Source organism: Tateyamaria omphalii, from assembly GCF_014651375.1.
Classification (GTDB): Bacteria; Pseudomonadota; Alphaproteobacteria; order Rhodobacterales; family Rhodobacteraceae; genus Tateyamaria; species Tateyamaria omphalii.
This window is the reverse complement of sequence record NZ_BMWT01000008.1, coordinates 57672-113896: the sequence shown is the minus strand read 5'-3', so window position 1 is coordinate 113896 and position 56225 is coordinate 57672. Positions and strand designations below refer to the sequence as shown.

Annotated in this window: 58 protein-coding genes, 1 tRNA gene and 3 pseudogenes (2 of these 62 cut by a window edge); 25 read left to right on the top strand and 37 right to left on the bottom strand. The window is 56.9% G+C overall.

Annotation, left to right across the window (positions count from 1 at the left end; genetic code table 11):
- A protein-coding gene (gene rplQ / locus IE087_RS21145) for a 50S ribosomal protein L17 (protein ID WP_189371422.1) crosses the window boundary here: on the top strand, positions 1 to 158 show its final stretch. The gene continues 262 nt to the left of window position 1, outside the view; the window shows 158 of its 420 coding nt (coding positions 263–420); its start codon lies off the left edge, out of view; its stop codon occupies positions 156 to 158.
- 59 nt (positions 159 to 217) lie between these two features.
- Here rplQ and IE087_RS21140 read toward each other — a convergent pair whose 3' ends face one another.
- Positions 218 to 673, bottom strand: a complete 456-nt coding sequence (locus IE087_RS21140) for a host attachment family protein (protein WP_189371420.1) — start codon at positions 671 to 673, stop codon at positions 218 to 220.
- A gap of 141 nt (positions 674 to 814) precedes the next feature.
- Between IE087_RS21140 and IE087_RS21135 the strand changes: the two genes are divergently transcribed.
- The 10 genes from IE087_RS21135 (at position 815) to IE087_RS21090 (ending at position 11017) form a co-directional block, all read left to right on the top strand.
- Positions 815 to 2194, top strand: coding sequence for a trypsin-like peptidase domain-containing protein (locus IE087_RS21135; RefSeq protein WP_189371413.1), 1380 nt, complete (start codon positions 815 to 817; stop codon positions 2192 to 2194).
- Between the two features lies 1 nt (position 2195).
- Positions 2196 to 3503, top strand: a complete 1308-nt coding sequence (locus IE087_RS21130) for a replication-associated recombination protein A (RefSeq protein ID WP_189371411.1) — start codon at positions 2196 to 2198, stop codon at positions 3501 to 3503.
- A 45-nt stretch (positions 3504 to 3548) separates the two neighbouring features.
- A complete protein-coding gene (gene crcB, locus IE087_RS21125; RefSeq protein WP_189371409.1) occupies positions 3549 to 3929 on the top strand; it encodes a fluoride efflux transporter CrcB in 381 nt (126 codons plus the stop codon).
- Positions 3926 to 4963: an RluA family pseudouridine synthase gene (locus IE087_RS21120; protein WP_189371407.1), complete on the top strand. Its 1038-nt coding sequence runs from the start codon at positions 3926 to 3928 to the stop codon at positions 4961 to 4963. Before crcB ends, IE087_RS21120 begins: the two co-directional genes overlap by 4 nt.
- Positions 4964 to 5617: an HAD-IA family hydrolase gene (locus IE087_RS21115; RefSeq protein WP_189371406.1), complete on the top strand. Its 654-nt coding sequence runs from the start codon at positions 4964 to 4966 to the stop codon at positions 5615 to 5617.
- A 1-nt stretch (position 5618) separates the two neighbouring features.
- Positions 5619 to 6332, top strand: a complete 714-nt coding sequence (locus tag IE087_RS21110; protein ID WP_189371404.1) for an ATP12 family chaperone protein — start codon at positions 5619 to 5621, stop codon at positions 6330 to 6332.
- A 206-nt stretch (positions 6333 to 6538) separates the two neighbouring features.
- Positions 6539 to 7555: an amino acid ABC transporter substrate-binding protein gene (locus IE087_RS21105; RefSeq protein WP_189371402.1), complete on the top strand. Its 1017-nt coding sequence runs from the start codon at positions 6539 to 6541 to the stop codon at positions 7553 to 7555.
- A gap of 167 nt (positions 7556 to 7722) precedes the next feature.
- A complete protein-coding gene (locus tag IE087_RS21100; RefSeq protein WP_189371400.1) occupies positions 7723 to 8937 on the top strand; it encodes an amino acid ABC transporter permease in 1215 nt (404 codons plus the stop codon).
- A 1-nt stretch (position 8938) separates the two neighbouring features.
- Positions 8939 to 10237 carry an amino acid ABC transporter permease gene (locus tag IE087_RS21095; protein WP_189371398.1) on the top strand — a complete coding sequence of 433 codons (1299 nt, stop codon included), beginning with the start codon at positions 8939 to 8941 and terminating at the stop codon, positions 10235 to 10237.
- Between the two features lie 12 nt (positions 10238 to 10249).
- Entirely contained in the window at positions 10250 to 11017 is a 768-nt protein-coding gene (locus IE087_RS21090) for an amino acid ABC transporter ATP-binding protein (protein WP_189371396.1), read from the top strand.
- Between the two features lie 320 nt (positions 11018 to 11337).
- On the opposite strand, the gene IE087_RS21085 is transcribed toward IE087_RS21090, so the two are convergent.
- From IE087_RS21085 to ttcA, 9 genes are all read right to left on the bottom strand, one after another.
- Complete coding sequence (locus IE087_RS21085) at positions 11338 to 11835, bottom strand: SixA phosphatase family protein (protein ID WP_189371394.1); 498 nt, start codon at positions 11833 to 11835, stop codon at positions 11338 to 11340.
- A complete protein-coding gene (locus IE087_RS21080; RefSeq protein ID WP_229801513.1) occupies positions 11832 to 12446 on the bottom strand; it encodes a ferredoxin in 615 nt (204 codons plus the stop codon). Before IE087_RS21080 ends, IE087_RS21085 begins: the two co-directional genes overlap by 4 nt.
- Entirely contained in the window at positions 12443 to 13237 is a 795-nt protein-coding gene (locus tag IE087_RS21075; protein WP_189371392.1) for a sterol desaturase family protein, read from the bottom strand. The genes IE087_RS21080 and IE087_RS21075 overlap by 4 nt, the downstream gene beginning before the upstream one ends.
- Before the next feature lie 57 nt (positions 13238 to 13294).
- Positions 13295 to 14158, bottom strand: coding sequence for an acetylglutamate kinase (gene argB / locus IE087_RS21070; RefSeq protein ID WP_189371390.1), 864 nt, complete (start codon positions 14156 to 14158; stop codon positions 13295 to 13297).
- An 86-nt stretch (positions 14159 to 14244) separates the two neighbouring features.
- Positions 14245 to 14898: a ribosome biogenesis GTP-binding protein YihA/YsxC gene (gene yihA, locus IE087_RS21065; RefSeq protein ID WP_189371388.1), complete on the bottom strand. Its 654-nt coding sequence runs from the start codon at positions 14896 to 14898 to the stop codon at positions 14245 to 14247.
- A complete protein-coding gene (locus IE087_RS21060) occupies positions 14895 to 15626 on the bottom strand; it encodes an MOSC domain-containing protein (protein WP_189371386.1) in 732 nt (243 codons plus the stop codon). Before IE087_RS21060 ends, yihA begins: the two co-directional genes overlap by 4 nt.
- On the bottom strand, positions 15623 to 17434 hold the full coding sequence (gene yidC, locus IE087_RS21055; RefSeq protein WP_189371385.1) for a membrane protein insertase YidC: 1812 nt from the start codon (positions 17432 to 17434) through the stop codon (positions 15623 to 15625). Before yidC ends, IE087_RS21060 begins: the two co-directional genes overlap by 4 nt.
- 176 nt (positions 17435 to 17610) lie before the next feature.
- Positions 17611 to 19158: a putative bifunctional diguanylate cyclase/phosphodiesterase gene (locus IE087_RS21050; RefSeq protein WP_229801512.1), complete on the bottom strand. Its 1548-nt coding sequence runs from the start codon at positions 19156 to 19158 to the stop codon at positions 17611 to 17613.
- Between the two features lie 75 nt (positions 19159 to 19233).
- Positions 19234 to 20103 carry a tRNA 2-thiocytidine(32) synthetase TtcA gene (gene ttcA, locus IE087_RS21045; protein ID WP_189371383.1) on the bottom strand — a complete coding sequence of 290 codons (870 nt, stop codon included), beginning with the start codon at positions 20101 to 20103 and terminating at the stop codon, positions 19234 to 19236.
- A 104-nt stretch (positions 20104 to 20207) separates the two neighbouring features.
- Here ttcA and IE087_RS21040 point away from each other — a divergent pair, with 104 nt between their 5' ends.
- Positions 20208 to 20732, top strand: a complete 525-nt coding sequence (locus tag IE087_RS21040; protein ID WP_189371381.1) for a DUF3833 domain-containing protein — start codon at positions 20208 to 20210, stop codon at positions 20730 to 20732.
- A gap of 145 nt (positions 20733 to 20877) precedes the next feature.
- Here IE087_RS21040 and yidD read toward each other — a convergent pair whose 3' ends face one another.
- From yidD to rpmH, 3 genes are read right to left on the bottom strand one after another with little or no spacing between them, the layout of a single operon-like run.
- The gene (yidD, locus tag IE087_RS21035) at positions 20878 to 21111 is read right to left on the bottom strand and encodes a membrane protein insertion efficiency factor YidD (RefSeq protein WP_189371379.1); all 234 of its coding nucleotides are present in this window, start codon (positions 21109 to 21111) and stop codon (positions 20878 to 20880) included.
- On the bottom strand, positions 21108 to 21503 hold the full coding sequence (rnpA, locus tag IE087_RS21030; protein WP_189371377.1) for a ribonuclease P protein component: 396 nt from the start codon (positions 21501 to 21503) through the stop codon (positions 21108 to 21110). Before rnpA ends, yidD begins: the two co-directional genes overlap by 4 nt.
- Positions 21504 to 21527: 24 nt before the next feature.
- Positions 21528 to 21662, bottom strand: coding sequence for a 50S ribosomal protein L34 (gene rpmH / locus IE087_RS21025; protein ID WP_005980833.1), 135 nt, complete (start codon positions 21660 to 21662; stop codon positions 21528 to 21530).
- 317 nt (positions 21663 to 21979) lie between these two features.
- Here rpmH and IE087_RS21020 point away from each other — a divergent pair, with 317 nt between their 5' ends.
- The 7 genes from IE087_RS21020 to IE087_RS20990 all read left to right on the top strand — a co-directional run bounded on the left by IE087_RS21020 (position 21980) and on the right by IE087_RS20990 (position 28287).
- Positions 21980 to 22711: a TVP38/TMEM64 family protein gene (locus IE087_RS21020; protein ID WP_189371375.1), complete on the top strand. Its 732-nt coding sequence runs from the start codon at positions 21980 to 21982 to the stop codon at positions 22709 to 22711.
- A 4-nt stretch (positions 22712 to 22715) separates the two neighbouring features.
- Positions 22716 to 24134 (top strand): dihydrolipoyl dehydrogenase family protein, encoded by a 1419-nt coding sequence (locus IE087_RS21015; RefSeq protein ID WP_189371373.1) that lies wholly within the window; start codon positions 22716 to 22718, stop codon positions 24132 to 24134.
- A 12-nt stretch (positions 24135 to 24146) separates the two neighbouring features.
- Entirely contained in the window at positions 24147 to 25529 is a 1383-nt protein-coding gene (locus IE087_RS21010) for a sensor histidine kinase (RefSeq protein ID WP_189371371.1), read from the top strand.
- Positions 25530 to 25597: 68 nt separating this feature from the next.
- Positions 25598 to 25674, top strand: a tRNA-Arg gene (locus tag IE087_RS21005).
- A gap of 582 nt (positions 25675 to 26256) precedes the next feature.
- Positions 26257 to 27396 carry an MFS transporter gene (locus IE087_RS21000; protein WP_189371369.1) on the top strand — a complete coding sequence of 380 codons (1140 nt, stop codon included), beginning with the start codon at positions 26257 to 26259 and terminating at the stop codon, positions 27394 to 27396.
- Between the two features lie 193 nt (positions 27397 to 27589).
- Positions 27590 to 27898, top strand: a complete 309-nt coding sequence (locus IE087_RS20995) for an ArsR/SmtB family transcription factor (RefSeq protein WP_189371368.1) — start codon at positions 27590 to 27592, stop codon at positions 27896 to 27898.
- Complete coding sequence (locus tag IE087_RS20990; protein ID WP_189371367.1) at positions 27895 to 28287, top strand: VOC family protein; 393 nt, start codon at positions 27895 to 27897, stop codon at positions 28285 to 28287. Before IE087_RS20995 ends, IE087_RS20990 begins: the two co-directional genes overlap by 4 nt.
- A gap of 200 nt (positions 28288 to 28487) precedes the next feature.
- On the opposite strand, the gene IE087_RS20985 is transcribed toward IE087_RS20990, so the two are convergent.
- From IE087_RS20985 to IE087_RS20965, 5 genes and pseudogenes are all read right to left on the bottom strand, one after another.
- Positions 28488 to 28628, bottom strand: a complete 141-nt coding sequence (locus IE087_RS20985; RefSeq protein WP_189371366.1) for a hypothetical protein — start codon at positions 28626 to 28628, stop codon at positions 28488 to 28490.
- 346 nt (positions 28629 to 28974) lie between these two features.
- A pseudogene (locus IE087_RS20980) lies at positions 28975 to 29811 on the bottom strand (IS5 family transposase).
- A gap of 401 nt (positions 29812 to 30212) precedes the next feature.
- Positions 30213 to 30782, bottom strand: coding sequence for a carboxymuconolactone decarboxylase family protein (locus IE087_RS20975; protein ID WP_189371365.1), 570 nt, complete (start codon positions 30780 to 30782; stop codon positions 30213 to 30215).
- Between the two features lie 42 nt (positions 30783 to 30824).
- Complete coding sequence (locus IE087_RS20970) at positions 30825 to 31223, bottom strand: hypothetical protein (protein ID WP_189371364.1); 399 nt, start codon at positions 31221 to 31223, stop codon at positions 30825 to 30827.
- A gap of 28 nt (positions 31224 to 31251) precedes the next feature.
- On the bottom strand, positions 31252 to 31860 hold the full coding sequence (locus tag IE087_RS20965) for a hypothetical protein (protein ID WP_189371363.1): 609 nt from the start codon (positions 31858 to 31860) through the stop codon (positions 31252 to 31254).
- Between the two features lie 150 nt (positions 31861 to 32010).
- On the opposite strand from IE087_RS20965, the gene IE087_RS20960 reads away from it, so the two are divergent.
- Positions 32011 to 32931 carry a LysR family transcriptional regulator gene (locus tag IE087_RS20960; RefSeq protein ID WP_189371362.1) on the top strand — a complete coding sequence of 307 codons (921 nt, stop codon included), beginning with the start codon at positions 32011 to 32013 and terminating at the stop codon, positions 32929 to 32931.
- On the opposite strand, the gene IE087_RS20955 is transcribed toward IE087_RS20960, so the two are convergent.
- The 6 genes from IE087_RS20955 to IE087_RS20930 are packed head-to-tail and all read right to left on the bottom strand — an operon-like array spanning position 32932 to position 40712.
- Positions 32932 to 33675, bottom strand: a complete 744-nt coding sequence (locus IE087_RS20955; RefSeq protein WP_189371361.1) for a PaaX family transcriptional regulator C-terminal domain-containing protein — start codon at positions 33673 to 33675, stop codon at positions 32932 to 32934.
- Positions 33676 to 33719: 44 nt separating this feature from the next.
- Complete coding sequence (gene paaZ, locus IE087_RS20950; RefSeq protein WP_189371359.1) at positions 33720 to 35750, bottom strand: phenylacetic acid degradation bifunctional protein PaaZ; 2031 nt, start codon at positions 35748 to 35750, stop codon at positions 33720 to 33722.
- 30 nt (positions 35751 to 35780) lie between these two features.
- The gene (locus IE087_RS20945; RefSeq protein WP_189371357.1) at positions 35781 to 37133 is read right to left on the bottom strand and encodes a TRAP transporter large permease; all 1353 of its coding nucleotides are present in this window, start codon (positions 37131 to 37133) and stop codon (positions 35781 to 35783) included.
- Positions 37130 to 37603 carry a TRAP transporter small permease gene (locus IE087_RS20940; RefSeq protein ID WP_189371355.1) on the bottom strand — a complete coding sequence of 158 codons (474 nt, stop codon included), beginning with the start codon at positions 37601 to 37603 and terminating at the stop codon, positions 37130 to 37132. Before IE087_RS20940 ends, IE087_RS20945 begins: the two co-directional genes overlap by 4 nt.
- Positions 37604 to 37661: 58 nt before the next feature.
- Positions 37662 to 38675, bottom strand: coding sequence for a TRAP transporter substrate-binding protein (locus IE087_RS20935; protein WP_189371353.1), 1014 nt, complete (start codon positions 38673 to 38675; stop codon positions 37662 to 37664).
- A 24-nt stretch (positions 38676 to 38699) separates the two neighbouring features.
- Complete coding sequence (locus IE087_RS20930; RefSeq protein WP_189371351.1) at positions 38700 to 40712, bottom strand: 3-hydroxyacyl-CoA dehydrogenase NAD-binding domain-containing protein; 2013 nt, start codon at positions 40710 to 40712, stop codon at positions 38700 to 38702.
- Positions 40713 to 40814: 102 nt separating this feature from the next.
- On the opposite strand from IE087_RS20930, the gene paaG reads away from it, so the two are divergent.
- The 4 genes and pseudogenes from paaG (at position 40815) to IE087_RS20910 (ending at position 43808) form a co-directional block, all read left to right on the top strand.
- Positions 40815 to 41600 carry a 2-(1,2-epoxy-1,2-dihydrophenyl)acetyl-CoA isomerase PaaG gene (gene paaG, locus IE087_RS20925; protein ID WP_189371349.1) on the top strand — a complete coding sequence of 262 codons (786 nt, stop codon included), beginning with the start codon at positions 40815 to 40817 and terminating at the stop codon, positions 41598 to 41600.
- 41 nt (positions 41601 to 41641) lie between these two features.
- Positions 41642 to 41911, top strand: a pseudogene (locus IE087_RS20920) (hotdog fold domain-containing protein); the annotation flags it as partial.
- Positions 41908 to 43206, top strand: a complete 1299-nt coding sequence (gene paaK, locus IE087_RS20915; RefSeq protein WP_189371345.1) for a phenylacetate--CoA ligase PaaK — start codon at positions 41908 to 41910, stop codon at positions 43204 to 43206. The pseudogene IE087_RS20920 and the gene paaK, both read left to right, overlap by 4 nt.
- Positions 43207 to 43211: 5 nt before the next feature.
- The gene (locus IE087_RS20910; protein WP_189371343.1) at positions 43212 to 43808 is read left to right on the top strand and encodes a TetR/AcrR family transcriptional regulator; all 597 of its coding nucleotides are present in this window, start codon (positions 43212 to 43214) and stop codon (positions 43806 to 43808) included.
- A gap of 103 nt (positions 43809 to 43911) precedes the next feature.
- On the opposite strand, the gene IE087_RS20905 is transcribed toward IE087_RS20910, so the two are convergent.
- The 13 genes and pseudogenes from IE087_RS20905 to IE087_RS23830 all read right to left on the bottom strand — a co-directional run.
- The gene (locus IE087_RS20905; RefSeq protein ID WP_189371342.1) at positions 43912 to 44982 is read right to left on the bottom strand and encodes a 2Fe-2S iron-sulfur cluster-binding protein; all 1071 of its coding nucleotides are present in this window, start codon (positions 44980 to 44982) and stop codon (positions 43912 to 43914) included.
- A 23-nt stretch (positions 44983 to 45005) separates the two neighbouring features.
- On the bottom strand, positions 45006 to 45362 hold the full coding sequence (locus IE087_RS20900) for a nuclear transport factor 2 family protein (RefSeq protein WP_189371341.1): 357 nt from the start codon (positions 45360 to 45362) through the stop codon (positions 45006 to 45008).
- 10 nt (positions 45363 to 45372) lie between these two features.
- Entirely contained in the window at positions 45373 to 45831 is a 459-nt protein-coding gene (paaD, locus tag IE087_RS20895; RefSeq protein WP_189371340.1) for a 1,2-phenylacetyl-CoA epoxidase subunit PaaD, read from the bottom strand.
- Between the two features lies 1 nt (position 45832).
- On the bottom strand, positions 45833 to 46594 hold the full coding sequence (gene paaC / locus IE087_RS20890) for a 1,2-phenylacetyl-CoA epoxidase subunit PaaC (protein WP_189371339.1): 762 nt from the start codon (positions 46592 to 46594) through the stop codon (positions 45833 to 45835).
- Positions 46594 to 46887, bottom strand: a complete 294-nt coding sequence (gene paaB, locus IE087_RS20885; protein ID WP_189371338.1) for a 1,2-phenylacetyl-CoA epoxidase subunit PaaB — start codon at positions 46885 to 46887, stop codon at positions 46594 to 46596. The genes paaC and paaB overlap by 1 nt, the downstream gene beginning before the upstream one ends.
- Positions 46884 to 47861 (bottom strand): 1,2-phenylacetyl-CoA epoxidase subunit PaaA, encoded by a 978-nt coding sequence (gene paaA / locus IE087_RS20880; protein WP_189371337.1) that lies wholly within the window; start codon positions 47859 to 47861, stop codon positions 46884 to 46886. Before paaA ends, paaB begins: the two co-directional genes overlap by 4 nt.
- Positions 47862 to 47864: 3 nt before the next feature.
- Positions 47865 to 49070 carry a 3-oxoadipyl-CoA thiolase gene (pcaF, locus tag IE087_RS20875; protein ID WP_189371336.1) on the bottom strand — a complete coding sequence of 402 codons (1206 nt, stop codon included), beginning with the start codon at positions 49068 to 49070 and terminating at the stop codon, positions 47865 to 47867.
- A gap of 160 nt (positions 49071 to 49230) precedes the next feature.
- Positions 49231 to 50874 carry a GMC family oxidoreductase gene (locus tag IE087_RS20870; protein ID WP_229801511.1) on the bottom strand — a complete coding sequence of 548 codons (1644 nt, stop codon included), beginning with the start codon at positions 50872 to 50874 and terminating at the stop codon, positions 49231 to 49233.
- Between the two features lie 28 nt (positions 50875 to 50902).
- A complete protein-coding gene (locus IE087_RS20865; RefSeq protein WP_189371335.1) occupies positions 50903 to 51496 on the bottom strand; it encodes a carboxymuconolactone decarboxylase family protein in 594 nt (197 codons plus the stop codon).
- 86 nt (positions 51497 to 51582) lie between these two features.
- Positions 51583 to 52992, bottom strand: coding sequence for an aldehyde dehydrogenase family protein (locus IE087_RS20860; RefSeq protein ID WP_189371334.1), 1410 nt, complete (start codon positions 52990 to 52992; stop codon positions 51583 to 51585).
- 98 nt (positions 52993 to 53090) lie between these two features.
- Complete coding sequence (locus tag IE087_RS20855) at positions 53091 to 54038, bottom strand: helix-turn-helix domain-containing protein (protein ID WP_189371333.1); 948 nt, start codon at positions 54036 to 54038, stop codon at positions 53091 to 53093.
- Positions 54039 to 54072: 34 nt separating this feature from the next.
- The gene (locus IE087_RS23615; RefSeq protein WP_229801510.1) at positions 54073 to 54411 is read right to left on the bottom strand and encodes a helix-turn-helix transcriptional regulator; all 339 of its coding nucleotides are present in this window, start codon (positions 54409 to 54411) and stop codon (positions 54073 to 54075) included.
- Between the two features lie 180 nt (positions 54412 to 54591).
- Positions 54592 to 55038 (bottom strand): annotated as a pseudogene (locus IE087_RS23830) (AraC-like ligand-binding domain-containing protein); the annotation flags it as partial.
- 167 nt (positions 55039 to 55205) lie between these two features.
- Here IE087_RS23830 and IE087_RS20845 point away from each other — a divergent pair.
- Positions 55206 to 56225 carry the 5' portion of a carbon-nitrogen hydrolase family protein gene (locus IE087_RS20845; RefSeq protein WP_189371331.1) on the top strand. The gene runs 12 nt beyond the window's last position, so the window shows 1020 of its 1032 coding nt (coding positions 1–1020); the start codon lies at positions 55206 to 55208; its stop codon lies off the right edge, out of view.

Below are 56225 nucleotides of genomic sequence, written 5' to 3'. Positions count from 1 at the left end.
AGGACCGTCAGGGCGGCTACGTTCGCGTTCTGAAAGCTGGCTTCCGCTATGGTGACATGGCGCCCATGGCCATCATCGAATTCGTGGACCGTGACCGCGACGCAAAAGGCGCCGCTGACAAAGCGCGCGTTGCAGCAGAAGACGCTGCCGAAGAATAAAGCTTTGCGCTCAGCGAAGCGGAAACGCCGCCCCCTGATCCAGGGCGGCGTTTTGCGTTTCAAAACAGGCCAAGCTCGGCCGTCACGATTTTTTCGATCTCGTGCACCGTGTGATTGGTCAGCGTTTTGGGAATGTCGGCCACGATCCTGGTTGTAACCTCCATGTGCATCTCGGCGCGGAGCACGCCCAACACCTGCGGTGATGCCACCAGAACCAGCTTGTCGAATGTGCCCTTGTGCGCTTCAGCATACAACATACTGGACAAGTCCTTGGCGAACCGATCCTTCGCCAATGTGTGCCAATCCGTATCCTCAAGGGCCGACGATTGACCCGGTCCACCATCCTTCATCCGTCCGGGACGGTCGGTTGATTGCGCGCGGGACGGAGGGTTTTCTTGCGCTTCTACGTCGGTCACTGCGAAATTGGGGGCCCGCTGACCTTTCAGATTGCGCAGGAACAGCGCCTTTTCTCCATCAGCCACGACGACCAAGGTGCCGCGATCCAGTTTTGCCATGTCTTTTGTTCTCCTTTGCTCTCCAAGCACCACATGAACTCGCTCATTCTACCTCTCAGCCCTTGGTCGGAATTGCGTTCAGTCAGTTCTGTTGCATTTGTCTGGGGCAGGGCGCATATCCAGACGCAGACGAGGATGGCCATGAAACACTTGTTTTTGATCATTTTGCTCGGCCTGTTTGCCCAAGGCACGCAGGCAGAAACGCGCGTGCCGCAAAGCCAATCGGAGATCACCCTCAGTTTTGCACCGCTTGTACGCGAAACGGCTCCGGCGGTCGTGAATATCTATGTGCGCTTTGTCACCCAGGCTAGGGCTCGCACACCTTTCATGGACGATCCGTTTTTCGAACGCTTGTTCGAAGGGATCGGGCAGCCACAACCACGTGTTCAGAACTCGCTTGGCTCCGGCGTCATCCTTGGCGATGACGGGATCGTTGTGTCGAACTACCACGTCGTGGGACAGGCGACCGATATCCGCGTCGTGCTGAACGATGGGCGGGAATATGATGCGCGCGTGCTGCTTGGGGACCAGGAAAGTGACCTGGCGATCCTCAAGATCGACGATGCAGAAGACCTTCCGTTCCTGTCCCTGCGCGACAGCGAAACCGTTGAGGTGGGCGAGCTGACCCTCGCCATCGGCAACCCATTTGGGGTGGGACAAACTGTGTCCTCCGGTATCGTGTCAGGGCTTGCACGCTCGGGCGGCAGCAATGGGCGCGGCGCAGGGTATTTCATCCAGACAGATGCGCCGATCAACCCAGGCAATTCTGGCGGCGCGCTGATCGACATGCGCGGCCAGCTTCTGGGCATCAACACCCGCATTCTCAGCCGTTCGGGCGGGTCGAACGGGATCGGCTTTGCCATTCCGGCTGCTCTGGTTGCGGCGTTCGTCAAACAGGCGCGGGACGGCAATGACCGTTTCGTGCGCCCTTGGGCCGGGGCAACAGGACAGGCGGTTGATGCTGATCTGGCCGAGACGCTTGGCCGCGACCGCCCCGGTGGCATCATGCTCGCCGGTCTGCATCCGGCCAGTCCACTGGCCGAGGCCGGGTTCGAGGTGGGCGATGTCGTGCTGACCGTTGATGGCGCACCCGTGGGCAGCCAGGGCGAGATGCTGTTTCGGATGAGTGTCGCCAGCGATCAGGACAGCGCGTCGATGACACGGCTGCGCGATGGCGCGGAGGACGAGCTGACCGTGGCCCTTATCCCGCCACCGGACAACCCACCGCGCGACGAAATTACATTGCCCGAAGATGCGAGCCTGCCGGGCCTGACACTGGCCCGCATCAACCCTGCAGTTCTGGCTGAACTGAACCTACCCATCGCGTCAGATGGCGTTGTCGTTCTGGATGAAGGCCAGATTGGCCGCCGTGTCGGCTTGCGCCGTGGCGATGTGCTGCAACGGATCGACCGGCAGGACATTGAGACCCCGGCGCAGGCGGCAGCGATCCTGTCCGAAGCGCGACGCGGCACCACCGTGCGCGCGGTGCGCGGCAATAGTCGCATCGTGTTGCGTTTCTAGGATGGCTGATCTCTTCGCCTCTGCCTCTCCTGGGCAAGACACGGGACCACGACCGCTGGCCGACCGCTTGCGCCCGCAAAAACTGTCCGACGTCATTGGGCAATCACAGGTGCTGGGGCCAGAGGCACCGCTGACCGTCATGCTGTCCGGAGGTGCGCTGTCGTCACTGATCTTTTGGGGGCCACCCGGGGTGGGCAAAACGACCATCGCCCGGCTGCTTGCGCATGAGACAGACCTGCACTTCGTCCAAATCTCGGCGATCTTCACAGGTGTCCCGGACCTCAAAAAGGTGTTCGAGGCGGCCAAGATTCGACGTCAAAACGGGCAGGGGACGCTGCTGTTCGTGGATGAGATCCACCGTTTCAACAAGGCGCAGCAGGACGGGTTCCTGCCGCATATGGAAGACGGCACCATCCTGTTGGTGGGGGCCACGACCGAGAACCCCAGCTTCGAGTTGAACGCCGCTGTGTTGTCCCGCGCGCAGGTGCTGGTTCTGGAACGGCTCGATCTCAAGGACCTCGAATTGCTGGCCCAACGGGCCGAGCAGGAACTGGATAAAGCCCTCCCGCTCGACGGCCCCGCACGCGAAGCGTTGCTTGAAATGGCCGATGGCGATGGTCGAGCGCTGCTGAACCTGATCGAACAGGTCACGGCCTGGAAGATTGAGGGAAAGCTGGACAAGACCGCTCTTGCAGCGCGGCTCATGCGCCGTGCCGCGCAATACGACAAGTCGGGCGATGCCCATTACAACCTTATTTCGGCCCTGCACAAATCTGTTCGCGGGTCGGACCCCGACGCCTCGCTTTATTGGTTTGCCCGCATGCTTGAGGGCGGAGAAGACCCCCGCTACCTCGCCCGTCGCATCACGCGTATGGCGGTTGAAGACATTGGCCTCGCCGACCCGCAGGCACAGGCGGTCTGCTTGCAAAGCTGGGAAACCTACGAACGGCTCGGCAGCCCCGAGGGCGAATTGGCACTGGCACAGGCACTTGTCTACCTCGCCCTCGCGCCCAAATCGAACGCGGCTTATGTCGCCTACAAAGGCGCGCGACGGGCGGCGAAGCAAACCGGGTCACATCCGCCGCCCAAGCACATCCTGAACGCGCCCACGTCGCTCATGAAGGATCAGGGATACGGCAAGGATTACGCCTATGACCACGATGCCGAAGACGGGTTTTCCGGGGCCAACTATTTCCCTGACGGGATGGAACGCCCCGACCTCTACCAACCGGTCGAGCGTGGCTTTGAACGGGACCTGAAAAAGCGGCTCGACTACTTCGCGCGGCTCCGGGCCAAGCGGAACAGCTAGGCCACCGCGCTTGACTCTTTGCGGCGAACCGACGACAGACCGCGCATGTTTTCAACCCTTTCCCTTGTGGCCCTCGGTGGGGCAATCGGTGCGTCCCTGCGCTGGCTGACGGGCGTAGCAGTGCTGCGCGCACTGGGCCCGTCTGACTTCCCGCTGGCCATCATCACGGTCAACGTCATCGGGTCCTTCCTGATGGGCGTTTTCGTTGTGGCCGCCGCACATCGCGGACTGACCCATCTCAGCCCCTTCGTGATGACCGGCGTGCTGGGCGGGTTCACCACGTTCAGCGCTTTTTCCCTTGAAACCATGACGCTGATCGAACGCGGACAGGTGGCCTCGGCCAGCCTCTATATCCTGCTGTCGGTTGGTCTGTCCGTGGGTGCACTGGCCCTTGGCCTGGTCCTGGCCCGAGGAGTTTTTGCATGAGCGGCGTTCAAACAGTCACTGTCGAAGCGGGCGAGGGCGATCAGCGCCTCGACCGCTGGATGAAGCGCCGCTTTCCGCAGGTGAGCCAGGGCATGATCGAAAAGATGTGCCGCAAGGGCGAATGCCGGGTGGACGGAGGCCGGGTTAAATCCTCAACTCGGGTCGAGGAAGGACAGCAAGTGCGCATCCCGCCCTTGCCCGACCGGCCCGCACCCGTGATCCAGAAAACCCGCATCTCGGACAAAGACGCCAAGATGATCCGCGATTGCGTGATCTACAAAGATGACCAGATCATCGCGATCAACAAGCCCTCCGGCCTGCCGACCCAAGGGGGTTCGGGACAAACGAAACACGTGGACGGGCTGGCTGAGGCGCTGACGTTCGATCTGGATGAAAAACCGCGCCTTGTGCACCGGCTGGACAAGGACACGTCCGGTGTCCTGCTGCTTGCACGTACGCGGGCGGCGGCCAAGTCGCTGACAGCGGCCATGCGTCACCACGAAACGCGCAAGATCTACTGGGCGCTCGTCGCTGGTGTGCCCACGCCCTATCTGGGTGAAATCAAGTACGGGCTGGTCAAGGCGCCGGGCCACGGTCGCGGGGGCGAGGGTGAAAAGATGATCGCCGTGCACCCGCGCGACATTGACGACACGCGCGGGGCCAAGCGGGCGCACACGATGTACGCCACGCTTTACCGCGTCGCCAGCCGCGCCGCCTGGGTGGCGATGGAGCCCATCACGGGCCGCACGCACCAGCTGCGCGCGCACATGGCAGAGATCGGACACCCGATTGTCGGTGATGGCAAATATGGCGGCTCAAGCCAGGAAAACATGGGCGATGGCTGGGGCGCAAAGGTGGGCGGCATCATCTCGCAAAAGCTGCACCTGCACGCCCGTATGATGCGCTTTGAACAGCCTGAAACGCGCAAGATCATCACAGTCACCGCTGATCTGCCCGATCACATGAAGCAAAGCTGGGACACGTTTGGCTGGACTCAGGATCTGGCAGCAGAAGATCCGTTCGAGGCGCTGTAGATGCGGCTGGTGGTCTTTGACGTCGACGGCACATTGGTCGACAGCCAAGCCGACATCGTGGCCAGCATGGCCGAGGCCTTTGCCGCTGTTGGGCTGGAGGCTCCGGCCCAGCACGAAATTCTGGGCATTGTCGGCCTGTCTTTGCCCGTCGCGATGGAGGCGCTTGTCGCGGATGCCGATCACGCGCTGATGGTTGAGGCTTACAAGGACAGCTATGCCAAGCTGCGGCTGTCCAAGGGCGCGTCGTCGTCACCGCTCTATCCCGGCGCATGGGCGGCGCTGGAACGGTTGCAGGCGCAGGACGATATCCTGCTGGGGGTCGCGACCGGGAAATCCAAGCGTGGCCTTGACGGGCTGATCGAAGCGCACGGGCTGCAAGGCATGTTCGTCACACAGCAGGTGGCGGATTTCCATCCCTCCAAGCCGCATCCCTCGATGCTGCATGCCGCACTGGACGAGGCTGGAGTGGACACACCCGATGCCGTGATGATCGGTGACACCAGTTTCGACGCTCAGATGGCACACGCGGCGCGTATGCCGTTTCTGGGCGTGGGGTGGGGCTATCATGCACCCAGCCAACTTGACGGTGCCCGTGCCATCCTGAACGATTTTTCTGAACTTGATGACGCGCTGAACGCGCTGTGGGCAGACTGACATGAGTGAGTGGAAGCAAAAACGGTTCTGGAAGACGGCGGCAGCCGAGCAGACAGGGGAGGGCTGGACCGTCACACTGGATGGACGGGCCGTCAAAACCCCGGCCAAGGCCGGGCTGATCTTGCCAACGCAAAAGATGGCCGAAGCCATCGCCGCTGAATGGGACGCGCAGGAAGAGGTGGTGAACCCGCTGTCCATGCCGTTTACCCGCAGCGCCAATGCCGCCATCGACAAGGTGGCGGTTCAGCACGGTGAAGTGGCCGACATGTTGGCTGCCTATGGCGATGCGGACCTGCTCTGCTACCGGGCGGACGCGCCACAGGCACTGATCGATAGACAGGCGGCAGAGTGGGATCCCTATCTGGATTGGGCCGCTGACACGCTGGGCGCACGCCTGCAGCCGCGGACCGGCTTGATGCACGAATCACAGGATGCGCAGGCGCTGACATCGCTATCTGAGCGGGTCCATGTTCTATCTGCGTTTGAATTGGCGGGGTTCCATGACCTTGTCAGCTTGTCCGGATCGCTGATCCTGGGTTTTGCCGCCGCCCAAGACCTGCACCCTGCGCCCGTAATTTGGGCGGCCTCGCGACTGGATGAAATCTGGCAGGAAGAGCAGTGGGGCGAAGATGAAGAGGCCCAGCAGGTCGCGAAGGTCAAGCAGGCGTCGTTTTTGCACGCGAAAGCCTTTTTCGATGTGTCAAAATGGCTTTGACGTAAGGGCATCTTACGGCCTGTAAAACCGCATAATAATGCATCGTTTTTGGTGACGCAGCCCTTGACGTTCTGCGATGAATCCCTCCAAACTATGGCCCACTGGTTGGGGATAACCTCGACCGGATAGCCTTCGGCGCAGCATGGACACTCAGGCTGCGCTGATCGAACCGCCAAAACATGGCGGAAAATCAGGAAGAGGTAAAAATGAAAAAAACCGTAATCTTTGGCGCGCTGACCGCCGCTGGCATGGCTGCCGGCGCTGCGGCTGCTGGCACGCTTGACGACGTGAAAGCACGCGGCACGCTGAACTGCGGCGTGACAACTGGTCTGGTCGGCTTTGCTGCACCTGACGCAAACGGCGAATGGGACGGCTTTGACGTGGCTGTGTGCCGCGCTGTGGCTGCTGCTGTGCTGGGCGACCCCACGGCAGTTGAATTCGTGCCCACAACTGGCAAAACACGCTTCACGGCTCTGGCGTCGGGCGAAATCGACATGCTGGCCCGCAACACCACGTGGACCTTCTCGCGCGACGTGGACCTGAAGTTTACCTTCGTTGGCGTGAACTACTATGACGGTCAAGGCTTCATGGTTCCCAAGGACCTGGGTGTGTCGTCGGCCAAGGATCTGGACGGCGCGACCGTCTGCATCCAGACCGGCACCACAACCGAGCTGAACCTGGCGGACTTCTTCCGCTCGAACAACATCAGCTACGAGCCGGTTCCGATCGAAACCAACGCTGAAGCGCAACAGCAGTACCTTGCCGGTGCCTGTGACGTTTACACCACTGACGCATCGGGTCTGGCCGCAACACGCGCCACGTTCGAAGCACCGGGTGATCACGTTTTGCTGCCCGAAATCATCTCGAAAGAGCCGCTGGGCCCGCTGGTCCGTCACGGCGACAACGAGTGGGGCGACGTGGTCCGCTGGACCCTGAACGCTCTGATCTCGGCAGAAGAGCTAGGCATCACATCGACCAATATCGGTGAAATGGGTGCTGGCACCAACAACCCTGAAATCAACCGTATCCTGGGCACCGAAGGTACCCTGGGCGAGATGCTGGGTCTGGACGCTGACTGGGCAATGAAAGCCATCAGCGCCGGCGGCAACTACGGTGAGATCTTCGAAGGTAACATCGGTGAATCCACGCCGATCGGTCTGGCTCGCGGCCTGAACGCTCAGTGGACCGATGGCGGCCTGCTTTACAGCCCGCCCTTCCGCTAAGATACCAAGCCGAGGGGCGCAGGTTAACTCCTGCGCCCCTCGCGCATTTGGGGCACAAGATCGCTGAAAACAGCGGCACAATTGCTCGGAAATGCGGATGATTATGAAAACCCGGCCCCGCGTCACAAACGCGTAAAAACCAAGGCCGGAACCACGGGGAAAACCTCATGACAACGATGACCGACCCTCCACAGGAGTCGTTCCGCCTGTCGATGCTTTTGAACGACACGCGGTACAGATCATACACATTCCAATTCATTGCCCTGATCGTACTGATCGCGTCTGCCGCCTTTTTGATGAGCAACCTGTTCAGCAACTTGGCAGCAGCCGGCCTGAACATTTCCTATCAATTCCTGGGCACCCCAGCGGGTTATGATATCAACCAGACTTTGATCGACTACAGCAGTCAGTCCACCAACGCGCGCGCGGCCCTTGTGGGCATTCTGAACACCTTGCTTGTGGCGTTTCTGGCCTGTGTGACGGCAACCATCTTTGGCGTGATCGCCGGGGTTCTGCGCCTGTCCAACAACTGGCTGGTCAGCAAGCTGATGTCTTTCTACGTCGAGATATTCCGGAACATCCCGGTCCTGATCTGGATCATCATCATCTTCACCATCATGATTGCGGTCCTGCCAGGGCCAAGGGCTTTCCGCGGAGACGATCCGGCGGCAAGCATGGTGTTTGATGCCTTCGCCTTTACCAACCGCGGCGTTTACATCCCCGCACCCGTGTGGGGCGCGGGATCGCTGGTGGTTGTGGCTACGTTCCTGTTGTCAATCGTTGGCGTAATTGCCTATCGCCGCTACGCAACCAAACTGCTCTATGCCACAGGCCGCCTGCTGCCCATGGGCTGGCCCAGCCTTGCCATCTTATTCGTGCCAACGTTGCTGGTCTATTTCATCATGGGCATGCCAATCGGGCTCGATTATCCGGTGCTCAAGGGCTTTAACTTTTCCGGTGGGATCAAGGTCGGTGGACCGCTGATCGCCCTTTGGTTCGCTTTGTCGATCTATACAGGCGCCTTCATCGCGGAAAACGTGCGCGCGGGTATTCAGGCCATTTCCAAGGGCCAGTCCGAAGCGGCAGGTGCTTTGGGTCTGCGCCAGGGGCGGATCATGAACCTTGTGGTACTGCCGCAGGCGCTCCGGGTCATCATCCCGCCGCTCATCTCGCAATACCTCAACATCACCAAGAACTCGTCGCTGGCCATCGCAGTGGGCTACGCAGATGTTACGGCCACACTGGGTGGGATCACGCTGAACCAGACAGGGCGAGCCATCGAATGCGTTCTGCTGCTGATGCTGTTCTATCTCACGATTTCGCTGTGCATCTCGGCGGTTATGAACGTCTACAACAATTCCGTTAAGCTGAAGGAGCGCTGAGATGTCAGATACACATGCACACTCCGCCGCCTTTGTGCGCACCGAACAGGTGCCGCCCGCGCCGCCTCCTGCATCTGCAACCGGCCCTGTGAAATGGGCCAAGGACAACCTGTTTTCGACACCTCTGTATTCAGTGCTGACTGTGGCTGCGCTCTATGTGATCTACGTGATCCTCGGCAACACGCTGCCATGGATTTTCAGCGGGGTCTGGAACACCTCCAGTCTCGCAGAATGCCGCGAAGTGTTGGACGGTGTATCGGGGGGGTGTTTCTCGGTCCTGACCGAGCGGTGGAACCAACTTTTGTTTGGTTTCAAGTATCCGGTTGATCAATACTGGCGTCCGTCGCTTGCTTTCGTGCTGTTTTTTGCCGCGGCTGCACCGGTGTTGTTTTACAAGATGCCGCGTAAGCTGCTGTTGTTTACGGCGATCTTTCCGTTTCTCGCTTACTGGCTGATCTGGGGCGGTACGATCCTGACGCCGATCCTGGCGCTGGTAGGCGTGGTCGCCGGCTATTTTGTCTACCAACGCTTCGTTGCGGGCAGCTTTGCCGCCGGTTTCTTCGGCGGGATCGCGGCCGCCTTTGTGGTGTGGATCATCGGGGGCCTGCTGATCCCGGACAACGCCAATGAGGGCGCTATGTTGCGCGCGGTGCCGTCCCGCGATCTTGGGGGGTTCATGCTCAACATGATGCTGGGTGTGGCCTGTGTATCGCTGTCGGTGCCCTTGGGTATCGCGTTGGCGCTGGGCCGTCAGTCGGACATGCCATTGATCAAGTGGATCTGCGTGGTCTTCATCGAATTCATCCGGGGCGTGCCACTCATCACCTTGCTGTTCGTGGCATCCGTGATGCTGGCCTATTTCTTCCCGCCTGGTACGACGACTGACCTGTTCCTGCGCGTGGTGATCATGATCACGATGTTCTCGGCGGCCTACATCGCCGAGGTGATCCGGGGCGGCCTGGCCGCCCTGCCACGAGGGCAATACGAGGCGGCGGACAGCCTGGGCCTCGACTATCCCCAAGCCATGCGCCTGATCATCCTGCCGCAAGCGCTCAAGATCTCCATCCCGGGGATCGTCAACGTGGCCGTAGGCCTCTTCAAGGACACGACGCTGGTCTCGGTCATCTCGATGTTTGACCTTGTGGGCATGATCCGTGGTCCCATCCTCGCCTCCACTGAATGGAACGGGGTTTATTGGGAACTTCTGGGCTTTGCCGCACTTCTGTTCTTTGTCGTGTGCTACGGCATCTCGCAATACTCGCAGTGGCTCGAACGCCAGCTCGCGACCGATCACCGCTAAGGAGTGGCTGATATGACTACACAAACCGCCATGAACGTCTCGACCGAGGTCGCGATTTCCATCGAGAAGATGAACAAGTGGTACGGCACCTTCCACGTGCTGCGCGACATCGACCTGACCGTCTATCAGGGCGAACGGATCGTGATTGCCGGGCCTTCAGGTTCGGGTAAGTCCACACTGATCCGCTGCATCAACGCGCTTGAGGAACACCAGCAAGGCTCGATCACCGTCGACGGCACCCTGCTGTCCTCGGACGTCAAGAACATCGACAAAATCCGGTCCGAGGTTGGCATGTGCTTCCAGCACTTCAACCTGTTCCCGCATCTGTCGATCCTCGAGAACTGCACGCTGGCTCCGATCTGGGTGCGCAAGACGCCCAAGAAGGAAGCTGAAGAAATCGCGATGCACTTCCTGGAAAAGGTGAAGATCCCCGATCAGGCCGACAAATACCCCGGGCAGCTCTCGGGCGGTCAGCAGCAGCGCGTGGCGATTGCTCGCTCGCTGTGCATGCGTCCACGGATCATGCTGTTCGACGAACCCACCTCCGCTCTTGACCCCGAGATGATCAAAGAGGTGCTCGACACCATGGTCGAGCTCGCCGAAGAGGGCATGACCATGCTCTGCGTGACACACGAAATGGGCTTTGCCCGCCAGGTGGCGAACCGCGTGATCTTCATGGACGAAGGGCAGATTGTGGAACAGAACGAACCCGAAGAGTTCTTCAACAATCCCAAATCGCCCCGGACCCAGCTGTTCCTCAGCCAGATCCTCGGTCACTGACCTCGTAGGGCGGGGGACACCCCCGCCTTACAAGGCCGCCTCGGCACATCCGGAGCGGCCTGACCTCATCCCCAAGCTATGGTTATGAGGTATAACCAACTTCCTTCTTCTGACTGGAAGTACCACGGGGGCTTGGGGGCAGAGCCCCCATTCACACATGAATCGCGTCGCGCAGCGGCCTTTGGATCACCGCGCGTTGCGTTTACCACCGCTTCTGCGCCCGTTGGGGGTGTACAGGGGGTGCACGGATGCTGCACGGGGGGTGACACCCTTTATTCGGCATCAATCTCCATGAAAACAAGGTGACTGCGCGCGGCGTCTCACCCCGCCATCACCTCGCGCGGCACCGCAAAGTCGACCACCTGCCCGACACCCCAATCCACTTCGGTCCAACTGTCCATGTCAAACCGGATGATCGTGGTGGCACAGGTCGGGTAGTCCAGAAAGCGCATGTGTTCCGGCGGCTGTTCCACCAACTGTTCGGCAAATTCCGCAATGCCGGGGTTGTGGCCCAACATCAAAACGGTCTGCTCCGTTTGCTCTTTCAGAACCGCCATCATTGTCTCGGCCCGGGCGTGATAGAGGACACGTGAAAACCTCACCGGTACATCAAACGACAACCCCAGAAAGGTCTGCCCGGTCCGCTCACTGGTCGAGCTGACAGCCGCCTCGGGCACATATCCCTTCCGCCGCAACCAATCGCCCATAGCCAGCGCAGAGGCCTTGCCACGCATGTTCAACGGCCGGTCGTGATCCATCAAGGCGGGATGATCCCAGCTTGATTTGGCATGTCGCATCAGGATCAGCGTGCGGGTCATCTGTGAAAGGCTTTCATGTGAAACGCGGTTTGGGCATCGGACCGACCAAAGCTCTGACTGACCGGGCAAGCCCGCCGCACATGGCAGCCCCGGGTCATGCACTGAACACCGGCGGGCGTATCAAGATACGCCTTACAGGCAGGGACATCATAAGGGGTTTGGGCAGATAATGCGCCCACCGGGCAGGCCGTAACGCAGGGGCGATCTGTGCACGCATCGCAAGGGCGCGCTCCTTCGGATACATCCTTGAATTCATGCGTGAACTCCAAGGCGCCCCGGATCGAAATCATCAGACCGGCGCTGTCATGGATCATCATACCCGTAGGGCTTTGCCAGAAGCGCCCAGTGTCCAATGCCCACGCTATGAAGGGGGCATAGGGTGGCCCGTCTGATGGAAAATGCACTGTTGCGCCCAAGCGATCTGCGATCCCGTTCAGAATACGTTTGGACCAGGTGTCGACGGAATTTTCGACCGCTTCGATATACTCGGTGCTTTGGGTGAAGACAGACCACCAATGTGCGTCTGTGCCGATGAGAACCCTGTTTGACGTGTGCCCCATGACCATCAGGCCATGTGGGTCAACTGCGGCTGAGACGGCCCTCAGGATCATTTCCTAGCGAAGGGCAGGGACAAAGACCAGCCCAGCCTTGACGGGCGGTCATCTTGCCATTCAAGGCCCACCTGCATGTCGTCATGTCCGGCTTCCGGCTGGGCAATATAGGTGCCGAACATGCGATCCCAGACCGATAGCGAAAACCCATAGTTGCTGTCATGTTCGTGCCGGTGCACCGAGTGGTGTACACGGTGCATGTCAGGGGTCACCAGCACGCGTCGGACGATGGCATCCAGCCACAACGGCAGGCGGATGTTGGCATGGTTGAACATGGCTGTGCCGTTCAGGATGATCTCGAAAAGGATCACGGCGACAGCGGCGGGACCCAGCAGATAAACGGCGCCGATCTTGATCAGCATGGATAGGCCAATCTCAATGGGATGAAAGCGGATGGCGGTGGTTACATCCATATCGACATCGGCATGATGCACCCTGTGCAGGCGCCACAGCAGCGGCACCTTGTGCGTGATCAGGTGCTGCGCCCAGATGATGAAATCGAGGATCAGGATGGCTGCGGCAACCTCGATCCATGTGGGCAGGGATAGGGCGTTGAACAGACCCCAGCCTTGGTTGGATGCATCGATAGCCGCGCCGACAGCAAGCACCGGCAGCACGAATGCCATGACTTGGATGAGCAGCGTATTGGCGACTGTAATGCCCCAGTTCGTGACCCAGCGCCGCGACTGGCTTTGACTGCGCGCCCTACGCGGCAGTACCGCCTCTGTCAGTGCAAAAAGCGCAAACAGGCCAAGGAAGACACCAAGGCGGATGAGCGTTTCGTTTTCCATGACCCATATCTACCGCGCGATTGTTGTTGCGCAATGCGGCGCACAGACACGTTTGCGTCAGCGGGGGCGGATGATGGACCCGGCACCGTGATCGGTGAAAAGTTCAAGCAGGCAAGCATTCGGCGCACGTCCGTCCAGAATGACGACCGCGCGCACGCCGCTGGCAATAGCATCGAGCGCGGTCTCCGTTTTAGGGATCATACCGCCCGCGATGGTGCCATCCGCTGTTAGGTCACGGATTTGGTCCGCGGTGAGTTCGGTCACAACCTCACCGTCCGCGTTCTTGACCCCGGATACATCGGTCAACAGCAAGAGGCGGTCGGCCTTGAGTGCACCTGCGATGGCGCCTGCGGCGGTGTCGCCGTTTATGTTGAACGTCTCTCCAGCCTTGCCAGAGCCAAGGGGCGCGATCACAGGGATCATTGACTGTTCAAACAGCGTCGACAGGATTGTCGGGTCCATCTGCGCAGGCGTACCGACAAGGCCAAGCGCGGCATCCGTTTGATCGCAAGTGATCAGGTTCGCATCCTTACCCGACAGGCCAACGGCCTTACCACCCGCGCGATTGATGGCTTGCACGATACGCTTGTTGACGACCCCGGACAGCACCATCTCGACCACTTCCATAGTCGCAGCGTCTGTGACACGCTTGCCGTTTACGAACTCCGATTGAATATTGAGACGCTTGAGCATGTCGTTGATCATCGGCCCGCCACCGTGCACGATCACGGGGTTTACACCCACTTGCCGCATCAGAACCACGTCATTGGCAAAGCTTTCCATGGCCTCGTCCGAGCCCATGGCGTGGCCACCGAGCTTGATGACGACAGTAGCGCCAGTGTAGCGCTGCATGTAAGGCAACGCTTGGCTGAGGGTGCGGGCAGTGGCGATCCAGTCGCGATTCATATCTTGGGTCTTCATCTTGAGTCTATGATGATTGCGCTGTTCTCTGTCTTGCCCCAGCCGTAGAGCGGGGCCAAGATTTTTCGTACGAAAAATCTTCGGCGTCAGACGAGCGTTGCGATGATGGCGCGCAGGGTTGCGATACCGTCGCCCTTTTCGCTGCTGGTCAGCACGATTTCTGGGAAAGCCGCGGGGTGTTTTGACAAGGCGGATCGGACCTGCTTGAGAACGGCATCCCTGTCCTTGGCTTTGACCTTGTCCGCTTTGGTCAGCACGCACTGAAATGTGACGGCGGATGTATCAAGAAGTTTCAGAATCTCTTCATCCACCTTCTTGATCCCATGCCTTGCATCAATCAGCACAAAGGCGCGGCGCAAGGTCTGGCGACCCGACAGATACTGTTTGAGCAGGCGTTGCCATTTCTCGACAACGGGCAGGGGGGCGTTGGCATAGCCGTAACCGGGAAGGTCGACCAAGTAGTGTTCATCGCCTGCCGTGAAATAGTTAATCTCTTGCGTTCGACCGGGGGTATTCGATGCGCGCGCCAACCCTTTGCGGCCCGTCAAAGCGTTGATCAACGAAGATTTCCCGACATTTGATCTTCCGGCAAAGCACACTTCCATCCGATCTGCTGGGGGGAGGCCAGACATAGCCACCACGCCTTTGACAAATTCGGTCTCGCCGGCGAACAGAAGTCGTCCGCGCTCGGCAGTTTGCGGATCCGGTTCTTCGGCGATGGTAAAGGGCAGGGTTGTCATGACAGTTGATCGCCAATTGCAACGGTACCGCCCGACTTGACCTTAAAATAGACACCAAAGTTGCGGGTGCCGCAGCCATCTTCCAGCGCGCGCAGCATGCCAATGTCCCGTATGCCGGTCTGCGGATTGGCGTCAGGTGCGCGGCACCGTTCAATTGGCTCAACAGGGGACAGTGTTGCACCTCCGATGGTGATGTCACCTGCAAGCAGGTCGATCTCTTCCCATGGGGCAAGGTCATCCAGCCACAGATTGATCCGGAACCTTCGCATATCGATATGCATGCCAGCCTTCTGACTGAGGGCGCGCAGCGAAGACAGGTTGCCGATCGAGACAGAGGCAAATGGCACGTCTGTCATCCCCTGTGTCGGCGCTTTGACCAGCCTCGCCGGGCCGGGTCGGTTGTCTGGCCACAAGTCCCTAACCCAGGCACGAAGCGAGTCGGGATTGGAGGATGGATTGAAGTCCAGTGGATCGCGGGACGGGTGGGTCAGGACCACGCCCGTCTTTGTGCTGATGGCACCCACCGCGGCCAAGGATGGACCTGACGCAACTTGTAGGAAGTTGCGTCGGGGTTGCCAATTGTTGGTGTCTTCAGCCTCGGCGTTTAAAAGCGCCCAGGCCCGATCACCGACAACTGCTTGCTTTGGAGTCAGATCGACCTGCTCACAGGGCTCACACCCGATTCCCTTGATCGGATGCCGCCAGATGTGAGCGAGTATGCCCGTCACTTCTTGGGCTCCTCAGCGGCCTTTTTCTTGAAGCTGCCAGTGATGTTGCCCAACAGGTCGGGTTTGTAGCCCTGACTGCGCATGATCAGGTACTGCTGCGTGAAGGTGATCACGTTGTTGGCGATCCAGTACACGACCAGCCCGCTGGCAAAGCTGCCCAGCATGAACATGAAAATCCATGGCATCCAGGCAAATATCATCTGTTGGGTTGGATCGGTGGGTGCCGGGTTCAGCTTTTGTTGCAGCCACATCGAGATGCCGAGCAGAAGTGGTAGGATGCCAATGAAAACCAGTGCCATCAGACTGTTGGGATCAGGTGCCGCATTGGGCAGCAGACCAAACAGGTTGATGATCGAGGTTGGGTCAGGTGCGCTGAGGTCCTGGAATGGGCCAAAGAACGGTGCGTGCCGCAGTTCGATCGTGACAAAGATCACCTTGTAGAGCGAGAAAAAGATCGGGATTTGCAGGAGGATCGGCAAACAGCCTGCGGCTGGGTTTACCTTCTCCTTCTTGTAAAGCTCCATCATACCTTGCTGGAGCTTCTGCTTATCGTCGCCCGCCTGCTCTTTCAGCTTCTCCATCTGTGGTTGAAGCTCTTTCATCTTTGCCATGGAGACATATGATTTGTAGGCCAGTGGAACTAATACAGCCTTGATGATCAAGGTAAGGCCGATGATCGCCCAGCCCATATTGCCGATCAGCTTGTTCAGCTCGTGCAGCAGCCAGAAGATTGGCTTGGTCAGGAAAAAGAACCAGCCCCAGTCGATGCTGTCGATGAGCCCCTGAACGCCGCCCGATTGGTATTCACGGATGGTCTCCCACTCCTTTGCTCCTGCAAACAGCTGTGTTTGAACCGCGACGGTCGCGCCATCCGCCACATCCTGGGTGGGCAGTCGCGTGACGGCCCGATAGACATCACTGCGAGGGGCGTATGTCAGTGCCTGATCAAAACTTTGAACACCTGTCGGGATCAGGATTGACTGCCAGTAGTGGTCGGTAAAGCCAACCCAGCCATCCGTCACACCTTCGGTCACGATTGCGGGGCGGCCCCAGGAAGGGTCCACGTCAGCGTCCGGGATTTCGTCCCAATCGGTTTCCGCAAGCTCCCCGTCCGCCATGGCGACTGCACCTTCATGCAGGATGAAGAAATTCTTGAGATCCGACGGCTCCCCATGCCGGGTCAACATACCATAGGGGGCGACGCGAACAGCTGTCCCGCTTGTGTTTGTTACGGATTGGGTGATGTCGAACATGTATTGTTCATCTATGCCAATGGTCCGTTCGAAAATCAGACCAGCCCCGTTGTTCCATGTCAGTGTGACGGGTTGACCAACCGACAGCGTGTCACCATCGGTGACGGTCCAGGTTGTGTTTGGGCCGGGGACGGAGTCGGCGTCAAGATCAGTGCCAGGTGCCCATCCATAAACTGCATAAAATGCGTCCTCGGTGCCAACAGGTGACAGCATTTGGACGATGTCTGCATCGGGCTCAAGGCTTGTTCGGTAGTCTTTCAGGCGCAAATCGTCGATCCGGCCGCCCAGCAAGGAGATCGAGCCCGAGACGCGTGGCGTTTCGATGTCGATGCGCGGGGCGTCAGCCGTTTCTGTCGCGGCGTCTGTTGCGGGTTGGGCCGGGTCGCCTATTGCTGGCGCCGTTGGCACCGTGCCAGCATCTTCCGACAGCGCTGCGGTCGGTGCCGCATCAAGTGGGACGTCTGGCTCTGGCGGGGGGAACAGCACAAACCATACGATAATGACAAGGAAACTGAGCGCCGTTGCAAGAATGAGGTTCTTGTTCTGATCGTCCATTGGGGACTGCCACCTGCTGTCTGAAACGTTGAACGGGTTCAACAGAGTGCAGGGCCAAACGTCAAGCGGATTCGGGCGCCGAGCATTGTGTGACGTAGTCATCGAGGCGCGGGCTCTGAGTGTTCAATGAGATGACACACTTTATGCGGGCATTGATGAGGGCTCAGGCTTGCGTCTCAGTTCGTCCGGCGTACAGGCAGCGACGGTGCATCCTGCACCTTACTTTCATGGGCGCGCACCCAGTCCAATGTCTTTTCAAATGGCATCGGGCGTGCGATGCCAAAGCCTTGAACATAATCGCAGCCCAGCTGTGCCAGAAGGGCGTGTTCGCCAACCGTTTCAACACCTTCCGCCAGCGTTTCGATGTCCAGGCGTTCTGCCATCGTCAGAACAGCACTGATCATCCTTTGTTGCTCGGGGTCGCGATCGGCCTTCATGACAAAGGAGCGGTCAATCTTGATCCGTCCGACCCCAAAGCGGCGAATGGATGAAATGGAAGCATGCCCGGTACCAAAGTCGTCCAAGTCAATATGGCACCCGAGCTTCGTTAATGCGTTTATGTTGCGCGTTATTGTGTCGTCCGCATTGTCGGTTACAACCGTTTCAAGGATCTCGACTGTAAGCCGGTCTGGCGTCAGGTCGAAACGGTCGAGTTCCCAACGCACTTTGTCCACCAGCTTCGGGTTGTTCAGCTCCGAACCACTAAAGTTGACCCCGACATGAGGGACATGCAACCCGGCTGAATCCCATGCCTTAAGCGCGGTGAAGCTGTGGTAAATCATGATTTCAGCCAAACGTTCGAGCAATCCTGCGTCTTCGATGGCGGGCAGAAATTCTGCCGGCGAAATTGCGCCCCTATCCGGATGTATCCACCGAGCCAACGCCTCGAACCCCGCGACCTTTCCGGTGTCGGTGGAGATTTGTGGCTGAAACCAGGGTTGGATGTGCCCATGTTCCAATGCCGCAGCAACTTCGTCCCGCAGGTGTGCCCGGCTTTTTAACCGTGAATGCAATTCGGTGGAATATGCACGTACGGATGATGGCCCGCGTCTTTGTGCTTCTGTTAGTGCGGCCAATGCCCCATTGCACCAGTCATGCCCAGTTGCGCCCGGTGCCCGGTTGAGCAGACAGAAGCCGATGCTGGTGGAAACATAGATTGTGGCACCATCGACTGCGATGGGTTCTTCGATGGCCTGTTGGTAGCGGCTGCTCATCTGGATACAGCTTTCCAAGTCCAGATGGTGAACCGCACCAAGGCAGAGAGAGAAACGGAAATCACCTGTTCGGCACAAGATGTCCGTGTCTCTCATGGTGGTGACCAAGCGGTCCGCTACTGCTTTGAGGATGCAGTCGATCGCGGCAGGTTCGAACCGTTCGCTCAATGCTGCGTGGTCGTCGAGTTCAATTGAGAAAACTGCGCTGTTTTGATCGGCGCGCGGCGCGTAAGTGCGCGCGGTTTCAACTTTTTCGGCAAAGTCATCCTGCGAGACCAGGCCGGGTTGCAGGGTGCGAGCGACACGCATACGCAAAAGATCTTCGACGCCGCCAAGAACAAACCAAGTTACCGGCAACGCGACGGCCACAGCAGTCAGTGCGATCTCGCCGCCAAGCCAGAACGCAGCCAGCATCAATGCCGGAACGAAGGCCAGCATTTGCGGGCCGGCCAGTATCGCAACGGTATTTTTACGCAAGAGTTTGAGCTTGTCTGGCGAACTGAACTGCATCTTTGACCCCTTGTCACGACCCACGGCTTTGACCGCAAGTTGGTCAAGCAATAGAGAAAGGGGGTAAGTCAGCGCTTAACGCAAACTGGGAATGTTCACGTTTTTTTCTTCAAATTTTTCGGAACTGCGCTCGAGGCTTGCAAAGTCAAAAAGCTTGGGATCCAGCAGATGGGACGGCCGCGCATTCATCAACGCCCGAAACATGACTTGGCGGCGCCCCGGGCTGTTGGCTTCCCAGCCATCAAGGATCTTTTTGACTTGCTGCCTCTGCAGCCCGTCCTGACTGCCGCACAAATCGCAAGGAATGATGGGATAGTTCATCGCCTTGGCGAACTTTTCGCAATCCGCCTCGGCAACATGGGCGAGAGGGCGATACACGAACAGATCACCCTCTTCATTCACCAGCTTCGGCGGCATTGTGGCAAGGCGCCCGCCGTGAAACAGGTTCATGAAAAAGGTTTCCAGAATGTCGTCGCGGTGATGGCCAAGAACGACCGCGGTGCAGCCTTCCTCGCGCGCGATGCGATACAGGTTGCCACGTCGCAGACGTGAACACAGAGCGCAAAAGGTTCTGCCTTGCGGCACCTTGTCGACAACAATCGAATATGTGTCTTGATACTCGATCCGATGCGGTACCTGCATGCGCTCCAGAAACTCTGGAAGAACAGTTGCAGGAAAGCCGGGTTGACCCTGATCCAGATTGCAGGCCAGCAACTCAATCGGCAAAAGCCCACGCCATTTCAGTTCGTAGAGAACGGCTAGCAAGGTGTAGCTGTCTTTGCCTCCGGACAGGCAGACCAGCCATTTGCCACCGGGTTCGATCATGCCGTATTGCTCGACCGCCTCGCGTGTGTACCGCACGAGCCGTTTGCGCAGCTTCTTGAACTCGGTCGTTGCGGGCGCCCCGCCAAAAAGCGGGTGAATGTCGTCGCTGTCGTCAAGCATAGGGCCACCTTTGGGCTGCGATTGCGCCCTCATATACCAAGCGGACCGTGAACCAAAAGAGCCTGCGCAGCGTACCCTTATCAAAATGTGGAAAGGGTGTGGTCATGCGCTGGGCAATCTTGGTTTTGGGATTGATGGTTCTGGGGGCTTGTACCGGCAAACCGTCGATTGATGACGCGGCTTTGTCTGAGCGGAAGCTGAATCTCGAAGAGTTCTTTGACGGGCGCGTTACGGCATACGGCCAGTTTCAAGATGTTTTTGGCACTTTGCGACGCAGGTTTACAGTGGACATCAACGGAACGTGGGATGGACAAACCCTCACCTTGGTCGAGGATTTTGTCTATGAAGACAACAGCACCGAACAACGTGTTTGGTCGCTGCAGAAGACGGGGCCCGACAGTTGGGAAGGGACCGCACCGGGTGTGATTGGAATTGCGACTGGGCAAGAGAAGGCCGACACCTTCAACTGGCAATACACGATTGACTTGCCCGTTCCGGATGGGACGCTGCGTGTGACATTTGACGACTGGATGTGGCTGCTGAGCGAAGACCGCCTGTTGAACCGCGCCTACATGAAACGTGCTGGCATCGACATCGGCGATGTCATCATCACCTTTGAAAAGCAGTGACAGTGTTGGAAGTCGTTCTGAGCGTTCCTATCTAACTGATGCGCTCGAGAACAAAGCTTGATGCGCGCATACCCCGCCGTGAATTGCATGGCGGAAATCAGGCCGCTCCCGCCTCACCCCCCAGGACAGCGGAGCGGCCACTTCCCTAAGGGTCGTCCCGTTCGGGGACTGGATCATAGCCGTCGCCACCCAATGGATGACACCGCCCAATACGTCGGGCCGCCATCCAGGCGCCTTTGATTGCCCCGTGTTTCTCCAAAGCCTCCAGTGCATAGGCGCTGCATGTTGGCTGGTAGCGGCAGTTGAAACCAACCCAAGGGGAAAAGAGCAATCGATAGGCACGGACGGGCAGAGAAATTATAAAGGCGAGGGGGCTCATTGCAGCTTGTCCAGCGCGGTATGGCAATCGTCGACAAGTGCGCCAAAAGGTTGTGCGGCGGTTTCGCCGGCACGTCCGACAAAAACGTAATCCGTTGCTGATGAACCCCGATGGCTCAGCACATGCCGTGCCACTTCGCGCAAGCGGCGCTTGGCCCTGTTTCGCGCAATCGCGTTACCGACCTTCTTTGAACACGTGAAGCCAATCCGGATTGGACCATCGTCATGGCGCGGACGCACCTGCAGAATGAAACCGGGCATCACGATGCGCTTGGCGCGAGCCGCGCGCAGAAAGTCGGCCCGTTTTTTCATGGTCTCCAAACGCAATGGCCCCGCCGGCGGCATGTCTTCGCCAGCGTCAAAGCTGGGCGAAAAGGCCTCCGGCGGGGTCATGATCATCCCTCTCGGGTGCGTATTTTATGCGCTCAGCGACTTCCGGCCGCGGGCGCGGCGGGCGTTGAGGATTTTGCGGCCAGCTTTGGTTGCCATGCGGGCACGGAAACCGTGGCGCCGCTTGCGCACGAGGTTCGAAGGTTGGTAGGTGCGTTTCATCGCATTGGCTCCGGGTCTGTTGGCCCACGATTCCCGCGGATTCGGGAGGGGCTGTATTCGAAGCCCGTCCTCTAAAGCGGCGAGGGGGGCAAGTAAACCCTTTGAGCACCTAATTTCGTCATCGTTGCAACAAAAGGGCTGGCGCGACCCCACCAATGTTTCAATGACGTACCAGAGCGCCAAAAAACCTCACGGAATTAGACATATCCGTTCAACGGGCCGTGAACACCCTGTTTTGACAGGTGCGACGGACGCATTTTCAAGTCACAACCAACGCAAAGCATGGCGCACAGCAAAGAGCGCGCAGAGGAATTGGTATGACCGACACGAGCCAACCACGCAAATCCACGCTGATGCGGAACCTGCCGCTGATCGGCATTCTGATCGTTGCTGCGATTGGCGCCTTCACGTTGCGTGATTACCTTAGCTTTCAGACTCTTGCAGACAATCGCGAGGCGCTGATCGCTTTTCGCGACGACAACTATCTGATGACGGCGTTGGTGTATGTTGCCATCTACATCTTGATTGTCGGGTTTTCTCTGCCTGGTGCAAGCATAGCAACGCTGACGGGTGGTTTTCTGTTCGCGACGGTCTTTGGGTCGATCTTCACTGTGACGGCGGCGACAATCGGGGCGTCGGTCATCTTTCTAGCGGCGCGCCACGGCTTTGGTGAGACCTTGGGCCAGCGCATGGAAGCCTCCAAGGGGACGATTAAAAAAATCAAGGACGGCATTGATGAAAACCAATGGTCCATGCTGTTTGTGATCCGCCTAGTGCCGGTCGTTCCGTTCTTTGTTGCCAACCTCATACCAGCTTTCATGCAGGTACCGCTGCACCGCTATGTCATCTCGACCTTTTTGGGCATCATCCCGGGGTCCGTCGTTTATACATCGGTCGGGGCCGGTCTGGGCGAAGTGTTCGCCCGCGGAGAGACGCCGAACCTAGGCATCATATTTGAACCGCATGTCCTGTTACCTATTCTTGGATTGGCGGCACTCTCGCTTGTGCCGGTCGTGGTCAAGGCCGTAACGGGCAAGAAAGGTCTTTGAACCCATGAAACGTATCAAGACTGATCTCCTGGTGATCGGAGCCGGGTCAGGCGGGTTGTCCGTTGCGGCCGGTGCGGTGCAGATGGGGGCCAAGGTTGTCCTGCTTGAAGGACATAAGATGGGTGGGGATTGCCTAAACTATGGCTGCGTCCCTTCGAAAGCGCTGATTGCAAGCGGCAAAATGGCGTACGGGCAGGAACACAGCGCCGAATACGGTGTTGCTAATGCTGCCCCTCAAATCGACTACGCTGCCGCCAAGGACCATGTGAACCGGGTGATTGGGCAAATTGAACCGGTCGACAGCCAGGAACGTTTCGAAGGTCTTGGTGTGCATGTCATCCGCGAGTTTGGTCACTTCATTTCTGACAAAGAGGTGCAGGCGGGCGACACGGTTATCACGGCCCGTCGTGTCGTCATTGCTACGGGTTCGAGCCCCTTTGTGCCGCCGATTGATGGCATTGATACGGTGCCATATCTGACCAATGAAACCTTATGGGAACTGCGCGAACGCCCTGAACACTTACTGATTATCGGCGGTGGCCCCATCGGGATGGAAATGGCGCAAGCGCATCGCCGCCTCGGGTCCAAGGTGACCGTGATCGAAGGGGCCAAGGCGCTGGGCAAGGATGACCCTGAGATGGCCGACGTAGTGCTCACTAAGCTTGGTAGTGAAGGGATCGAGATTGCGGAAGGTGCCTTGGTCGACAGGATCGAAGGTGGAGATGGGACTGTCACGGTTCACTCCAAGGATGGTCGCAGGTTTACCGGATCGCATCTATTGGTGGCTGTTGGCCGCAAGTCGAACACGGACAAGCTAAACCTTGAGGCCGCCAGGATCGAAACCACCCGCACAGGGATCAATGTTGACGATAGCTTGCGCACGACAAACCGCCGCGTCTACGCCATTGGCGACGTCGCAGGAGGTCTGCAGTTCACACATGTGGCGGGCTATCATGCCGGGGTCATCATCCGGTCATTGCTGTTCGCGCTGCCGTCCAAAGCCAAGACCGCGCACATCCCCTGGGCGACATATACCGACCCGGAGCTGGCTCAGGTCGGACCAACCGAGGCGCAGGCGCGCGAGACATACGGCAACAGGCTGGAAGTTGTCCGCTTTCACTACAATCACAACGACCGAGCGATCGCGGAACGCAAGACCGAAGGCTTGATCAAGGTTATGGTGGTCAAGGGGCGACCCGTTGCTGCCTCAATTGCCGGTCATCAGGCAGGTGAGTTGATCAACTTGTGGTCACTGGTGATCGCGAACAAGATGAAGATGAGCCAAGTCGCCGCCATGGTGTCGCCTTACCCCACGATTGGAGAGGTCAACAAACGCGCTGCCGGTGCCTATTTCAGTCCGCGCCTTTTTGAAAGCAACACGGTCAAACGGGTGGTAGGTCTTGTGCAACGCCTTATTCCCTGAGCACATAGCACGATGATGAATTCTCTCTCTGGCCGCTTTCTTATCCTGACCACGATCTTCGTGATGCTGGCCGAGATTTTGATCTTTGTGCCGTCTATTGCGCGCTTCCGGGAAGAGTACCTGCAAAACCGCCTTGAACGTGCTCAGATTGCATCACTGGCGTTGTTGGCTGATGACATGATCGACAGTGACCTCGAAGAAGAGCTTTTGAGGAATGCCGGTGTTTTCAATGTTGTCCTGCGCCGGGATGAAGTTCGCCAACTAATGTTGGCGTCACCGATGCCGCAACCCATCGATGACACGTTTGATTTGCGAGATGGCACGGCTCCGGTTCTGATCCGAGATGCAATGATGCGCATCCTTGAGCCCGAAAACGAAGTCATCCGTGTGATAGGTGCGCCAACCCGTGAAGCCGGGCTTTTGATCGAAGTTACAATGGAAACGGCGCCGCTGCGCGCTTCCATGATTGACTATGGTATCCGCATCCTTGTTCTCTCCGCCGTTATTTCGATTGTCACCGCAGGGTTATTGTTCGTTGCGGTCCGTGCGATCCTTGTGAAGCCAATTCGCGGGGTCGTCGGTCACATGCAGCGCTATGCGGCAGCACCCGAAGATGCGCGGCGCATCATCACGCCAAATGCTGGCGTTACGGAATTGCGCGAGGCCGAGGAAGCCCTCCGCAGCCTGCAGACGGAACTCATATCGGCTCTGCGCCAAAAGGATCGTCTCGCGCAACTTGGCAGTGCCGTGTCCAAGATCAGTCACGACTTGCGCAACATACTAACCTCGGCTCAGCTTTTTACCGACCGCATCGAGGCGTCTGAGGATCCGCTCGTGCGGCGTATGGCGCCAAAGCTGGTGAACTCCATGACACGGGCCGTGCATCTTTGCGAAAGTACTCTGGCGTTTGGAAAGGCCGAGGAACCCAGCCCCACGCTTATGATTTTCACGCTCGATGATCTGGTGGAGGACGTTTTGGATAGTGAACGCCTGGCGGTCGGTGATCATGACGTGTCACTGAGCGAAAACATCCCGCCACTTTTCTCACTACGTGCGGATCCCGAACAGCTGTTCCGAGTTGTCTCAAATCTTGTTCGGAATGCACGGCAAGCGATCATCGCGACGGGTAAGCCTGCTGAGATCAACGTGTCTGCCTACGAGGATGCGGACAACTGGTGGATTGAGATCGCCGATACTGGCCCGGGCTTGCCAGCCAAAGCACAGGAACACCTTTTCCAACCCTTCCAAGGCGGTGTCGCGAAAGGTGGAACCGGGCTTGGTCTTGCTATTGCACAAGAGCTGGTGCGAGGGCATGGCGGCGCACTAGAATTGGATCGAACGGGACCCAAAGGGACAGTTTTTTCCATTCGGCTTCCCAAAGGTGATGACATCTGAGCCGTCGCACATTTTGCCAAGATAAGCTCTTGCAAACCCCGTGGCACGAGACTAAACCGCCCCACAGTGGACCGATAGCTCAGCTGGATAGAGTACTTGACTACGAATCAAGGGGTCGGGGGTTCGAATCCTCCTCGGTCCGCCACTTAGACCCTGTCGCACGTCAGAAGACTTTGACCTTTGCGTCATAAACTGACCCAATTCCTGTCCAGACCCGTTTGGGTTGTTTCGTTTGATCCCGTTTCCCATCCGGAAAATCGGGGGCGATTTGGAGGTCAGACGGCGCAGCCGCCTGCTCCTGCAAATCTGCCACGTGGCGAACGCGGAGGGGGGCGAGACAGGACAAATCGACAAGGTTGGTGCGGCCCGCAGCGCAGCGAGGACACGACCTTGTCGATTTGTCTTGTCCGAGGGGGGAGGCTGCGCCTCCACCCTAACTGCGTAGGGCGTTTGGCTTGTCCAAATCCCCGGAGCCAAAGCAAAGGGGTGGCCCAGCGTCAGTCGGGTCTCAATGTCTTCTAATTGATGGTCAGCGGTTATTGGGGAGACACGCAGCGAAATCGGGCAACGAGCCCAAGCGTCCACTTTTCTGTAGCGCAGCGAATGTCGCCTTACGGTATCTGGCAAAAAATGTATCCTAACATCATCCTTCCAAAATAATAAGGACAGCAACTCTGTGCCGACGCAGACAATTGGCAAACGCGTGCCGTGGATCCTTGCCTTAGGAATGTTTGTCATCTGTACCACGTCGCTCAGCATATTGGGCTTGGGACCGGCGCTGACGCGCGATCTGGCCGCAGACCCGGCAGACGCTGGGTGGCTCGTCACAGCATTCGCCGCGACCTTTGCCTTGGCTGCACCCCTCTCGCAATTCGCCTTGGGGCGACGTCTAGCACCCCGCACGCTAATCCTTGCTGGCGCAAGTATTCTCGCAGCTTCCCTAGTCTGGTCGGCGCTGGCGTCGTCGTTTGAAGCGCTTCTCATTGCACGCATCGCGTCCGCCTTAGGTGGCGCGCTCATAGCACCCACCAGCGCAGCACTTGCCATCTCTTTGGTCCCGGTGGACCGACGCGGGGCAGTCTTGGCTACAGTCTTTGCCGGGTTTACCCTTGCGACCGTTGGCGGCGTGCCGATTGCGACCTGGCTGACGCTGTTGCTTGGATGGCGCGGGGCCATTGCCGCAATAGGTCTCGCGGCGATCCTCTTCGTTGCATTGGCAGCGATATATATGCCGCGCAACGCAGACACAGCAAACGCGCCACGGAAACAGCCCTCACAACGCCTTCCTCTCCTCGCACCAGCACTCCTCCTTACGGGAACGGTGGGTATGCTATCGGCACAGTTTGTCATCTATGCGCTAATGGGGGAATTGCTCGGACAACAATTCGGTGTCAGCGCAAGCGAGCTTCCAATCGCAATCCTCCTGTTCGGCGTTCTAGGTGTCGCGGGGAACGCCGCCGCAGGCGCAGTTTCGGATCGCGTTGGACCCAGCCCTCTGATTTGGGCGAGTTTCGCAGGCCTCGCTGCGTTTCTGTCTCTTATGCTCCTCGATTTGGGGCCATACTTGGGTGCGGTTGTTCTTTCCGGCTGTGCATTCATGGGCACCCTATTCGCGACGCCTCAACAAAACCGTCTTGTGGGATTGGTGGCCCAGGAGCACCACGGCATTGTTCTCGCACTCAACTCATCCGCAAGCTACCTCGGTATTGCGGTCGGCTCAGCATCGGCCAGTGCGCTTGCTCTCAATACCGGGCTTTGGGCGCTGCCTGTTGGCGCTTTGGGTCTACTGGCTCTGACAGTTGTGGTTACGATTGCATTCGGTTCTATCAGGCATGAAGAGCGCGTGGGAACCGAACGCAAAAGCTAACCTCGGTGCGGCTGCGGCGAATTGGTGCTTTGTCCCGTACTGCCATCATTGGCCTGGTCGATGGTGGAGGTCCGCTGCGCGGGACATTGCGGCCGTTCGTTTGCCAGCCATTGATGTCCGCTTTTCAACATCGGCGGTTATGCAGTAAATTTACTTCACTTGGCATGCAGCAATCTTACTGCATATAGAGCACATGACAGATGACCAGCTAGACCTAATCTTCAAGGCTCTTTCAGACAGCACACGTCGTCGCATCATCGATCACCTGAGCAAAAGGCCAGCTCAATCGTTGTTCGAGGTATGCGCGGCTTCGGTTGCAGAGGATGGAATCGCCTTGTCCCGACAAACGGTCTCCCAGCATCTCGCTGTCCTAGAGAAGGCGGGATTGATTGAGATCGAGTGGAAGGGGCGAACAAAGGCGCATTCTTTGAGCGTCAGCGAAGACGACATCGCAGCGGCATCGTGGCTTACAAAATACAAACCGAAAGGGAATGAGACATGAAAATCTACGTCACTAGCGTCTTTGTCGATAGCCAAGATAAAGCCGAAAAATTCTACACCGAAATCCTCGGCTTCAAGGTGAAACATAACATTCCATTGGGTGCCAACCGTTGGTTGACAGTTGTTTCAGAAGAAGAGCCAGACGGAACCGAGCTGTTGCTAGAGCCAAGCGATCATCCAGCTGTAGGGCCGTACAAGGAGGCGCTCGTTGCAGACGGCATTTCCGCACATTCGTTTCAGGTGCAAGACCTCGATGCCGAGTGGAAGAAGCTGACTGATCGTGGCGTGGAATTCACCACCGAACCGATGGATGCGGGGCCAGTTCGCATGGCTGTTTTTGACGACACATGTGGCAATCTGATCCAGTTGATCCAGATGAAAGACGCATAGACGTCCTCAATAGTTGGCCGGACGGCAGGGAAGCTGCCGTGCGGCCCACACGCAGCATCTGGAACTATGGGCTCTTCAGTGACATCCGTTGCGATGTACCTCGATGACCTCACGCAGCCCAAACCGGACACTCATGTTGACTCCTTCAGGCACTGCTGCGCGGGAAGGAGCTGCCTTGGCTAGTTGGACTTTAATGACCGCTATTCAACCATTGTATTAGTCGCCGCCGCCCCCATCGCCTCCGTCGCCAGCGCTGTCCCAATCGCCACCTGATTTTGACGGGTCGCAAAGGGAAGTGCGTTCACCGCCGTGCCACTCGGACCAAACGTACGTTCCATCATCTTGTTTGCGAAGTGATTTGCGCCGGACACGATTGCGATAGATTGTGAAGGCGACAATAGCAGTGAGTAAAGCTGCACCAGAAATGCCAAACTGCCAACCCTCGTCAGAATTCCAACTCAACGACTTCGAACCTCTTACAAATATCTTGCCTCTTTGCTGGTCGACATTGGTTCATTGCCCGGCATTGGTCAATTTGGGCTCGCTGCCAGATTTCGCCGCGTGTCACCCCAATAACCACTGACCATTCTAAGAATACATTGAGACCTGGCTGTCGCAGGGCCACATCCCTTGCTGTGGCTCAGGGGATGTGGGCAAGCCAAACGCCCTGGCCGTTAGGCTCAGGCCTCATAACCAATAGATGACGATGGCCGCGAGAGCGATAGCTGACAGGAAGACCTTCGGGCACCTATCGTATCGGGTCGCTACGCGCCGCCAATCTTTGAGCCTGCCGAACATGATTTCGATACGGTTGCGGCGTTTGTAGCGCCGCTTGTCATACTTGACGGGTTTCTTGCGTTGTCTTCGGCCCGGTATGCATGGGCGTATCCCTTTGTCTTGCAACGCTTCTCTGAACCAATCCGCATCATAGCCGCGATCCATTGCCCGACAGGGTTATGCGCAGCATGATCCCGAGAGGGGCCGAGCAGCCAATCCACATTCGGCAAGCTGCTGAGCAAGGCGCGGGCCCCGATGTAATCGCTCACCTGTCCGGCGGTCACGAACAGATCAAGAGGTCGTCCCTGGCTGTCACAGATGGCATGTAGCTTGGCCCCTCTCGGTGATTGTACCAATCACCTGCCGGTCATTGGTTCATGCCGCCCTTGGTGCGTCCGATCAGGCGTCCACGCCCCCCTTTTTCACGCCCATACTGGTCGCTGTTCGGTGGGCTTTGAGATACGTTGCGTCGATCATCACGGTTTTCTCTTCGCCATGACCGGCGGCCAGACCCGCCATCATCTGGGCAAAGATGCCTTTGTCGCTCCAGCGCTTCCAGCGGTTATAGAGCGTCTTGTGCCGCCCGTATGTCGCCGGCGCGTCGCGCCAACGCAAGCCATTGCGATTGATGAAGATACTCCCACTCAACACACGTCGGTCATCAACGCGCGGCTTACCATGGGATTTGGGAAAATAGGGTTCCAGGCGCGCCATCTGCGCATCGCTCAACCAGAATAGATCAGACATGTTCACTGCTCGCTTTTCAGCTGTGAACCATGCCGTCAGGCCGAAATCAATGAGCCCAGAGCCTAACAACTCCAAGAAAGATCTAGCGTGAGGACAAGCCGGACATAGTTGCAGCATTTACCGTTGAACGCTTGTGGTTGTCTCAGCTCATCAGACGACTTTTCGGTCGCGGTCTGCCCATGACAGATCCTGCCCCGTCAGAAAACAGGCTTTCGCGGCATATCCTCCCCCGCTCGGCACGGCGTCCGGTAGGCGCTGACGTCAGACAACAAAGCATGCGAGTGACAGAAGCGGATTTTGTGTTTGCTGCGCTTGACGAAGATGGCAAGCCTCGCACTATTTCGAATAGCTAATTGCAGAAGAGTTGCCGGGCGAGCGTTTCGCTCGCCCGGTTTGCGGTGTTAAGCTGCCTGTGAGGCTTTCTTGCGCTGCCACGCAAGTGGTTCAAAGGCGGAGTCAACAGGTGTTTGAGCAATGTGATTGGTGTAGTTGCTCAGAACCTTTTGTGCGACACCGAGGATGACTTCGAGCACTTGCTGTTCGCCATATCCGACAGCGTAAAATGCGTCGAGATCGGCCTGGGTGACATGACCGCGGTTGCGGACAACTACTAGTGTGAAGGTGCGCAAGGCTTCCAATTTGGCATCATTCAGAGGGGCCTCATTCCGCAGGGCCTCGTTCAGGGCCGGGTCGACGTTCATCATGCCTGCAAGCGCGGTGTGGGCAGGGACACAGTATGTGCATTCATGCTCGACGTTGATGGTCTGCCAGACAACTGTCTGCTCTTTTCCGTTGAAGCTGGTTTTTTGAAAGGCTTGGTGAATGGCACCATAGGTTTGTAGCAGTTGGGGCGCACTCGCCATGACTTGATACAAGCCAGGTGCAAATCCAAAGGTTTTCTCAGTCTGTGCCAGAAAGTCCTTTGCGCCTTCAGGTGCAGTTTCAACGGTGTGTCGTGTCAGTCGGGTCATTGGGGAGTTCTCCATTTTAGGGGTGGTTGGGGATGTAAAGGATCAGGCGACGCTTCTCTGGCCGCCAAACCATTTCGTGGTCTCACGGACGTCGAATAGAAGAGAGATTGTGTTGACGACGAAGACGCTTGCGTAGGCGATGTAAGCGAAACTCGCATTGGCAGGCGTTTGGATCAGGTAGTTGCCGAGGATCGCAACTTGGGGCGCCCAGAACACGAGATGCGGTAAAGCCATCGCTGCGGAAAACCCGTTCTGTATCCAGGCGATCCCGAGGTTGGGGACGAAGCCGAGCATGGAAAGAAGCGGCACGATCAATCCAAGTGGGTCGTCCACAAGCGCGAGCGTGAGGAAGTTCACTGGTGCGAGGACCAGCATCATCCAGATTTGGGTCGGCACAGTCAGGCGCCGAAACGAGGCATACAGGTCTATGATCTTATTCATGGTACTTTCTCCGGAGCGGGTCAGGGGTTCAGCTGGCCAAAGCGGTCACAGCGGTGGGGGATTTGTAGAATTCTGCGATTGAGAGAACTTTGCGCACTCCGTTCTCTTCAACGATCAGTTGCGGGACGCCGCCAAGGTTCAGACTGGTGAGTGTCTCTCTTGCAACTGCCGCAGTTTGAGCAGCGGATTTGGTGCCATCTTCCAGCGAAGCCGTAACGCCAAGCCGAGCCAATGCAGTTTCAACGGCGGTGCGGTCTTGTGCGGATACACCTTCGATGTAGCGTTGATTTTGCAAGTCACGGGCCAGCCTGATTTCTACGCGGGCACCTTGATCGTGTACCAGAGCAGCGGCCCAAGCAGTGAAGCTTGAGTCTAAGACTTCAATGGGCGACCCAAGCACGTTATCGACATAGCGTTGATCAAAATCTTCCCCGGTCAGGCCAGCAACCCGCGTGTCATGAGCCAGCGCCGCCTTTCCGAAACCATCAGCCATGCGGTAGGCACTTGCGCCTTGAAAGAGATGTACATGGAGCATCTCCACGTCAGCACCACTTTCGATCAGCGCGGCGATCACGGGATGCGCACCGCGACACCAACCGCAATAGGTGTCGTAGATATATGTAAAGCGGCGGGACATTGAGGCGGCCTTTTTCTGGTTCGTCTGTTGAAACAAATCTAGGCGCCAGCACGTGTCATCTAAAGGCAAACTTTTGCTAAGCTGAGTCAACTAAAAGATGACTTTCGGTTTTCTCCTCTCTACTGTGCTTCCGAAACAAGGACAGCAGATATGTCAGAGAATCTGAACAGGCTTGCCTACTTCGTTGCGATTGCAGAGGAGGGCACCATCACAGCGGCGGCCGCGCGTTTGCGGGTCTCTAAAGCTGTCGTGAGCAAACAGCTCCAACTCTTGGAGGATGACCTTGGATCGACGCTTGTACTCAGAAACTCTCGGCACTTCAGTTTGACCGAAACAGGTGAGACCTTTTACGAGGCCGCGCGCGCGGCGGTTGCGCAAGCCAAGGACGCCTTTCATCTGGTGCGGAAGGGACGAGATGAACCGTCAGGAGAACTCCGCATCACGGCTCCAATGGAATTTGGCGTTGGCTATGTTGCGCCGGCAGTCGCAGAGTTTAGTTTGCTTTATCCTGCTCTCAAGATCGATCTGACGTTGAGCGATGCCCGGTTCGACCCGGTGGAGGCGCGGTTTGATATTTCATTTCGGGTCGGTTGGCTGGAGGACTCGTCGAACACTGCGCGGAAATTGACGGGGTTTTCTCAGATTGTCGTTGCAGCGCCGTCAATTATTGAGACCTTCGGTATGCCGCAAACGCTTGACGATCTTGCACGCCTTCCATTCATTGAGAACAGGGCATTGAAGACCCCGTCCAAACTGACCTTCACTGATAGGCGTGGGCTCAGTCGAGACATGACGTTTCAACCCTCTGTCAGCGGAGACACGACACAGGCTGTGTTGTCGGTGGTCAAGGCCGGTGGTGGCATTGCAAACATGCCAGATTTTATTGTTGTTGATGCATTGCGCACCGGGGAACTTGTTGATGCACTTCCGGAGTTTGCCTTGCCGTCTGGGACCATCTCCGCTGTTTTCCCGCCAACATCCTATCGCTCCGCAGCGACGCGGCGATTTGCCGAGTTCTTTTTCAAACGATTCCGCACTGGCAAGAGTTCGTCTGATCCAAAGAGCGCATGACTAAGACAGGCGTTTTCTGATCTGAGCAACAAGGCGACGACAGTCTGGTCCGGACCATGGCTTGAGAAACAGGTTGTCGGGCAAACTTGGGACTTTGAGCGCAATCCGTCTCCAGCTGTGAACGACCAACACCCGCAGAACTTCACGATGGAATTCGTCAAGTTTTGGTTCGTCAGCCAGCCAATAATCAAGATCCCTAAGCGTGTTGGCCAATGCTTGGGATTGCTCAAGCAAGCTCGCGTCGCAGAGCCGCGCGCGCATCCAATCGGGCAAATCGTTCGACTGGCCCATTTCAATGACGAGAGCGTCTTGCTCATCAGGCTGCACTCCCGTGATGCGCAAATGTCCTGTGATCCAGACCCCGGGCTCTTTTTGAGCACCGACTGGCTCACCGACGTTTTGCATCACGAGCCAAGCTTTGTCGGCAAGGGCTGTTTCTGAATAGATCCGGGGAGACGCCTTGATGCTCTCATCACGCCCTTTTTTTGTAAGGAAGTAGTTGCTCTTGCGTCCGTCCTTTTGACTGCTTAGCCATCCATCTTTCCGCAACCTATGAAGTGCTACACGGGTTGCTTCCGGCTTTATGCCGACGATTTCCATGAACTGTCTAAGGGTCTCGCCACTAAGCTGCGCGGTTTCGTCCTGCGCCAACTCACCAAAGACCGTGACAAGAAGCGACCAGACGCGCGGCGGTTGGCCGTTGTTCAAGCGCGTTGCCAGTTCTTTGACGTCAAGCCGTTCCATGCGCATGAGCTATAAGCCCATGCGCATGGGCTGCCAATGTCATGTCAGTAGGCATTCATTGTCAGAAGGTCATATTCAGCAACCAGATCGTCTTCTGAATTCGTCAAAGAGACATGCCACCGAACTTCGCCGTAGTCATCATTGCGCAGGGTCTTCTTCTTGACCGTGAGGCGCACTTTGATGCTTTCACCGGGTTCCACAGGTTTCATGAACCGCAGGTTGTCGAGGCCGGTATTGGCCAGTACGGGGCCCTCATTGGGTTCAACGAACATCCCAGCGGCGAAACTAATGAGCAGATAGCCATGCGCAACCCGGCCTGGGAAAAATGGGTTCCGTTCAGCTGCTGCTTGATCGGTGTGAGCATAGAACGTGTCGCCGGTGAAATTGGCGAAGGTTTCGATGTCATCCAGCGTGATCTCGCGCGGGTCGGAATAAAGCGTTTCACCCAGTTGAAGGTCGTGGAACGTGCGCGTGAAGGGGTGCGCGGGACCTTTCGTCTCGGTCGCACCCGGCACCCACTTCTCGCCAATGGCGGTCAGGATGTCCGGGCTGCCCTGAATGGCGGTGCGCTGCATGTAGTGCATGACGCCGCGCACGCCGCCCAACTCTTCGCCACCACCTGCGCGCCCGGGGCCGCCATGGACCATGTGGGGCATGGGGGATCCGTGGCCGGTGCTTTCCTTCATGCTGTCACGGTTGTTGAAGTAAAGCCGACCATGGAAAGCCGCCGATCCAAGTGCCATTTCGCGGGCAACTTTGGCGTCATGTGTGATGACCGATGCCACGAGCGAACCTTCACCGCGGTTCACGAGCGAGATCGCGTGATCGACATCCTTGTAGCCCATGATGGTCGAGACCGGGCCAAAGGCCTCGGTGTCGTGGATGCGCATCGCCGCATCGGGGGATGCACAGTGATAGAGCATTGGTGGCAAGAATGCGCCCTTTTCGGCGTCTGCACCCTGAACGTTGAAGTTGTTCGGATCCCCGATGACGCGCTCTGCCTCGCTGCTGAGTATGTCGGCTTTTTCGAGCACGTCACGTTTCTGACCGTTCGATACCAGCGCACCCATCCGGGTACCTTCAAGCTGCGGGTCGCCAATGATGTTTTTTGCCAGCCGTGCAGATAGCGCCTCGATCACCGCTTCGACCCTGTTCTCAGGGGCAAAGATACGGCGGATGGCCGTGCATTTCTGACCCGCTTTCGTTGTCATCTCGCGCTGTACTTCTTTGACGAACAGGTCGAATTCCGGCGTGCCGGGTTCAGCGTCTGGGCCAAGGACCGAAGCATTGAGGCTGTCCTGTTCAGCCACAAAACGGATTGAGTTTTCGAGAATATGCGGGTTTGAACGCAGCTTTAGGGCTGTCTGGGCAGAGCCGGTGAAGCTGACCACATCCTGCAGCGTCAGGCGGTCCAGCATATTGCCCAATCCACCCGAGACGAGCTGCAATGCGCCGTCTGGCAAAAGGCCACTTTCGAGCATGATCCGCACGGCAGCCTCGGTCACATAAGAAGTTGCTGTCGCGGGTTTGACGATGGCTGGGACACCGGCGATCAGCGTTGGGGCTAGCTTTTCGAGCATGCCCCAGACGGGGAAGTTGAAGGCGTTGATGTGCACTGCGACCCCTTGGAGAGAGGTGCAGATGTGCTGACCCAAGAAGGTTCCGTCTCGCGACAATTGTTCGACCTCACCATCGAGGTAAACACGGGAGTCAGGCATTTCCCGCCGCCCCTTAGAGGCGAAGACGAACATGGTACCTATGCCGCCATCGATGTCGATTTGGTTGTCGGCTTGAGTTGCTCCAGTCGAGAATGACAGATCGTAGAGTTTTTGTTTCTGCTCGCCCAGTTTCAGCGCGAGCGCTTTGAGCATTCGTGCGCGATCATGGAATGTCATGGCCCGCAATTTGGGGCCACCAATGTTGCGCGCATGGTCCAACATGGCTTGCACATCGAGTGCATTGTTGCCTGCCTCGGCGATAACCTCTCCGGTCACCGCACTTTCGATAAGTCGTGCACCAGAGCCAGGGCCAACCCACTCACCCGCAGCGAAGCTATTGATTTTTTGAAGTGTCATGAGAATCTCCGGTGTTTGCGGACGGCGGCATCAATGGCCGAGGCCGCCCATGTGATTGGGAAGGAAAAGGACAAGCGCGGGCAAAGCGACGATCAGGGCTAGGCGCAGGATGTCCGCGACCCAGAAGGGTGTGACGCCTTTGAAGATTGTTCCGGTTGTGACATCACCGACGACCCCTTTGAGGATGAACACGTTCAGGCCGACCGGTGGGGTGATCAGGGAGATCTCGACGACGACCACGACGACGATACCGAACCAGATTGGATCGAAGCCAAGTGACGTAACCAGCGGGAAGAAGATCGGCACCGTCAAAAGCAACATCGATAGGCTTTCGAAGACGCACCCTAGGATGATGTAGATCACAAGGATCATCATCAATACGGTCATCGGCGATAGCGAATAGGCTGTAACCAATTCGATCAGTGCGTTTGGCAGGCCAGCAAGGTTGACGAAGTTAGAAAAGATCTGCGCGCCAATCAGGACTGCAAAAAGGCCCGCTGTGGTGAAGCTTGTCTCTTTCAAGACCTCCAGAAGCCCGCCCCAATTCAGACTGCCCCGTGCAAGCGCAATCAGGAAAGCCCCCATGGCCCCCATACCGGCCGCTTCGGTGGGTGAAAAGGTGAGGTTCAAAGGCGCGATATCAAAGATGCCGTAAAGGCCGCCTATCACTAGGAAGAACAGAACCAAGACCGCCCAGACATCGCGCAAAGCCTTCCTGCGGGCGGGCCATTCAACGCGATCTCCGGCTGGGCCAGCTTCGGGGTTGCGCCACACTGTCCAGCGGACGGCGGCAAGGTAGAGCAGAATGCCGATCACTCCTGGAATGATGCCTGCCATGAACAGCTTGCCGATCGAGGTTTCGGTCAGCAGTCCATAGATTACAAGGATGACCGACGGCGGGATCAAGATGCCCAGCGTGCCACCAGCCGCGATTGAAGCGGTCGACAGTTGGTCGGAATACCCATAGCGGCGCATTTCGGGCATCGCGACTTTTGACATTGTGGCTGCCGTGGCCAGCGACGACCCGCAGATGGCGGAAAACCCGCCGCAAGCCAGAACGGTTGCCATCGACAACCCGCCGCGCAGGTGACCGAGGAAAGCGTTTGAGACCGCGTAAAGCTCTCGGGCCATGCCGCCTTTGTTGACGAACAGGCCCATGAGAATGAACAGCGGGATGACAGAAAGCCCATAGTCTTGCGCGGTGTCAGTGACCTGACGGCCCACCATGGACATGGCTGCTTTGAGACCGCGCTCGTCAAAAATGCTGCCGCCGCGTTCATAGGCGAAGCCAAGCGTTCCAACGAGGCCCATGGCGAAGACAATGGGCATTCGGCACAGCACCAGAACAAGGACAACGGCGAAACCGATCAGGGCGACAGTCATGATTTCGCTCCGCGGACAAAGATTGCCAGACCAACGCAGATCATGGCGATCATTGTGATGGCCAGCGATCCTGCGATGAACCAGCCAACAAGAAACTGTGGGATAGAGAGGTACTCGGTGACATCGCCAAAATCGCGCGAGCGTTCGGCAAGGATCCAAACCCGTTGCAGAGGCCAGAACAGAAGCGCGCCGCAAATCAGGAACAAAAGCCCTTCACGCACGCGCGTCAGTCCGGCTTTGGCAAATAGGTTGTCGGTCAGATCGACCGCGATATGTTCGCCATTTGTTGAGACGATTGGCATGACAGAAAAGACGATGATGGCCATGAAGATGCGGGTCAGTTCCGTTGCCTGTTCGATCGGGGCATTTGCCACAGATCGCAGCATCACGTCAGAGAAGGTCATGACCATCAGCAGAAACAAGGCGGCCGCTGCTGTCACAACAGGGATGTGGAGAAGAATGCGCAGCATCGTACGTCCGATCAAAGTTGGGAGAGGTTGCGGGTGCGATCACCCGCAACGTTTGGTTTTATTGAGCAGCCAAATCTGCTTTGACCTGCGCGTAAGCGGCGCTGGCATCGACACCTTTGCCGTCAACCTCTTGCAGAACATTGGCGATGATGCCCTCGGAGAGCTTCTCGAATGCTGCGACGTCGTCCTCTGATGCCGGCACAATGGTGTTTCCATCTGTGTTTTCGGTCGCTTGGCGGCCTGCAGCGTCAATGTCGTCCCAAACAGCGCCGAGTGCTCTGCTGAGCGGCTCACCGAAGACCTGTTCTTCCAAGGTCGTTTGGTACTCTTCGGGCAGGTCTGCAAAAACGTCTTCGTTCATGATGAATGCGAACGAACCGCGGTACAGACCACCGGGCAATTCGTAGACGTTTTGCGCAACTTCCGTCAGCTTGAACCCTTTGCGGGATTCTAACGGCATGACAACGCCGTCTGCTGCGTTTGACGCCAAGGTCTCATAAACTTTCGGGGCTGGGACCTGAATGCCGGTTGCGCCAAGCGCGCTGCCAACATCACCGCCAACACCACCTGGAATACGGACCTTAAGACCGGACACATCTTCGAGTGAAGCTATCTCACTCGAGGTATGCAGCTGAGCGGGGCCATGCGTGTGCATTGCAATGACTTTAACGCCGCGATGCTCGTCGGCTGCTTTGAGGTGAGACTCGTAGACACGCCAATAGGCAACAGAGGCCTCTTCGGCAGTTCCTTCGTAGCCGGGCAGTTCGATCAGTTTGGTCGTCACGAAACGTCCAGGCTGATAACCATGAAAAATGATCGACAGATCTGCAGCACCGTCCTGCACGATGTCCATTTGTGCTGGTGGTGGCGCGATGCCAAGCTTCAGTTCGGCTGTGACTTTGCCGTCGGTTGCTTCTTCAACCATGTCGACAAAAGTTGGCCACATTTGTGCATTGATGCCATGTGTAGGTGGTGCCCAGCTGGAGATGACAAGCGTGTGTTCTGCTTCAGCAAAGGCTGCGCTGACAGACAGTGTCAAGGCAATGCTGGCCGATTTGATCAGGTGTTTCATAGAGTTCCTCCCATTGGTTGGTTGCTAGGTTTGATAGCGTTTGGCGATTTTCCAGGAGCCAGGACTGCGACTGGACACGCTGCGCAGGGCTGCTGCGATGTGTTGCGTTCCCGTGCGATCCGCATGGTGCATCGGCCCGCCGGTCCAGCGGGGGAAGCCGTATCCCTGTACCTTGACCATATCGACCGCCGCGTCGTTTTCGGCGATGCCTTCCTCGACGATTTGAGCGCCTTCGTTCGCCAGAACTGCAAGCAGCTGGTTCTGGATGTCTTGCGTGGAAAATTCGCGTCGTTCGATGCCCTGGTCCTGGGCGTAGGACTTAATCACGTCCAGTACGGTCTGCGATTCCGTTTTGGATTTTGGCCCGTCCGGGTAGTCGTACCAACCTTTGCCGGATCGTTGGCCAAAACGACCTGCACCGCAAAGCCTGTCCGAAATCGTGACATGCCGTTCGTTGATGTCGCGTGTTGCGTCCTGGCGACGCCGGTTCGCTTCGGCGATCTGCAGTCCAGACATATCTTGCGCTTCGAATGGTCCCATGGCCATTCCGAAAGCGCGCATTGCTGCATCAATTTGCGTTGGTGTTGCGCCATCCGCGAGCAGGTATTCGGCTTCCCTGCGGTATGCCGCGAGCATGCGATTGCCGATGAAGCCGTCACAAATGCCTGAGAGTACAGCGACTTTCTTCAACCGCTTGGCCAAAGCGAAGGCCGTTGCGAGGGTGTTGGCCGAAGTGGTCGGCAATCGGACAACTTCGAGCAGCTTCATAATATGCGCGGGCGAGAAGAAGTGTAGGCCGATCAGTCGCTCTGAGTTTGCGATCCCTTCAAAGATCTCGCGTGGATCAAGGTATGACGTGTTGGTCGCAAGCAGGGCCCTGTCGCCGACTACCGCTGCAAGTTCTTCGAAGACTTGTTGCTTGACGGTCAAATCCTCAAACACAGCTTCAATTGCCAGATCGACATCGGCGGCGTCAGAATAGTTGGCAGTGGCGGTGAGTTTTGAAGAGAATTCCGAAAACGTTTCGTTGTTGATTTTGCCGCGTTTGCGTGCACCTTCAAGAAGCGACAGGACGCGGTCATTGCCTGCTCGTGCAGCATCCTCGTTCTGTTCGATGAGACAAACGCTGCAACCTGCAAAAAGAAAGGTTGTTGCGATACCTGCACCCATCAGGCCACCACCGACGACAGCAACATGCGCGATGTCGGCTGCTGTTCCGCCCTGAATCGTATTGGGTTTCGCAACCTGACGCTCGGCAAAAAACGCGTGGCGCAGTGCTTTGCTTTCTTCTGATTGCCGCAGTTTGAGGTGCAACTTCCGTTCGCGCGGCTGACTTTCTGGGAACGGGTTCAACGCCCATTGAAGTGCGTCAAAGTTCAGAACAGGCGCTTTTTGACCCCGTGCCCGGGTCACCAGTGTTCGACGTTTTTCCTGGAACCATTCCGCTTCAATGGCGGGGGCGATGCGCTGCGATACTGGCTGGGGAGGCGATTGGTTCCAAGCGAGCGCCGTATTGAAGGCGTCATCAGAAATGGCATCAATTGCACCAAGTGACAGCGCGGTTTCAGCGTCCAACAACTTTGCCGAGCACGCCATGTCGATGGACGCTTCCCACCCGAATAAGCGAGGCGCGCGTTGCGTGCCACCCGCACCAGGAACAAGGCCCATGTTCACTTCTGGCAATCCGAACCGTGTGCCATGGGTTGCAATGCGAAACGCACAACCCATTGCGATTTCCAACCCGCCGCCCAGAACGGTTCCGTGCAATAGGGCGAGAAATGGCGTTTCGCTGTTTTCGATAGCTTGAACAACGTCTGGTAAATGTGGCTCTTCTGCAGGGCGATCGAATTCACTCATATCGCCGCCTGCAACGAAGGTACGCCCGGTACATTTCAATACCGCAAGACGGCAACCTTGCACCGAAGCGACAGCGTCTAGAAGGCCCTGACGCACGGCAGTGGATGTCGCATTCACCGGCGGATTTTCGATGGTGACGACGGCAACCTGACTTTGAATTTCAACCGTGACGACGGGCATTGTGATGGCTCATTTTGTTCGAATCGTTTGTGGCTTTATAAATTGACCGTCCGGTCGGTTTATGCAAGAGCTATTTCAAACAAAGCACGAAAGAGCAATCCCATGACTCAGACAATACTGGTCGAAGACATTGATAACTGGAGACAAATTACGCTGAATCGGCCGAATCGTCTCAACAGCTTCAATGATGAGATGCACGGTGCGTTGCGCGCGGCCCTTGAAGAAGCGCGCGATACATCCAAACGTGCCGTGCTTTTGACCGGGGCCGGTCGCGGGTTTTGTGCCGGACAGGATTTGGGCGATCGTGACCCGTCAAAGATGGACGGACCGCCCGATCTGGGAAAGACAGTGCGCGACTTTTATGCGCCTTTGGTCAACTTGATCCGCTCATTACCGTTCCCCGTTGTCTGCGCCGTAAATGGTGTGGCTGCTGGGGCAGGGGCTAACCTCGCACTCGCATGCGACATGGTACTGGCGGCAGACAGCGCGAAGTTTATTCAGTCCTTTTCCAAGGTGGGGCTTATTCCTGATACAGGCGGCAGCTTTCATTTGCCGCGCCTGTTGGGAGAGGCGCGTGCAAAAGGGCTTGCCTTCACCGCGCAACCTTTGTCGGCCAAGCAGGCCGTCGAGTGGGGGCTGATCTGGAAGAGTTATTCAGATGAAGATCTGATGGCTGAAGCTCGCGCTTTGACGGCATCTCTTGCGGCAGGACCAACACTTGGCTTGGCGAAAACCAAAGCGGCGATTCAAACCGCTGCGATGAATACGCTTGCGGAGCAGCTGGAGCTTGAGGCGGATTTTATGAAGCTGTGTGGTGAAAGCGCAGATTATGCCGAAGGCGTCAGCGCATTTCTGGAAAAACGCCCGGCGGCGTTCAAAGGAGAATGAGCATGACGCCACAAAACCGTTCCAATCTTGCCGCTGCGGCCATGAGGAGCGATGCCTCTGCCTTTGCCAGTGATAGCCGCAACCAATCCACGGTCGCCCAAAATAACATGATCAGCTTTTTTGCCCCTGTTCAAAGGGATGATCAATTGACCGACATCGCGACAGAAGGCTCGCTGATCGGGCGCAACGGCATCTACGACGTACGCGCCACAAACCAAGACGACTTAACAGTCGCTGAGATGCGCGGGTTCTCCCGTGCCATCAAGGGACATCTTTTTGACGAAACCGATGGGGAGGAGACCCAATCATGAAAGACCTAACGCCAAACCCATCGGATCTTGATCCAATTGAAATTGCGAGCCGCGATGAAATCCAAGCATTGCAGCTCGAGCGCATGAAGAAGACCTTGCGTCACGCCTATGAAAATGTCCCTATGTACAAACTGCGGTTCGACGAGGCGGGGGTGCATCCCCATGACCTGACCTCGCTCGAAGACCTGGCCAAGTTTCCATTCACGTACAAAGATGACCTGCGGGCGAACTATCCATTTGGCCTTTCGGCTGTTCCGCGGGATCAGCTTGCCCGCATCCATGCATCTTCGGGGACAACTGGAAAACCGACTGTCGTGGTTTACACCAAGAACGATATCGACGTGTGGGCCGATGTTTTGGCGCGGTCCTTGCGCGCCGCAGGCTTGCGGGCCGGTGATACCGTGCACAACGCATACGGCTATGGCCTGTTCACGGGCGGTCTTGGTGCTCACTATGGGATTGAACGATTGGGCGCGACTGTCGTGCCGATGGGCGGCGGCCAGACCGAAAAACAGGTCGGCTTGATCACGGATTTCCAGCCACAGGGCATCATGGTGACCCCCTCTTATATGCTGAATATCCTTGAAGGGTTCCGTAAAGCGAGGATCGATCCGCGCGAAAGCTCGTTGCAAGTAGGTGTCTTCGGGGCCGAACCCTGGACAAACGCCATGCGGCTCGAGGTCGAAGAGGCCTTTGATATGCATGCGGTTGATATCTATGGTCTTTCCGAGATTATTGGGCCAGGCGTCGCCAATGAATGCGTTGAAACGAAAGACGGTCTGCACATTTGGGAAGATCACTTTTACCCAGAGATTATTGACCCGATGACTGGTGAGGTCCTTCCGGATGGTGAAGAAGGCGAGTTGGTGTTCACTACCTTGACCAAAGAAGGTATGCCGATGATCCGCTATCGCACACGCGACCTGACGCGGCTGTTGCCAGGTACTGCGCGGTCAATGCGGCGCATGGAAAAGATCACCGGGCGATCCGACGATATGATCATTTTGCGCGGCGTGAACGTATTTCCGACACAAATCGAAGAGCAGGTGATGGCGACCGAAGGGCTAGCGCCGTACTTCCAGATTGAACTTGTGAAATCAGGGCGCATGGACGCAATGCGTGTACATGTCGAGGCTGAAGGCGGCGCTGACAAAACCGTTGCTTCGAAGAAACTGATGAAGCAGATCAAAGATATGGTTGGCATCAGCACCGACGTTATCGTCGGTGATCCAGGCAGTGTTGCGCGCAGTCAAGGCAAAGCGGTACGTGTCGTAGATAACAGGGACAAGGATTAAGCGCATTGGCAAGAACAATCGCGAAAGATCACGATGAGAAGAGAGAGCGGATCCTCGGAACCGCTGCTCGGGTTTTTGCCGACGAAGGATTTGCACGCGCGTCGATGTCACAGATCGCCAAAGACTGTGGCATCTCAAAGGCCAACATCTATCACTACTACAGCAGCAAGGATGCTTTGCTGTTCGACATTCTCGACACATATCTCCGCAAGCTGCGTGACCGTTTGGCGTCCGTTGCATCAGAAGGACCCACGCCTGAACACCATCTTTTTGAATTCCTCCACGAGACACTGTTGGCTTACCACGGGATGGACCACGAACATAAAATCCAAACTGAAGGTGTTCCGCTGTTGCCGCTGGATCAGCAATCAGTTCTGAAGGGCTATCAGCGCGATATGGTCAGACAACTGAGCGAAATCATCCAGCTTATCTCGCCAAATGCCTTTACTTCGGACAAAGCGAAACTAAGGGCCGTCACCATGTCGGTGTTCGGCATGGTCAACTGGTTCTATATGTGGAACCCAGGTGCGGACTCAGGAGAACGGGCCGAGTACGCCAAAATGGTTGCCAAGCTCACCACGGACGGTGTGCGCGGACTATAGAGTCGCTTTGCAAGGTAACCCCTGTTTGAGGTGCCGCTACAATTGCAGACGCTTCGCTGGGTTATTCTAGTAGCAAAGGACCTACAAAAACTGTGGGCTTCTCTCAGTGCTGATCGAAATCGACGACGACTTCATCGGTCACAGGGAACGATTGGCACGATAGAACAAACCCATTGGCCACTTCATAGTCTTCCAACGCGTGGTTCGCGACCATCTCGACCTCACCTTTGAGAACACGGCATTTGCACGTTGAACAGACGCCAGCCTTGCAGGCGTAAGGTGCGTCGAGAGAGTTCTCCAAAGCTGCATCCAGGATCGTTGTCGATTTCTCCATGATTACTGTCCGGGAAGCGCCATCAACGATGATCGAAGCTTCAGTTTTGGCTTCATCTTCGACGTCTTGTGCAGCCTTCGCTTTCCGCTTCAATTTGCCCGGCTGGCTGCTTGCAAAGAGCTCGAACTTGATCTGCTCGTCTTTGAGGCCATGATCCTTCAAAGATGCTGCAATACCCAGCATCATCGGTTCAGGTCCGCAGATGAATGCGGTGTCAATTGTGTTGATGTCGATCCACTGTTTGAACAACGCTGCGCACTTTTCTTCATCCACGCGGCCCGTGAATAGGTCAATGTCCTGCGCGTCACTTCCAAGTACGTGGATCAGCGTGAGGCGGCCCATGTGCGTGTTTTTGAGGTCTTCGAGCTCTTCGCGGAACATGATCGTGTTCACGCCGCGATTGGCATAGACCAGCGTGAATGTGCTGAGTGGTTCGCGTTCCAGAACTGTTTTCAGGATCGACAGCACTGGCGTGATGCCGGACCCACCCGCAAAGCCCAAGTAGTTCTTTGCGGCTTCCGCGGACACGGGTGTGTGGAAGCTGCCCATCGGCTCCATCGCTTCAATCACCATGCCGGGCTCAAGGCTTTCATTGGCCCAGGTAGAGAACGCCCCACCATCCACGCGCTTGATGCCGACCTGCAGAAGTCCGTCATCGACGCCGGCGCAGATGGAGTAGGAGCGACGCAGCTCCGTCCCGTCGAAATCTTTGCGGAACGTCAGGTACTGACCTTGCGTGAAGTCAAAGTCTCCTCCGTTGAAGGGTTTGAGCGAGACAACAACTGCGTCACGGATCGTCTTGTGCACGTCAGTGACGGTCAATTCATGAAATCTGGGCATTGGACGATCCTCTTTGGCTGGGTTCAGTAGTGGCGGAACAGTTTAGAGGCGATGCGCCAAGTGCCATCGTCCAACTGCATCAAATGGAAATGGTTGTCGAAGGACATGCCAAGCAGGTTCTTTTCGACGATTGAGGCGCTGGCAATCTTGTCGGTCTCTGTTAGGGCTGTAATCTCGGCGGTGTAATCGTCGCCGACTTCATTTGCCTCAAGCGCACCGTAGAATGGCTCTGGTCCGTCCTGCAAAAGGTCTGGTCCTAGGTACCCGGTCATCTTGGCACCGTCTGCAAAGACAGTTTTCAAAAGCGCGACATCGCGTGTTTTGGTCCCAAGGATGTAAGCCTCGACGACAGCTTTGGGGGTGTTGGTATGGTCTGACATCTTGGTCTCCTTAGATGCACTTGAAGTAATCGAATGGTTCAAGGCAGCTTTTGCAGCGCCATTGTGCCTTGCAGGGGGTAGAGCCGAATTGGCTGATCTTCTCGACATGTGTCGCGCTGCAATGGGGGCACCGCTCGGGGCCGCCGGCCGCCTGGGGAGGCGCGATACCGTATTCTTCCAACTTGCTGCGGCCCTTTTCGGACAGCCAATCGGTGGTCCAGGCAGGCGCGATCTGTGTCTTGATGCGAACGTCATTCAGTCCGCGGTCCCGCAGCGCGGTCTCGATATCAATCGAGATGATGGAAGTGGCGGGGCATCCTGAATAGGTTGGCGTGACGGCCACCTCCAAGGTGTCGCCGTCCCATTGCACGCTTCTGACAATGCCGAGATCCACCACCGAGATCACAGGGATCTCGGGGTCGGGTACGGCATCCAGCCAATCCCAGATCTGTGGCACATCAGGACGCATCTTACCACGTGGCTCCGGGATAAGACCGTTGCAGGTTTTGCATCGCGACAAGCATGTGGCCCAGGTGTTCGGTGTGCTGAAAGCCGGTTTTTCCACCTTTGTGTGTGAAGTCACCGTCTGGTACTTGCAACGTGGCTTCAGCCAGCACATCCGTGATCCGCGCCATGACAGCATCGCGCAAATCCGAAGATTTGGGTGCAATACCTTCCTCAGACATCGCTGTGTCAACAGCGTCGTCGGCGAACAGTTCACCAACATACGGCCAGAGCAGGTTGAGAGCATCCTGCATGCGATTGTGACTTTCGCCGGTGCCGTCGCCCAGGGCGATCACAGTCGTCGAAGACCGCTCAAGATGGTACGTAGCCTCTTTAACTGACTTTGCTGCGACCTCAGCAATTCGCTGGTCAGAGGATGTGATGAGGCGCTGCAACATTTCCACATGCCAGGCATCGAAGAGGAATTGCCGCAGTATCGTGACGCCGAAATCACGGTTCGGCTGTTCGACCAACAAGACATTGTGGAAGTTCCAGGCGTCGCGCAGCATGGCAAGATCGTCGGCGCTGCGCCCTTGGCCTTCGACCTCTGCCGCGAGGCCCAACCACATCTGAGTTTGGCCGATTAGATCTAGCGCGGTGTTGGCCAGGGCAATGTCTTCTTCCAGCACTGGGGCATGGCCGCACCATTCACTGACGCGGTGGCCCAAAACTAACGTGTTGTCGCCCATCCGGCAGAGGAATTCGAAAAGATCCGCAGTCTGTGCCATTACATCGCTCCCACTTCTTTGGGGATGTCAAAGAAGGATGGGTGGCGATACACCTTGGCCTCAGATGGCTCGTAGAGCGGTCCTTTGTCCGACGGCGATGAGGCTGTGATCTGCTGGGCTTGTACCACCCAGATGCTTACACCTTCATTGCGGCGCGTATAAACGTCGCGTGCGTTCAAAATTGCCGTTTCAGAATCGGCGGCGTGAAGCGAACCGACATGACGATGGCTCATTCCATGTTGGCCACGAATGAAGATTTCCCAAAGTGGCCATTCGTTGCGTTGCTGTGTCATTCTGCTGCTACCTTCATGGCTGATTTCTTGGTCGCGTGGGCCATCAGGCCCTCACGCACCCAGGCACCGTCGTCCCAGGCTTTGTTACGAGCGGCGAGGCGATCGGTATTGCAGGGACCATTGCCCTGGATCACATCAAAAAACTCATTCCAGTCCGGCTCGGAAAAATCGTAGCCGTTTTTTTCCTCGTTCCAGACAAGCTTGTCGTCAGGAACGGTCAGGCCCAAATACTCGGCCTGTGGAACTGTTTGATCGACGAACTTTTGGCGCAGTTCGTCATTGGTGTTCATCTTGATCTTCCAGCGCATCGACTGTTCCGAATGCACGCTGTCTTTGTCCGAGGGACCGAACATCATGAGTGCGGGGTACCAAAAACGATCCAGTGCGTTTTGCGCCATGCGCATTTGGGCCTCGGTTCCGCTGGCCATCTTCATCATGATGTCGAAGCCTTGGCGTTGGTGAAATGACTCTTCCTTGCAGATGCGGATCATCGCGCGGGAATAGGGGCCATAAGATGTGCGCTGCAGCGGAACCTGGTTCATGATGGCCGCCCCATCAACCAGCCAACCAACGGCGCCCATGTCGGCCCAGGTCAGGGTGGGGTAGTTGAAGATAGAACTGTATTTCATGCGTCCATCGAGCAGCATCTCGGTCAGCTCATCGCGGGTTACACCTAGCGTTTCGGCGGCGCAGTAGAGGTACAGGCCATGGCCCGCTTCATCCTGCACTTTCGCCAGAAGGATCGCCTTGCGCTCAAGCGTCGGGGCGCGCGTGATCCAGTTGCCTTCAGGCAGTTGACCAACAATCTCGGAATGCGCGTGCTGGCCGATCTGACGAATGAGTGTCTTGCGATAGCCAACGGGCATCCAATCTTTCGGTTCGATCTTTTCGCCCGCATCGATGCGCGCCTGAAAGGCGGCTAGCTTTTCGGGATCTTCTTGCGTTGCTTCGGATTTGACCATTTGTGCGTACATGCTTCAGACCCTTTCCAAAATCAGTGCAGTACCCTGTCCGACGCCCACACACATGGTGCAGAGCGCATAGCGGCCGTGACTGCGTTTCAATTGATGCGCGGCGGTCATCACGAGCCGAGCGCCGGTCATACCCAACGGATGCCCCATGGCGATGGCTCCGCCCTGCGGATTGACGCGCGGGTCGTCATCCGCGACGCCAAGCTGGCGCAAGGTGGCAAGGCCCTGGCTCGCGAAAGCTTCGTTCAACTCGATGATGTCCATCTGGTCGATGCTCAAGCCGGTGCGCGCTAAGACTTTCTCGGATGCGGGCGCCGGACCGATGCCCATCACACGTGGAGCGACACCAGCGGACGCCATGGCCACGACACGCGCAATCGGTGTCAGCCCATTGGCGTTGGCAGCGGTTTCGCTCGCGATCAGCAACGCAGCTGCGCCGTCGTTCACGCCGCTCGCATTGCCTGCCGTCACTGTCAGGTCGGGCCCGTTCACGCCCTTGAGCCTGCCAAGCTTTTCGACGTCCGTACCTGGACGAGGATGTTCGTCTGTCGTGACCACAACTGGGTCACCTTTGCGCTGCGGAACCTGCACGGGGACAATCTCGTCAGCAAACAGATCGGCATCCTGCGCCGCCGCCCAACGGTCTTGAGACCGGACCGCAAACGCATCCTGATCTGCACGAGAAATCTGATAGTCCTCTGAAACATTGTCAGCCGTCTCAGGCATTGAGTCGACGCCATAGGTGGCTTTCATCTTTGGGTTCACGAACCGCCAGCCAATGGTTGTGTCATAGACTGCGTTGCTCCGTGTGAATGCAGACCCAGCTTTGGGCATCACGAACGGTGCACGGCTCATGCTTTCGACGCCACCGGCAATCGTCAGGTCATAGTCGCCCGCCTTGATCCCGCGTGCTGCAAACCCGACTGCGTCCATACCTGAGGCGCAAAGGCGATTGACTGTCGTACCCGGTACGCTTTCCGGCAAACCTGCCAACAAAGCTGCCATGCGCGCGACATTGCGATTGTCTTCGCCCGCTTGGTTGGCGTCGCCGTAGATCACTTCGTCAACCTGCGCCCAATCGACATCTGGGTTGCGCGACATCAGGGCTTCAATCGGAAGCGCCGCAAGGTCGTCGGCACGCACTGAGGACAGGGCTCCACCATAGCGCCCGATGGGTGTTCTGACACCATCACAAATAAGGGCTTCGACCACGGTATTCTCCAATTCTTTCGCTGTGTTGATCTTTGGATAACGGGCTCCAAAGATTCGTTCAAGAAAAAAGTTACAGATTATGCAATGTTGTGTTTTTCTGTAACATATAATGCGAAAAGAAAGCCCCCGTGGACAGGGGCTTCTTCTCAACGCACTGATTTCAAGCGCTTTCCTTAATCATATCTGCGCCTTTCTCGGCGATCATATATGTAGGTGCATTGGTGTTCCCGGTGGGAACAACGGGCATAATCGACGCATCAACGACCCGTAGTCCTTCAAGACCGTGCACACGCAATTCGTGATCAACGACCGCGAATTCATCGTTGCCCATCTTACAGGTGCCGACCTGGTGATGATAGGATTGGACAGAGTTACGCGCGTAGTCCGCGAGCTCCTCATCCGTTTGCACTTCGGGACCGGGATAGATCTCGCGCGTTGTGATTTCGGCCAAAGCTGGTTGCTTGGCGACCTCCCGCATCATCTTGATGTTTTCGACGATGGTCCGGACGTCATACTGGGTCTCAAGCAGGTTGGGATCGAGCATCAGGGGATCGTCCACATTCGGTCCAGTCAGCCGTAACTCACCACGGCTTGTCGGACTGACACCGCCTGCGCAGAGCGTATAGGCTGAAGGCGTGACCGCTTCCTGCGTGTCGGCCGTATAGAGCGGCACGTGGAAGAACAGCGGCTGCATATCTGGTGCGGGTAAACGCGGGTCAGAGCGCATGAAAGCCTGAGCATGCAGAGGAATGACAGCGAGGTTCGTCGGAGGTGGTACGTCACCTTCGTAGATCACAGGTGCCAGTGAATGATCGTGCAGGTTTTTGCCAACGCCCGGGAGGTCGTGAACAACTTCGATTCCATGTTCTTCCAATTGCGCGCGTTCGCCGATGCCAGACAGCATCAACATTTTCGGGCTTTCAATCGTTCCACCGGCAAGGATCACCTCGCGCTTAGCGGTCACGACACGCTCTTCACCGTCTTGGATATAGGTGACGCCGGTCGCTGTCTTGCCGTCTAAATTGACCTTCTTGACCCGCGAATTGGTCAGCAGGCTGAGGTTCGACCGCTCGAGGGCAGGGCGCAGGAAAGCAACCGCACTGGAATGGCGTTGGCCGTCCTTCGTGTTCATTTGCGCGAAATTCACGCCTTCGGTGTCGGCACCATTGTAGTCTTCGTTGAACTTGTAACCGGCCTCGATGCATGCCTCGACAATGCGTTGCGTGGTCGGGTGGCGTTCATAGTCGGTTGTGACATGAAGCGGTCCGCCGACGCCGTGATACTCGTTTTCGCCGCCGTCGAAATCCTCAGATTTCTTGAAGTATGGCAGCACGCTTTCATAGTCCCAACCTGGGTTCCCTTGATAGGCCCAGTTGTCATAGTCCGTTGCATGACCACGCACGTACAACATGCCGTTCAGTGAACCAGATCCGCCGACGACTTTGCCGCGTGGCCAGTGAATGTTGCGGCCATTGCAGTGCTTTTGGGGGGCAGTGAAATAAGCCCAATCGTATTCGGTGTTCCACAATTCCAATAGACGAAGCGGGGTCGAGATCGCCTCAACGCCTTCTTCAGGCCCACCCGCCTCGATGATGAGAACAGAGACGTCCTCATTTTCCGTCAGGCGATGCGCTAGGACGCAGCCCGCAGATCCTGCACCGCAAATGATATAGTCAAACGCCCCAGTCTGGGCTTGGGCCGTATTCACCGAGGCACCGTAAATTCCGGGGGCAACCAGCAGCACCCCAGATGCCAATGAGGTCTTCCTCATGAAATCCCGGCGGTTCATCTTTGTATTTGTCATCGTCTTCCTCCCTTGACGGTGTTGCGGATTAGGCGTGCTTGCCGATTGACCAGCCTTGTTTGCCGATCCAGTTTTGCGCAGCATTTGCAGCGGGGCGTTCCAACGTGGTCGCCATTGTGTCGTTCCAGCGGTTGTAGAAAGACATCATCGCGATGAGGGCGATGATTTCAGCAATCTGGCCTTCGTCGAAGTGCGGACGTAACGCGTCAAACTCATCATCCGTGACCGAGTTTGGGTTTGTGTTTGCATTCTTTGCCACAGTCAGAGCCGCGCGTTCCGCTGCGCTGAAGGCAGAATGCGTTTCATATTCCATAACATTGTCGATCTGCTCTTGATTAACGCCGTGGCGTTCGATGAGGGCGACGTTATGGGCGATACAATACTGACAGCCTGCGGCGCGGGAGGTCATGTAGGTGACCAACATCCGTGTGTTCATCGGGAGCGTGTTGTTTTCCGACAGCATGATCGCTTGGGTCAGTTGTGCGATTGCCGCCAGAATTTCGGGCCGGCGTCCCATGGTCAGGTAGTCGTTAGGCAAGAACCCAAAGAATGCATCCAGATCGTTAAACAGTGAGGCAAAATCGCTGAGCTCATCACGCTCTAATGGTGTTAGCCTGGGCATTGCTGGGCCTCCTTGATGCTGTGGTGGATTTTGTGCAGGGACGGACGCTTCGTTGGTGCATCCGCCCCCACCAGGGAGAGATTGGATCAGCTGAAAATTACCTGAATATCCGTGTATTCCTGCAGGCCTTCTTCGCCAAATTCGACGCCGATGCCGGATTTCTTCACGCCGCCAAAGGGTGCGTTCGGCTGGATAGCGCCGTGTTTGTTGATCCATACGGAACCGCACTGCATCTTTGACGCGACCTCTTTTGCCTTTTCGATGTCTTGCGACCAGACGGAGCCACCAAGGCCATTTTCGGACTGATTGGCTTGCGCAATCGCGTCATCAACATGCGAGTATTTGATAATGGGTAGGGCAGGGCCGAACTGTTCTTCGCGCACAAGCGCGTCGTCATTTTCCAGATCCGCCACGATGGTCGGTGGAAAGAACAGACCTTCGCCTGGCTCACCGCCAAGCAGGACACGGCCTTTGTCTTTGGCAGCGTCAACGAGTTCTTTGACCTTGTTGAACTGCATCTGGTTTTGCACCGGGCCAAGGATCACGTCTTCGGACATACCGTCGCCCAGAGGGATGTTTTTGGCGAATGCGACCAGGTGCTCGCAAACTTCGTCATAGACATCTTCGTGGACATACAGCCGCTTCATGGCAGCACAGGTCTGACCGTTGTTGATGAAGCCGCCCCAGAACAAACCTTCGGCAATTTGGGCCGGATCAACGTCTGGCAACACGATGCCCGCGTCATTGCCGCCAAGCTCCAGCGTCATGCGTTTCATGGTCTCAGCCGCAGAGCGTGCGACTTTTTCGCCGGTCCCGATGGAGCCGGTGAAAACGATCTTCTTAATGTCGGGGTGGGAAGACATGCCCGCCCCAATCGACTCTGCACCATCGCTGCCGGTCACGCAGTTCACAACGCCAGCGGGCAGAACCTCATTCATGATTTCCACGAGACGAATGGTTGAGAGCGGCGTGTAAGGAGACGGTTTGATGACAACCGTATTGCCTGTGCGCAGTGCGGGCATCATGTGCCAGATGGCGATCATGACAGGGAAGTTCCAAGGCGTGATTGAGCCCACAACACCAAGCGGCTTGCGATGCAATTCGACCTGACCTTCGTTGTTGTCCTGCAGAACCTTCATCGGCAGGGACAGCCCACTCGTATATCCGGCCCACGCGCCTGCACCGCCCATTTCCCAACGGGATCCCAAACCGTTCAGCGGTTTGCCTTGCTCCAAAGTGATGAGTTGGGCCAGTTCTTCAGAATGCTCGGCAATCTTTGCCGTAACTTCTTCGCACGCCGCTTGAATGTCTTCGTCGCTTTTTTGGGACCAGGTCTCGAATGCAGCTGCCGCCGCTGCCACAGCCGCATCGAGGTCAACCAATTTTGCGTTGGGTGCTAAACCTACAATTTCGCCGGTGGATGGGTTTTTGACCTCAAAGGTTTCTTTGGTTTCGACAGACTGGCCCCCGATGACCATCGCGTACGTTTTTGCCATTTGGATGTCTTCCTCCGAACTGCGTCATGCCGGCGGCATAACTTTCGAGGAAGATGGCCATAATATGTGCATGCAGTCTTGGCATTGCGCGTCCGAACTTATTGCAAAACGCGACGCTCGCTGTGCCTTTGCTTTGGACTTTCTCCAAACCGAGCCCGATACTGACGATAGAACGTGGTCAGATCATTGAAGCCGCAGGCATATGCGATCTGCGAAACGTGGCCATCCAGCGCACCGGCGCGTCTGTTCAGCATAGTTTCTGCTGCTTCCACCCGCATGGCCTGCAAAGCAGTTCGCGGTGCTTCGCCGTGATCTTTAAATGCGCGCTGCAAATGGCGCAGGGAAACCCCTGTCAGATCAGCGAGGTGCTGAACAGTGAAGTCTGCATCGTGAAAGTTCTGAGCCATGGCATCGCGCGCGCGCTCCAGCAACAACGCATCAGGTGATGGTTTGCTGTCCTGCCCCAGACTTCGGTTCAATAGGAATGCGCCAAAAACACTATAGAAAGATTCGGTGATATGGGCTTGCCCGGTATCTGCCTGTTTCTGCAAAATCCCGGACAACAGAGCACGCATTGCACGCCCCAACGGGTCTTTGCGCGCGATCATGGTCCCGCCTTCAATGCGTGACTTGAACCGATGGCGCATTTCGTCTCTCGGCAGATGAAGCGAGATTTGATGGGACATCTCGCCGCCATAAGAGAACGTTGAGGTGCGCGCAGAATCCGCAATGAACATATCGCCAGGCGTGAGCGTGACCTCTTCCCCGGCTTGCTCCATGAGCGCATGCCCAAGGTCCTGCACGATCAGGAAATAGTGGTTCCCCGGGTCTTGTTTCAGACAGCGTTCCGATCGGCGGATGCGATTGGCGTTCTGCGTCACGAAAGCGAAGTCGAGACCTGAGCTGGTCGCTGTTGTCACACTACCACCAATAACTGGCGCACAATCGGCGTGCTCGACGCGAAACGCACCACAGACATTGTTCAGGCGTTGAATGAAGTCATCAACTTGAAGAGGCGATACGTTCTCTCTTTGCAAATAGTCCATCGGCGCGCCCTCCCAAACGCGGAAGCTGCGCGCATTACGATCCCAGGTTCGGGATCGCCCATCCTTTGTTTGATCTGTAGCGCGTCGGGGTCTGCCCGAACCGCGCCTTGAACTGGCGAGAGAAATGCTGCGCATTCTCGATCCCACGGCTGAACGCGATATCGGCAACAGGAACATGGGTCAGTCGCGGATCAGTCAGATCTGCACAAATGCCCTGAAGGCGTGCCTCGCGGATCTCGGATTGGATCGAACTGTTTTCTTCGGCGAAAAGCTCGTTCAAACGCCGAACAGATACACCAATGGCTTTACTAACATCTGTGCGGTTCAACTCTGACCGATTGCAGTTTTCAGCTATGAAACAACGTGCACGCATCAGGATTTTCTGTCCAGACTCGCGTATTTTGGTCTGACCGTTTTCAAGAGAGGCAAGTCCTGTCGCGATCAAGTCGATGACCGTGTCTTCCAGGCAAGCACGCATAACCGCATTTGATGAAGCGCCAAGCCCAATGATCTTTCGAATACTGAAGTATATCGCGGCCCCGACATCAACACTGACACGCTTCGCCGTCAAACTGTCAATACTGGGAAGACGCTTTCGAAGTGCGCAGTGAGGAACCTGCAAAACATGCTGTTGGAAGTCATCACATAGACGAAGCCGGTACGGGTCTGAACTGCGATAGGCCGCGAATTCTCCGGGATTGATGATGGTACTGCGTCCGCCCTGGCGAACCTCACACTGTTTTCTTACCTGAAAACTCAGCAACACGCTTTCATCGTCACATTGCGTGATGTCGCTGGCGCGACGTTGCACAACCTGACCGCTTCCCCATACTTTCGAGCTTCCGAAATTGGCAAATCTTTGGAGTGCGATGCCGCCGGCGAAGGCCTGCTTATTATCAGTGTCGCAGCTGAGTTTTGTGTAAGATGTGCAGACTGCATCTGACCAGTATGCAAAACGCTCGGGCGCTTTGACGTCATCAGTTTTGAAGACGAAATCCATCTCAAATTCTCTCGATTCGATGCGACATTCTGTCATGATACACATTTTTTAGAAATCTACAAAATAGTAACATTATAATCTTTCCCGCTCAAACGTGCAAACTGGCTTCGACACATTGTGATTAGGCTCTGGGGCATCATTTATCGGACCCAACAGGAGCACTACATATGACTGCACCATTCAAAGTCGCTGCCGTTCAAGCCGCACCCGCATTTCTGGATCTCAAGGCAAGCGTTGAGAAAGCCGTCAAGCTGATTGAAGAGGCCGCCGCGAAGGGCGCTAAAATCGTCAACTTCCCAGAAACATGGTTGCCTGGTTACCCTTGGTGGATCTGGCTCGATGCACCAGCGATGGGTATGCAATACGTTGCACCGTATTTTCAGAACTCCATCGAAGCTGGCAGCGACGAAGACCTTGCACTCGCAGAAGCGGCACGCAAGAACAACATCCAGGTCATCATGGGTGTGTCCGAACGCCATGAAGGGTCGCTTTATATGGGTCAATGGCACTACGATGCGCGCGGCAATGTTCTGTCCCGTCGACGCAAGCTAAAGCCCACACATGTTGAACGGGCTGTCTTTGGAGAAGGCGATGGTAGCGACATCATCGTTCATGAGACGGAACTTGGTCGCGTTGGTGCTCTTTGCTGCTGGGAACACCTACAACCGCTTACGAAGTACGCGATGTTCTCTCAAAATGAGCAGATCCACGCAGCGGCATGGCCCAGCTTCAGCGTCTATCGGGGCGGAGCCTATCAATTGGGCTCCGACGTGAATGTCGGCGCTGCGCGCCAGCATGCAGTCGAAGGCCAGTGTTTTGTTCTGTCCGCTTGTGCGACCGTTTCGAAAGAGATGATCGAAATGATGTGCGACACCGAAGCGAAGCGTCAATTCCTCCTCGAGGGTGGCGGGTTTGCTAACATCTTCGGTCCTGATGGCCAAACACTCGCCGAACCACTTGCTGAGACTGAAGAGGGCATTCTGATCGCTGAAATCGATCTCAACATGATTGCCATCGCCAAAGCAGCAGCGGACCCAACGGGCCACTATTCTCGCCCCGATGTGTTCCGTCTGATGTTCAATCGCAGCAAGAACCCACGCGTCATGAACTTCGACGAAGGGTTGCAGGCTGTGAATACTGACGACGTCGTGACCAAAGCCGAAGCTCAGTTGGATGCAGTGACTGAG

Coding starts and splice junctions, on each gene's coding strand:
- IE087_RS21140 (WP_189371420.1), bottom strand. CDS start 673: ATGGCAAAACTGGATCGCGGCACCTTGGTCGTCGTGGCTGATGGAGAA.
- IE087_RS21135 (WP_189371413.1), top strand. CDS start 815: ATGAAACACTTGTTTTTGATCATTTTGCTCGGCCTGTTTGCCCAAGGC.
- IE087_RS21130 (WP_189371411.1), top strand. CDS start 2,196: ATGGCTGATCTCTTCGCCTCTGCCTCTCCTGGGCAAGACACGGGACCA.
- crcB (WP_189371409.1), top strand. CDS start 3,549: ATGTTTTCAACCCTTTCCCTTGTGGCCCTCGGTGGGGCAATCGGTGCG.
- IE087_RS21120 (WP_189371407.1), top strand. CDS start 3,926: ATGAGCGGCGTTCAAACAGTCACTGTCGAAGCGGGCGAGGGCGATCAG.
- IE087_RS21115 (WP_189371406.1), top strand. CDS start 4,964: ATGCGGCTGGTGGTCTTTGACGTCGACGGCACATTGGTCGACAGCCAA.
- IE087_RS21110 (WP_189371404.1), top strand. CDS start 5,619: ATGAGTGAGTGGAAGCAAAAACGGTTCTGGAAGACGGCGGCAGCCGAG.
- IE087_RS21105 (WP_189371402.1), top strand. CDS start 6,539: ATGAAAAAAACCGTAATCTTTGGCGCGCTGACCGCCGCTGGCATGGCT.
- IE087_RS21100 (WP_189371400.1), top strand. CDS start 7,723: ATGACAACGATGACCGACCCTCCACAGGAGTCGTTCCGCCTGTCGATG.
- IE087_RS21095 (WP_189371398.1), top strand. CDS start 8,939: ATGTCAGATACACATGCACACTCCGCCGCCTTTGTGCGCACCGAACAG.
- IE087_RS21090 (WP_189371396.1), top strand. CDS start 10,250: ATGACTACACAAACCGCCATGAACGTCTCGACCGAGGTCGCGATTTCC.
- IE087_RS21085 (WP_189371394.1), bottom strand. CDS start 11,835: ATGACCCGCACGCTGATCCTGATGCGACATGCCAAATCAAGCTGGGAT.
- IE087_RS21080 (WP_229801513.1), bottom strand. CDS start 12,446: ATGATCCTGAGGGCCGTCTCAGCCGCAGTTGACCCACATGGCCTGATG.
- IE087_RS21075 (WP_189371392.1), bottom strand. CDS start 13,237: ATGGAAAACGAAACGCTCATCCGCCTTGGTGTCTTCCTTGGCCTGTTT.
- argB (WP_189371390.1), bottom strand. CDS start 14,158: ATGAAGACCCAAGATATGAATCGCGACTGGATCGCCACTGCCCGCACC.
- yihA (WP_189371388.1), bottom strand. CDS start 14,898: ATGACAACCCTGCCCTTTACCATCGCCGAAGAACCGGATCCGCAAACT.
- yidC (WP_189371385.1), bottom strand. CDS start 17,434: ATGGACGATCAGAACAAGAACCTCATTCTTGCAACGGCGCTCAGTTTC.
- IE087_RS21050 (WP_229801512.1), bottom strand. CDS start 19,158: ATGCAGTTCAGTTCGCCAGACAAGCTCAAACTCTTGCGTAAAAATACC.
- ttcA (WP_189371383.1), bottom strand. CDS start 20,103: ATGCTTGACGACAGCGACGACATTCACCCGCTTTTTGGCGGGGCGCCC.
- IE087_RS21040 (WP_189371381.1), top strand. CDS start 20,208: ATGCGCTGGGCAATCTTGGTTTTGGGATTGATGGTTCTGGGGGCTTGT.
- yidD (WP_189371379.1), bottom strand. CDS start 21,111: ATGAGCCCCCTCGCCTTTATAATTTCTCTGCCCGTCCGTGCCTATCGA.
- rnpA (WP_189371377.1), bottom strand. CDS start 21,503: ATGACCCCGCCGGAGGCCTTTTCGCCCAGCTTTGACGCTGGCGAAGAC.
- rpmH (WP_005980833.1), bottom strand. CDS start 21,662: ATGAAACGCACCTACCAACCTTCGAACCTCGTGCGCAAGCGGCGCCAC.
- IE087_RS21020 (WP_189371375.1), top strand. CDS start 21,980: ATGACCGACACGAGCCAACCACGCAAATCCACGCTGATGCGGAACCTG.
- IE087_RS21015 (WP_189371373.1), top strand. CDS start 22,716: ATGAAACGTATCAAGACTGATCTCCTGGTGATCGGAGCCGGGTCAGGC.
- IE087_RS21010 (WP_189371371.1), top strand. CDS start 24,147: ATGATGAATTCTCTCTCTGGCCGCTTTCTTATCCTGACCACGATCTTC.
- IE087_RS21000 (WP_189371369.1), top strand. CDS start 26,257: ATGTTTGTCATCTGTACCACGTCGCTCAGCATATTGGGCTTGGGACCG.
- IE087_RS20995 (WP_189371368.1), top strand. CDS start 27,590: ATGACAGATGACCAGCTAGACCTAATCTTCAAGGCTCTTTCAGACAGC.
- IE087_RS20990 (WP_189371367.1), top strand. CDS start 27,895: ATGAAAATCTACGTCACTAGCGTCTTTGTCGATAGCCAAGATAAAGCC.
- IE087_RS20985 (WP_189371366.1), bottom strand. CDS start 28,628: ATGATGGAACGTACGTTTGGTCCGAGTGGCACGGCGGTGAACGCACTT.
- IE087_RS20975 (WP_189371365.1), bottom strand. CDS start 30,782: ATGACCCGACTGACACGACACACCGTTGAAACTGCACCTGAAGGCGCA.
- IE087_RS20970 (WP_189371364.1), bottom strand. CDS start 31,223: ATGAATAAGATCATAGACCTGTATGCCTCGTTTCGGCGCCTGACTGTG.
- IE087_RS20965 (WP_189371363.1), bottom strand. CDS start 31,860: ATGTCCCGCCGCTTTACATATATCTACGACACCTATTGCGGTTGGTGT.
- IE087_RS20960 (WP_189371362.1), top strand. CDS start 32,011: ATGTCAGAGAATCTGAACAGGCTTGCCTACTTCGTTGCGATTGCAGAG.
- IE087_RS20955 (WP_189371361.1), bottom strand. CDS start 33,675: ATGGAACGGCTTGACGTCAAAGAACTGGCAACGCGCTTGAACAACGGC.
- paaZ (WP_189371359.1), bottom strand. CDS start 35,750: ATGACACTTCAAAAAATCAATAGCTTCGCTGCGGGTGAGTGGGTTGGC.
- IE087_RS20945 (WP_189371357.1), bottom strand. CDS start 37,133: ATGACTGTCGCCCTGATCGGTTTCGCCGTTGTCCTTGTTCTGGTGCTG.
- IE087_RS20940 (WP_189371355.1), bottom strand. CDS start 37,603: ATGCTGCGCATTCTTCTCCACATCCCTGTTGTGACAGCAGCGGCCGCC.
- IE087_RS20935 (WP_189371353.1), bottom strand. CDS start 38,675: ATGAAACACCTGATCAAATCGGCCAGCATTGCCTTGACACTGTCTGTC.
- IE087_RS20930 (WP_189371351.1), bottom strand. CDS start 40,712: ATGCCCGTCGTCACGGTTGAAATTCAAAGTCAGGTTGCCGTCGTCACC.
- paaG (WP_189371349.1), top strand. CDS start 40,815: ATGACTCAGACAATACTGGTCGAAGACATTGATAACTGGAGACAAATT.
- paaK (WP_189371345.1), top strand. CDS start 41,908: ATGAAAGACCTAACGCCAAACCCATCGGATCTTGATCCAATTGAAATT.
- IE087_RS20905 (WP_189371342.1), bottom strand. CDS start 44,982: ATGCCCAGATTTCATGAATTGACCGTCACTGACGTGCACAAGACGATC.
- IE087_RS20900 (WP_189371341.1), bottom strand. CDS start 45,362: ATGTCAGACCATACCAACACCCCCAAAGCTGTCGTCGAGGCTTACATC.
- paaD (WP_189371340.1), bottom strand. CDS start 45,831: ATGCGTCCTGATGTGCCACAGATCTGGGATTGGCTGGATGCCGTACCC.
- paaC (WP_189371339.1), bottom strand. CDS start 46,594: ATGGCACAGACTGCGGATCTTTTCGAATTCCTCTGCCGGATGGGCGAC.
- paaB (WP_189371338.1), bottom strand. CDS start 46,887: ATGACACAGCAACGCAACGAATGGCCACTTTGGGAAATCTTCATTCGT.
- paaA (WP_189371337.1), bottom strand. CDS start 47,861: ATGTACGCACAAATGGTCAAATCCGAAGCAACGCAAGAAGATCCCGAA.
- IE087_RS20870 (WP_229801511.1), bottom strand. CDS start 50,874: ATGACAAATACAAAGATGAACCGCCGGGATTTCATGAGGAAGACCTCA.
- IE087_RS20865 (WP_189371335.1), bottom strand. CDS start 51,496: ATGCCCAGGCTAACACCATTAGAGCGTGATGAGCTCAGCGATTTTGCC.
- IE087_RS20860 (WP_189371334.1), bottom strand. CDS start 52,992: ATGGCAAAAACGTACGCGATGGTCATCGGGGGCCAGTCTGTCGAAACC.
- IE087_RS20855 (WP_189371333.1), bottom strand. CDS start 54,038: ATGGACTATTTGCAAAGAGAGAACGTATCGCCTCTTCAAGTTGATGAC.
- IE087_RS23615 (WP_229801510.1), bottom strand. CDS start 54,411: ATGCGTGCACGTTGTTTCATAGCTGAAAACTGCAATCGGTCAGAGTTG.